The sequence below is a fragment of the Pseudomonas sp. PS01301 genome, assembly GCF_029960215.1.
GTDB classification, from domain to species: Bacteria; Pseudomonadota; Gammaproteobacteria; order Pseudomonadales; family Pseudomonadaceae; genus Aquipseudomonas; species Aquipseudomonas coleopterorum.
The window spans coordinates 1-57,286 of sequence record NZ_JASCPM010000007.1 but is presented as its reverse complement, the minus strand read 5'-3'; the positions used below and the strand labels follow the sequence as shown (position 1 = coordinate 57,286).

Annotated in this window: 51 protein-coding genes and 3 pseudogenes (1 of these 54 cut by a window edge); 18 read left to right on the top strand and 36 right to left on the bottom strand. The window is 63.5% G+C overall.

All coding sequences use genetic code 11. From position 1 onward, the window contains the following. On the bottom strand, positions 1–306 hold the start of the coding sequence (htpG, locus tag QMX89_RS05505) for a molecular chaperone HtpG (RefSeq protein ID WP_049861132.1). 1,599 nt of this gene lie to the left of the window's left edge; only the first 306 of its 1,905 coding nucleotides appear in the window; the start codon lies at positions 304–306; the stop codon falls past the left edge of the window. Between the two features lie 293 nt (positions 307–599). Here htpG and QMX89_RS05500 point away from each other — a divergent pair, with 293 nt between their 5' ends. Then, complete coding sequence (locus tag QMX89_RS05500) at positions 600–896, top strand: hypothetical protein (protein ID WP_049861017.1); 297 nt, start codon at positions 600–602, stop codon at positions 894–896. Between the two features lie 140 nt (positions 897–1,036). On the opposite strand, the pseudogene QMX89_RS05495 reads toward QMX89_RS05500, so the two are convergent. Next, positions 1,037–2,735, bottom strand: a pseudogene (locus QMX89_RS05495) (DEAD/DEAH box helicase). 353 nt (positions 2,736–3,088) lie between these two features. Between QMX89_RS05495 and QMX89_RS05490 the strand changes: the two are divergent. Beyond that, entirely contained in the window at positions 3,089–3,880 is a 792-nt protein-coding gene (locus tag QMX89_RS05490) for a crotonase/enoyl-CoA hydratase family protein (protein ID WP_282347334.1), read from the top strand. A gap of 27 nt (positions 3,881–3,907) precedes the next feature. Here QMX89_RS05490 and QMX89_RS05485 read toward each other — a convergent pair whose 3' ends face one another. Together QMX89_RS05485 and QMX89_RS05480 are read right to left on the bottom strand one after the other, a co-directional pair. After that, a complete protein-coding gene (locus QMX89_RS05485) occupies positions 3,908–4,609 on the bottom strand; it encodes a spermidine synthase (RefSeq protein ID WP_056843467.1) in 702 nt (233 codons plus the stop codon). A gap of 171 nt (positions 4,610–4,780) precedes the next feature. Beyond that, entirely contained in the window at positions 4,781–5,530 is a 750-nt protein-coding gene (locus tag QMX89_RS05480; RefSeq protein ID WP_282347333.1) for a sulfite exporter TauE/SafE family protein, read from the bottom strand. Positions 5,531–5,745: 215 nt separating this feature from the next. Here QMX89_RS05480 and QMX89_RS05475 point away from each other — a divergent pair, with 215 nt between their 5' ends. After that, on the top strand, positions 5,746–6,216 hold the full coding sequence (locus QMX89_RS05475; RefSeq protein ID WP_049861021.1) for a MarR family transcriptional regulator: 471 nt from the start codon (positions 5,746–5,748) through the stop codon (positions 6,214–6,216). 72 nt (positions 6,217–6,288) lie between these two features. Then, positions 6,289–7,011, top strand: a complete 723-nt coding sequence (locus tag QMX89_RS05470; RefSeq protein WP_049861022.1) for a FadR/GntR family transcriptional regulator — start codon at positions 6,289–6,291, stop codon at positions 7,009–7,011. Here the strand turns inward: QMX89_RS05470 and QMX89_RS05465 are convergent. The 3 genes and pseudogenes from QMX89_RS05465 to QMX89_RS05455 form a co-directional block, all read right to left on the bottom strand. Further along, entirely contained in the window at positions 6,977–9,340 is a 2,364-nt protein-coding gene (locus QMX89_RS05465; RefSeq protein ID WP_282347409.1) for an MMPL family transporter, read from the bottom strand. The genes QMX89_RS05470 and QMX89_RS05465 overlap by 35 nt on opposite strands. A 17-nt stretch (positions 9,341–9,357) precedes the next feature. Beyond that, positions 9,358–10,323, bottom strand: coding sequence for a YCF48-related protein (locus QMX89_RS05460; RefSeq protein ID WP_282347407.1), 966 nt, complete (start codon positions 10,321–10,323; stop codon positions 9,358–9,360). 56 nt (positions 10,324–10,379) lie between these two features. Then, positions 10,380–11,684, bottom strand: a pseudogene (locus tag QMX89_RS05455) (MFS transporter); the annotation flags it as partial. Between the two features lie 258 nt (positions 11,685–11,942). On the opposite strand from QMX89_RS05455, the gene QMX89_RS05450 reads away from it, so the two are divergent. Next, positions 11,943–15,413 (top strand): hybrid sensor histidine kinase/response regulator, encoded by a 3,471-nt coding sequence (locus QMX89_RS05450; RefSeq protein ID WP_282347332.1) that lies wholly within the window; start codon positions 11,943–11,945, stop codon positions 15,411–15,413. Here QMX89_RS05450 and rmuC read toward each other — a convergent pair. The 11 genes from rmuC to QMX89_RS05395 all read right to left on the bottom strand — a co-directional run bounded on the left by rmuC (position 15,384) and on the right by QMX89_RS05395 (position 25,261). Continuing rightward, positions 15,384–16,790 (bottom strand): DNA recombination protein RmuC, encoded by a 1,407-nt coding sequence (rmuC, locus tag QMX89_RS05445; RefSeq protein ID WP_177327970.1) that lies wholly within the window; start codon positions 16,788–16,790, stop codon positions 15,384–15,386. The genes QMX89_RS05450 and rmuC overlap by 30 nt on opposite strands. A gap of 182 nt (positions 16,791–16,972) precedes the next feature. After that, the gene (locus QMX89_RS05440; RefSeq protein WP_282347331.1) at positions 16,973–17,266 is read right to left on the bottom strand and encodes a sel1 repeat family protein; all 294 of its coding nucleotides are present in this window, start codon (positions 17,264–17,266) and stop codon (positions 16,973–16,975) included. A 128-nt stretch (positions 17,267–17,394) separates the two neighbouring features. Next, positions 17,395–17,685 carry a type II toxin-antitoxin system RelE/ParE family toxin gene (locus QMX89_RS05435; protein WP_122741697.1) on the bottom strand — a complete coding sequence of 97 codons (291 nt, stop codon included), beginning with the start codon at positions 17,683–17,685 and terminating at the stop codon, positions 17,395–17,397. After that, positions 17,682–17,990 carry a type II toxin-antitoxin system RelB/DinJ family antitoxin gene (locus QMX89_RS05430; RefSeq protein ID WP_122741696.1) on the bottom strand — a complete coding sequence of 103 codons (309 nt, stop codon included), beginning with the start codon at positions 17,988–17,990 and terminating at the stop codon, positions 17,682–17,684. Before QMX89_RS05430 ends, QMX89_RS05435 begins: the two co-directional genes overlap by 4 nt. Positions 17,991–18,275: 285 nt before the next feature. Further along, positions 18,276–19,712 (bottom strand): dihydropyrimidinase, encoded by a 1,437-nt coding sequence (gene hydA / locus QMX89_RS05425; protein ID WP_282347330.1) that lies wholly within the window; start codon positions 19,710–19,712, stop codon positions 18,276–18,278. 166 nt (positions 19,713–19,878) lie between these two features. Beyond that, complete coding sequence (locus QMX89_RS05420; RefSeq protein WP_282347329.1) at positions 19,879–20,799, bottom strand: allantoinase PuuE; 921 nt, start codon at positions 20,797–20,799, stop codon at positions 19,879–19,881. Positions 20,800–20,844: 45 nt separating this feature from the next. After that, positions 20,845–21,702 (bottom strand): MurR/RpiR family transcriptional regulator, encoded by an 858-nt coding sequence (locus tag QMX89_RS05415; RefSeq protein ID WP_049861027.1) that lies wholly within the window; start codon positions 21,700–21,702, stop codon positions 20,845–20,847. 37 nt (positions 21,703–21,739) lie between these two features. Then, positions 21,740–22,987 (bottom strand): cysteine desulfurase-like protein, encoded by a 1,248-nt coding sequence (locus QMX89_RS05410; protein ID WP_282347328.1) that lies wholly within the window; start codon positions 22,985–22,987, stop codon positions 21,740–21,742. 37 nt (positions 22,988–23,024) lie between these two features. Beyond that, a complete protein-coding gene (locus QMX89_RS05405; RefSeq protein WP_049861029.1) occupies positions 23,025–23,759 on the bottom strand; it encodes an amino acid ABC transporter ATP-binding protein in 735 nt (244 codons plus the stop codon). Continuing rightward, positions 23,756–24,433, bottom strand: coding sequence for an amino acid ABC transporter permease (locus tag QMX89_RS05400; RefSeq protein WP_056843249.1), 678 nt, complete (start codon positions 24,431–24,433; stop codon positions 23,756–23,758). Before QMX89_RS05400 ends, QMX89_RS05405 begins: the two co-directional genes overlap by 4 nt. Positions 24,434–24,484: 51 nt before the next feature. Further along, positions 24,485–25,261, bottom strand: coding sequence for a transporter substrate-binding domain-containing protein (locus QMX89_RS05395; protein WP_282347327.1), 777 nt, complete (start codon positions 25,259–25,261; stop codon positions 24,485–24,487). Between the two features lie 413 nt (positions 25,262–25,674). Here QMX89_RS05395 and QMX89_RS05390 point away from each other — a divergent pair, with 413 nt between their 5' ends. Then, complete coding sequence (locus tag QMX89_RS05390) at positions 25,675–26,424, top strand: glucose 1-dehydrogenase (protein WP_122741692.1); 750 nt, start codon at positions 25,675–25,677, stop codon at positions 26,422–26,424. 196 nt (positions 26,425–26,620) lie between these two features. Here the strand turns inward: QMX89_RS05390 and QMX89_RS05385 are convergent, their stop codons facing one another. After that, positions 26,621–27,544 (bottom strand): AraC family transcriptional regulator, encoded by a 924-nt coding sequence (locus QMX89_RS05385; RefSeq protein WP_208598843.1) that lies wholly within the window; start codon positions 27,542–27,544, stop codon positions 26,621–26,623. Positions 27,545–27,675: 131 nt separating this feature from the next. Here QMX89_RS05385 and QMX89_RS05380 point away from each other — a divergent pair, with 131 nt between their 5' ends. Then, positions 27,676–28,662: a saccharopine dehydrogenase NADP-binding domain-containing protein gene (locus QMX89_RS05380; protein ID WP_282347326.1), complete on the top strand. Its 987-nt coding sequence runs from the start codon at positions 27,676–27,678 to the stop codon at positions 28,660–28,662. Positions 28,663–28,716: 54 nt separating this feature from the next. Here the strand turns inward: QMX89_RS05380 and scpB are convergent, their stop codons facing one another. The 4 genes from scpB to QMX89_RS05360 all read right to left on the bottom strand — a co-directional run bounded on the left by scpB (position 28,717) and on the right by QMX89_RS05360 (position 31,823). Next, positions 28,717–29,490, bottom strand: coding sequence for an SMC-Scp complex subunit ScpB (scpB, locus tag QMX89_RS05375; protein ID WP_282347324.1), 774 nt, complete (start codon positions 29,488–29,490; stop codon positions 28,717–28,719). Continuing rightward, the gene (locus QMX89_RS05370; protein WP_167649272.1) at positions 29,487–30,188 is read right to left on the bottom strand and encodes a ScpA family protein; all 702 of its coding nucleotides are present in this window, start codon (positions 30,186–30,188) and stop codon (positions 29,487–29,489) included. Before QMX89_RS05370 ends, scpB begins: the two co-directional genes overlap by 4 nt. Positions 30,189–30,319: 131 nt before the next feature. Then, positions 30,320–30,949, bottom strand: a complete 630-nt coding sequence (locus QMX89_RS05365; RefSeq protein ID WP_056843251.1) for an L-threonylcarbamoyladenylate synthase — start codon at positions 30,947–30,949, stop codon at positions 30,320–30,322. A gap of 13 nt (positions 30,950–30,962) precedes the next feature. Next, a complete protein-coding gene (locus tag QMX89_RS05360; RefSeq protein ID WP_282347323.1) occupies positions 30,963–31,823 on the bottom strand; it encodes a PHP domain-containing protein in 861 nt (286 codons plus the stop codon). A gap of 65 nt (positions 31,824–31,888) precedes the next feature. Between QMX89_RS05360 and QMX89_RS05355 the strand changes: the two genes are divergently transcribed. The 5 genes from QMX89_RS05355 (at position 31,889) to QMX89_RS05335 (ending at position 35,500) form a co-directional block, all read left to right on the top strand. After that, positions 31,889–32,485: a septation protein A gene (locus QMX89_RS05355; RefSeq protein WP_056843253.1), complete on the top strand. Its 597-nt coding sequence runs from the start codon at positions 31,889–31,891 to the stop codon at positions 32,483–32,485. A 1-nt stretch (position 32,486) separates the two neighbouring features. Continuing rightward, positions 32,487–32,795, top strand: coding sequence for a YciI family protein (locus tag QMX89_RS05350; protein ID WP_049861036.1), 309 nt, complete (start codon positions 32,487–32,489; stop codon positions 32,793–32,795). An 8-nt stretch (positions 32,796–32,803) separates the two neighbouring features. Continuing rightward, positions 32,804–33,481, top strand: a complete 678-nt coding sequence (locus QMX89_RS05345; protein WP_056843254.1) for a response regulator transcription factor — start codon at positions 32,804–32,806, stop codon at positions 33,479–33,481. 180 nt (positions 33,482–33,661) lie between these two features. Next, positions 33,662–34,099 (top strand): Spy/CpxP family protein refolding chaperone, encoded by a 438-nt coding sequence (locus QMX89_RS05340; RefSeq protein ID WP_282347318.1) that lies wholly within the window; start codon positions 33,662–33,664, stop codon positions 34,097–34,099. A gap of 66 nt (positions 34,100–34,165) precedes the next feature. Then, positions 34,166–35,500 carry a HAMP domain-containing sensor histidine kinase gene (locus QMX89_RS05335; RefSeq protein WP_282347317.1) on the top strand — a complete coding sequence of 445 codons (1,335 nt, stop codon included), beginning with the start codon at positions 34,166–34,168 and terminating at the stop codon, positions 35,498–35,500. A 10-nt stretch (positions 35,501–35,510) separates the two neighbouring features. Here QMX89_RS05335 and QMX89_RS05330 read toward each other — a convergent pair whose 3' ends face one another. After that, positions 35,511–36,068 carry an NAD(P)H nitroreductase gene (locus tag QMX89_RS05330; protein ID WP_282347316.1) on the bottom strand — a complete coding sequence of 186 codons (558 nt, stop codon included), beginning with the start codon at positions 36,066–36,068 and terminating at the stop codon, positions 35,511–35,513. A 124-nt stretch (positions 36,069–36,192) separates the two neighbouring features. Between QMX89_RS05330 and QMX89_RS05325 the strand changes: the two genes are divergently transcribed. Further along, positions 36,193–37,647 carry a TrkH family potassium uptake protein gene (locus tag QMX89_RS05325; RefSeq protein WP_049861041.1) on the top strand — a complete coding sequence of 485 codons (1,455 nt, stop codon included), beginning with the start codon at positions 36,193–36,195 and terminating at the stop codon, positions 37,645–37,647. A gap of 21 nt (positions 37,648–37,668) precedes the next feature. Here QMX89_RS05325 and QMX89_RS05320 read toward each other — a convergent pair whose 3' ends face one another. The 4 genes from QMX89_RS05320 to recQ all read right to left on the bottom strand — a co-directional run bounded on the left by QMX89_RS05320 (position 37,669) and on the right by recQ (position 42,881). Then, on the bottom strand, positions 37,669–37,974 hold the full coding sequence (locus QMX89_RS05320; protein WP_282347315.1) for a SelT/SelW/SelH family protein: 306 nt from the start codon (positions 37,972–37,974) through the stop codon (positions 37,669–37,671). Then, positions 37,971–40,097: a FimV/HubP family polar landmark protein gene (locus QMX89_RS05315; protein ID WP_282347314.1), complete on the bottom strand. Its 2,127-nt coding sequence runs from the start codon at positions 40,095–40,097 to the stop codon at positions 37,971–37,973. Before QMX89_RS05315 ends, QMX89_RS05320 begins: the two co-directional genes overlap by 4 nt. Before the next feature lie 82 nt (positions 40,098–40,179). Continuing rightward, a complete protein-coding gene (locus QMX89_RS05310) occupies positions 40,180–40,617 on the bottom strand; it encodes a MarR family transcriptional regulator (RefSeq protein ID WP_049861044.1) in 438 nt (145 codons plus the stop codon). 122 nt (positions 40,618–40,739) lie between these two features. Continuing rightward, complete coding sequence (gene recQ / locus QMX89_RS05305; RefSeq protein WP_282347313.1) at positions 40,740–42,881, bottom strand: DNA helicase RecQ; 2,142 nt, start codon at positions 42,879–42,881, stop codon at positions 40,740–40,742. Positions 42,882–43,139: 258 nt separating this feature from the next. On the opposite strand from recQ, the gene QMX89_RS05300 reads away from it, so the two are divergent. The 3 genes from QMX89_RS05300 to QMX89_RS05290 all read left to right on the top strand — a co-directional run bounded on the left by QMX89_RS05300 (position 43,140) and on the right by QMX89_RS05290 (position 45,911). Then, positions 43,140–43,727, top strand: a complete 588-nt coding sequence (locus tag QMX89_RS05300; protein WP_282347311.1) for a YecA family protein — start codon at positions 43,140–43,142, stop codon at positions 43,725–43,727. Between the two features lie 9 nt (positions 43,728–43,736). Continuing rightward, on the top strand, positions 43,737–44,117 hold the full coding sequence (locus QMX89_RS05295) for a YbaN family protein (protein ID WP_282347309.1): 381 nt from the start codon (positions 43,737–43,739) through the stop codon (positions 44,115–44,117). Between the two features lie 435 nt (positions 44,118–44,552). After that, positions 44,553–45,911 carry a TolC family outer membrane protein gene (locus QMX89_RS05290; protein ID WP_049861048.1) on the top strand — a complete coding sequence of 453 codons (1,359 nt, stop codon included), beginning with the start codon at positions 44,553–44,555 and terminating at the stop codon, positions 45,909–45,911. A 72-nt stretch (positions 45,912–45,983) separates the two neighbouring features. On the opposite strand, the gene QMX89_RS05285 is transcribed toward QMX89_RS05290, so the two are convergent. Next, positions 45,984–46,946 (bottom strand): zinc-binding dehydrogenase, encoded by a 963-nt coding sequence (locus QMX89_RS05285; RefSeq protein ID WP_282347308.1) that lies wholly within the window; start codon positions 46,944–46,946, stop codon positions 45,984–45,986. Positions 46,947–47,085: 139 nt separating this feature from the next. Here QMX89_RS05285 and QMX89_RS05280 point away from each other — a divergent pair, with 139 nt between their 5' ends. Beyond that, positions 47,086–49,167, top strand: coding sequence for a carboxy terminal-processing peptidase (locus QMX89_RS05280; RefSeq protein WP_282347307.1), 2,082 nt, complete (start codon positions 47,086–47,088; stop codon positions 49,165–49,167). 170 nt (positions 49,168–49,337) lie between these two features. After that, positions 49,338–50,519 (top strand): annotated as a pseudogene (locus tag QMX89_RS05275) (EAL domain-containing protein); the annotation flags it as partial. Between the two features lie 8 nt (positions 50,520–50,527). Here QMX89_RS05275 and QMX89_RS05270 read toward each other — a convergent pair. The 7 genes from QMX89_RS05270 to nirB all read right to left on the bottom strand — a co-directional run bounded on the left by QMX89_RS05270 (position 50,528) and on the right by nirB (position 57,037). Then, a complete protein-coding gene (locus QMX89_RS05270; RefSeq protein ID WP_049861051.1) occupies positions 50,528–50,899 on the bottom strand; it encodes a hypothetical protein in 372 nt (123 codons plus the stop codon). Further along, positions 50,896–51,249 (bottom strand): helix-turn-helix transcriptional regulator, encoded by a 354-nt coding sequence (locus QMX89_RS05265; RefSeq protein ID WP_282347306.1) that lies wholly within the window; start codon positions 51,247–51,249, stop codon positions 50,896–50,898. Before QMX89_RS05265 ends, QMX89_RS05270 begins: the two co-directional genes overlap by 4 nt. Positions 51,250–51,364: 115 nt before the next feature. Further along, a complete protein-coding gene (locus tag QMX89_RS05260; RefSeq protein WP_049861053.1) occupies positions 51,365–51,811 on the bottom strand; it encodes a YkvA family protein in 447 nt (148 codons plus the stop codon). A 285-nt stretch (positions 51,812–52,096) separates the two neighbouring features. Beyond that, the gene (locus tag QMX89_RS05255; protein ID WP_049861054.1) at positions 52,097–52,858 is read right to left on the bottom strand and encodes an FKBP-type peptidyl-prolyl cis-trans isomerase; all 762 of its coding nucleotides are present in this window, start codon (positions 52,856–52,858) and stop codon (positions 52,097–52,099) included. A 158-nt stretch (positions 52,859–53,016) separates the two neighbouring features. Beyond that, positions 53,017–53,952, bottom strand: a complete 936-nt coding sequence (gene pcaQ / locus QMX89_RS05250) for a pca operon transcription factor PcaQ (protein ID WP_282347303.1) — start codon at positions 53,950–53,952, stop codon at positions 53,017–53,019. Positions 53,953–54,113: 161 nt separating this feature from the next. Next, complete coding sequence (nirD, locus tag QMX89_RS05245; protein WP_282347301.1) at positions 54,114–54,476, bottom strand: nitrite reductase small subunit NirD; 363 nt, start codon at positions 54,474–54,476, stop codon at positions 54,114–54,116. After that, positions 54,476–57,037 carry a nitrite reductase large subunit NirB gene (gene nirB / locus QMX89_RS05240; protein WP_282347300.1) on the bottom strand — a complete coding sequence of 854 codons (2,562 nt, stop codon included), beginning with the start codon at positions 57,035–57,037 and terminating at the stop codon, positions 54,476–54,478. The genes nirD and nirB overlap by 1 nt, the downstream gene beginning before the upstream one ends. Positions 57,038–57,286: the final 249 nt, after the last annotated feature.

Sequence of the window (57,286 nt, the reverse complement as noted above, 5' to 3'; positions counted from 1 at the left end):
CTTGGCGATGGTGCCCAGGTGGGTCACGACATCGTCACGGTTCATGCCGATACCGTTGTCTTCGAGGGTGACGGTCTTGGCGTCCTTGTCGAAGCTGACACGGATCTTGAGCTCACCACCGCCTTCGAGCAGCTCAGGCTTGGCAAGCGCTTCGAAACGCAGCTTGTCGACGGCGTCGGAGGCGTTCGAGATCAATTCGCGAAGGAAGATTTCCTTGTTGGAATACAGCGAATGGATCATGAGGTGCAGCAGCTGCTTCACCTCGGTCTGGAAGCCCAGGGTTTCCTTTTGAGTTTCCACACTCATGGTCATCAAACTCCAATCAGATGGCAGGTGCCGCCGATGAGCGGCGGGATGACAAGGAGATGGGGCCACCGATCGGTATTTCAAGGGTGGCGTCGGCAGACGAGTGAGCCAGCACCCGTGAACGGCTTCTTTCACCCAGGGCCTGCGTGAAAACCGGACGAGTGCTTGAACGGTACAGCACGGCTGTGGAAAAACCTCATTGCGATCCGATACTTATATATAACCGCAATGACGGAACTTATATCCGAGGCACACCCTCTTAGCCTCGTAGATACCCAATAAGGAGAAACACCATGCGCAAGACACTCGCTTACTCCCTGATGCTGGCTGCCACCCTTGGTCTGGCCGCTTGCGACAAGAAATCCGAAGACAAGGCTCAGGACGCTGCAGAGCATCGTCAGGAAGCGCAGGAAAAAATGGACTCGGCTCAAGAGAAAATGAACGATGCCGCCAAGGAAAACGCCAAGGCCAACGAAGCGGCTGCCGAATCGAACAAGGCTGCAGCTCAGGAAGCGACCAAGTCCGACTCGAGCATGCCCGTAGCCCCAGGCACCACCCCTGCTACCCAAGTGCCGCCTGCCAAGAACTGATTGATCGGCGGTGCCTGCTTCGCGGGCAGAGTCCGCTCCCACGGGAGCGTGCTCGACCTGGCGATGAACGCACCGCGATCAAGACAAAAAAAATCCCCGAACCAGTCGGGGATTTTTTTATGCCTGAAGACTATACGCAATCAGTCTTCGCGATAGCGACGCAGCTTCAACTGCTTGCCAGCGACGCGAGTATCTTTCAGCTTGCTCAGCAGACCTTCCAGACCTTCTTCCGGCAGCTCGACCAGGCTGAAGCTGTCACGCACCTGGATGCGACCGATAGCCTCGCGGGCCAGGCCGCCTTCGTTGAGGATGGCGCCCAGCAGGTTCTTCGCGGCGATGCCGTCACGAGCACCCAGGGCAGTACGGCAGCGTGCGCGGCCTTCACCCAGTGGCATGGGGGCGCGACGCTCGCGGTCACCACGGTCAGGACGATCACCGCTGGTGCGTTCGCGTGGAGCGCTGGTCGGAACCAGTGGCTGCTCTTTGTTGACGGCATCCAAGGTCAGCGCCTGGCCATTGGTGGCCTTGCGCAGCAGGGCCGCGGCCAGGGCACGCGGGCTGCAACCGATGTCGGCGGTCAAGCGGTCCAGCAACTCGCCGTGGGTGCTTTCGGCATCACCCACCAACGGCGCGAGGCTGTTGGTCAGCTTGCGAATGCGCGCATCCAGTACGGCCTGGCCATCTGGCAGGCGAACTTCAGCGACCTTCTGGCCGGTGACACGCTCGATGACCTGCAGCATGCGACGCTCACGTGGAGTCACCAGCAGCAGCGCACGGCCTTCGCGACCGGCACGGCCGGTACGGCCGATACGGTGCACGTAGGACTCGGGGTCGTACGGCATGTCGACGTTGAACACGTGAGTGATGCGCGGTACGTCCAGGCCACGGGCAGCGACGTCGGTGGCGACGACGATGTCCAGGCGACCATCCTTGAGCGAGTCGATGACGCGCTCGCGCTGGTTCTGGGCGATGTCACCGTTGAGTGCCGCAGCCTTGTAGCCTTTGGCTTCAAGGGCGCTGGCCAGGTCGAGGGTGGCTTGCTTGGTGCGCACGAATGCGATCAGTGCATCGAACTCTTCGACTTCCAGCAGGCGCAGGACAGCCGAGGTCTTCTGGTCGGCGTGAACCAGCAGGTGAGCCTGCTCGATCGCGGTGACGGTCTGAGTCTTGGTCTGGATCTTGACGTGCTTGGGGTCTTTGAGATGACGCTCGGCGATGGCACGGATCGACTGCGGCAGGGTTGCCGAGAACAGTACGGTCTGGCGAGTCTCGGGCATGGCCTTGAAGATGACTTCCAGGTCATCCATGAAGCCCAGCTTGAGCATTTCGTCGGCTTCGTCGAGCACCAGGTGGTTCACCGTGGCGAGGACTTTCTCGTCGCGACGCAGGTGGTCGCAGAGACGGCCGGGGGTAGCGACGACGATTTGCGCGCCGTTGCGGATGGCTTTCAATTGCGGGCCCATCGGGGCACCGCCGTACACGGCCACTACGGTAACGCCAGGCATCTGCTTGGCGTAGGTTTCGAATGCAGTGGCTACTTGTAGCGCCAACTCACGGGTTGGCGCCAGGATCAGGGCTTGCGGCTCGCGCTTGCTCGGGTCGATACGATGCAGGATCGGCAGAGCGAAGGCGGCGGTTTTACCGGTGCCTGTCTGCGCCTGGCCGATCATGTCATGACCGGCGAGAATGATCGGGATCGATTGTTGCTGGATAGCCGAAGGCTCTTCGTAGCCGGTAGCGACCACAGCAGCAACAATGTTCGGATGAAGTTCGAGAGCGGCGAAGCCGCCGGTTTCCTGGGTCATGGGTCTGCCTCTAAGTGCATCCGCAAAGACCCATGCTCCAAAGCTGCGCATGCCTTGTAAGACTCGAGAGTCACCCTGGCAGCTTTGTCGGCGGGGATTTGCGAAAACGATTGAATGAAAGAATCGTTAGGGAGAGTCCGCGGAACGGACATGCAGCCGAAGCTGTCTTCGGGGGATTGCGCTACCTAAACGTGGCCTGGTTAAAGACCGGCGCGCACTATACCTGAAAACGGCCGCAAGGTGAGACTTTTTTGTACCTTGGTGCCGCATGCACGGCAGAGCCACGCGGGCTTTGCGCGAATCGGCATCACGGTCTATTTTAGCGAAGGCGCCTGCGCAGGTGCGGCGGCTGAAACCTTTCATCCAAAACCTTCGGAGAACGCCGTCATGCCCACCCCCTGCCCTGGCAAGGTCAGCTGCGAGCTGCGCGAGCACGTCATGCTCATCGGCCTGGACCGCCCTGCCAAACGCAACGCGTTCGACCTGCCCATGCTCGATGCCCTGAGCCTGGCCTACGGCGCGTTCGAGCGCGAGCCGATGGCGCGGGTGGCGCTGGTGTATTGCCACGGTGACCATTTCACCGCAGGGCTGGATCTGACGGCGGTGAGCACGCGTCTGAGCCAGGGTTGGCAGGTACCGCCCGGCGGCTGCGATCCCTGGCGGGTGTCCGGGGGGCCGGTAGTCAGCAAACCGGTCATCGTCGCGGCGCAGGGGTACTGCCTCACCGTGGGCATCGAACTGATGCTCGCGGCCGACATCAACCTGTGCGCCAGCAATACCCGCTTTGCCCAGATGGAGGTGCAGCGCGGGCTGTTTCCGTTCGGCGGCGCCACCTTGCGCCTGCAACAGATTGCCGGCTGGGGCAATGCGATGCGCTGGCTGCTCACCGGCGATGAGTTCGATGCTCACGAGGCACTGCGCCTGGGCCTGGTGCAGGAAGTCATGGCCAGTGAGGACCTGCTGCCCAACGCGCTCGCCCTGGCCCAGCGGATTGCCCGGCAGGCGCCGCTGGGCGTGCAGGCGACCCTGGCGTCGGCGCGCCTGGCGATCAGCGACGGCGAAGTGGCCGCCAGCCGCCAATTGGCAGCGACCACGGGACGGCTGTTCGCCAGCGAGGACGCGCAGGAGGGCCTGGCGGCGATGCAGCAGCAGCGCCCTGCCGTGTTCGTCGGCCAGTAGCAGGGGGTATCGAGTCGACGCGGCGTGTCAGGTCGCCGGGCGGATCAGGTCGATCAGGCTCTGCAGGGAATAGCCCAACTGCGGCGCCAGGGCTTCGGCACGCTGGCGCAGACCGGGCAGGTCCAGCTGCTGCTCGATATCGGCCGGTACCATCACGATCACGTTGCCCTCCTTCACCGGCAATTCCCAGTAGTGGCGCTGGTAGAGCCCGCGCAGCAACGCAGCGCCGAGCGGCTTGCCATCGTTGCCGGCCCACTGGTTGATGATCAGCCAACCGTGCGGGTTCAGGCGTTGCTGGCACTGTTCGAGAAAGCGCCAGGCCAGATGTGCGGGCGCCGGGCCGTGATCGGTATACAGGTCGACGAAGATCAGGTCGGCGGTTTCGGCGCTGGGCAGCAGTTCCAGTGCGTCGCCGACCCGGATGTACAGCCTGGGATCGTCTTCCAGGCCCATGTATTCGATGGCCAGCCGGGGCACGTCGGGGCGCAGTTCGATGCATTCGACGTCTTCGAGTGGCAGGAACTTGAGGCAAGCCTGGGTCAACGTGCCTGCGCCAAGGCCCAGGAACAGGGCGCTTTCGGGTTCGGCATGGCACAGTGCGCCCACCAGCATGGCCCGTGTGTAGTCGTACTCCAGCCAGCTGGGGTCGGCAGTGAAAGTGCAGCTCTGCTCGATGGCGTCGCCGAACTCCAGGAAACGGTAGTCCGCCACTTCCAGCACGCGGATCATGCCCCAGGCGTCGTGCACCTCGGCCAGTACGTGCTCGGTGCGTTCGCGGGGTTGCAGGGTGTCTTGGTCTTCCACCTGAGGGCTCGTCGCGGCGAATTGAAGCGCCGATTGTGGCATTAATCCACCGAAACCGGGCACCCCGTGCGGTCGATTCGAGCTAGACCCTGAACACTAAACCTTGAACAGCAGCAGGACCGCGCACAGCAGCAGGAATACGCAAAAGCTGCCACGCAGGACTTTTTCCGACAGGCTGTAGGCGATCTTCACGCCCCAGCTGATGCTCAGCAGACCGCCCAAGGCCATCGGTATGCCCATGGCCCAGTCGACGTGATCGTGCACCGCGTAGGTCAGCAGGGTCACGCCGGTACTCGGCGCAGCGAGGGCCAGCGACAGGCCTTGGGCCATGATCTGGGTGGTGCCGAAGACGCTGGTCAGCACCGGCGTGGCCAGGACTGCGCCACCGACGCCGAAGAAGCCGCCGATCACCCCGGAAAAGCCACCCAGTACGCCCAGCCATGGCCAGGCATGACGCATCTCGCCCGTGCCACTGACCGGCCGTAGAAACATCTGCGCGATGTTGTAGACCACCAGCGCCAACAGGAACACCACGAAGCCCACTCGCATCGATCCCGGGTCGAGCCCGGATGCGAGCATCGAGGCCAGCCAGGCGCAGACCAGACCACCCACGGCCAGGGGCAAGGCGTGCCGCCAGGGAATGGGACGACGCTGGTGATAGCGCCACATTGCCAGGAGCACGTTGGGCACCACCATCACCAGCGACGTGCCCTGCGCCAGTTGCTGGTCCACGCCGAACAGCAGGCCCAGGGCCGGGATCGCGATCAGGCCGCCGCCGATGCCGAACACGCCGCCCAGCGTGCCCATCGCCGCACCCAGTGCAATGTAGAGCAATATTTCGAACATACCGCCTCTCTCTATCCGGGGTGCACCCTCAAGCCGTGCATCCTACCAGTGTGACCGCCGTCGATGGGCATGCACGTCGGGCACAACCTCGAACGAACTATGGGCGACGTTTGTAGCTCGAAATCAACAGCAGCCTCATCACGGAACGAGCGAGCCGCCAGCCCTGCCATCGGCGAATCGCGCAATGCTCTCGCACTATTGGAAAAAGGATCAGCATGAACACCGAATCCACTCATGACAGGGCAGTCACCGCGGACGACAGCCTGCTGCTGGATAATCAGCTGTGCTTCTCGTTGTACTCGACATCGCTGTTGATGACCAAGGTGTACAAACCCCTGTTGCAAGCGCTGGGCCTGACCTACCCGCAGTACCTGACCATGATGGTGTTGTGGGAACGAGACGGCATGACCGTGGGCGAAATCAGTACCCGGTTGCTGACCGACCCCGGCTCGCTGACACCCCTGCTCAAACGCCTGGAAGCCGAAGGTCTGCTCAGCCGTACCCGCAGCAAGGATGACGAACGCGTGGTCATCGTCGAGCTCACGCCCCAGGGCCGGGCCCTGCGCGACCAGGCCGAGTCCGTGCCACTGAACATCGTCAAAGCCAGTTGCCACAGCAGTGCGGAGCTGCGTGCCTTGCAGGCCAGCCTGCTGTCGTTGCGCAAGAACCTGCAACAAGGGCTCTGACAGCCCGCCCGAATACTTGGCGCGCAGGTGCTATCATCGCGCATTACCTGCCCCAAGGACCGAACGCGCCCCATGGATTATCGCAAGCCTTCAGATCGCAAAAGCATGCACTCGCGGATCGTCCAGGAACTGGGGATGCAAATCGTCTCCGGTCGCTTCAAGCCCGACGACCGCCTGCCCGCCGAAGCCCTGCTGTGTGAAGAGTATGCGGTGAGCCGCCCGGTGCTGCGCGAAGCCACCCGAGTCCTGGTGGCCAAGGGTCTGGTGTACTCCAAGCCGCGGGTGGGCTCGGTGGTCAAGCCGCGCCGTGAATGGCACATGCTCGACCCGGACGTGTTGCATTGGGTCATGCAAAGCACGCCGCAGAACGAATTCTTCGCCCTGCTGACCAGCGTGCGCACCATCATCGAACCGGCAGCAGCGGCGCTGGCCGCCCAGCATGCCACCGACGCCGAGGTCGCATCGATCGGCGAGGCCTACCAGCGCATGGAAGCGGCCGGATCGGTCGACGACGTGCTGCAGCCCGACCTGGATTTCCACAGCCGAATCGCCGACGCCACCCACAACGACCTGCTCGCGCACCTGTGCAACATGCTGTCGCTGGCGCTGCGCGAGGCGCTGCGTCATTCCAACCAGCGGCCCAACCTGCACGAGCTGGCGCTGCCGCGGCACAAGGCGATCCTCACCGCCATCGAGAACCGCGACGCCCTGGGCGCCAGGCATGCCACGCTGGTCCAGCTGGACGACGCACGCAATGCACTCAGTGTGGTGCTGGGGCGGGCCGAAGCGCTGTAGGCCGGACCAGCAGCCAGGCCAGTGCCGGTAACAACCACAAGGCGCCAAGCATGTTCCACAGCAGCATGAAGGTCAGCATCAGGCCCATGTCGGCCTGGAACTTGATGTCCGAGAACACCCAGGTCACCACCCCGCATGCCAGGCACAACCCGGTGAACAGGACCGCTCGCCCGGTGGATCGCAACGTCTGGTAGTAGGCCTGCTGCAACGGCAGTCCGGCGCGCAGGTGGCTGGCCAGACGACTGTAGAGGTAGATGCCGTAGTCCACGCCGATGCCCACGCCCAGGGCGATCACCGGCAAGGTGGCGACTTTCACGCCGATCCCCATGAACGCCATCAACGCGTTGCCCAGCACCGAGGTCAGCATCAGCGGCAGAACGATGCACAGGGTCGCGGCAAAGGAACGAAAGATCAGCAGGCACATGACCGCGACGCACAGGTAGACCAGCATCAGGACCTGTGGCTCACGAGCCTGGATGACCTGATTGGTCGCCGCTTCGACTCCGGCATTGCCGGCGCCCAGCAGGAACTGCAGGTTGTCGCGATCATGTTGCGCGGCGAACGCCTGGACCGCGTCCACCACGCGGTCCAGGGTGAGGGCCTTGTGATCGTCGAGATAGATCAGGATCGGCGCCAGCGAACAGTCGGCGTTGTACAGACCCTCTGCCCGTGCGACGGCACTGTTGAGCACGGCCGCGTTGCGGCTCAGGGTTTCCCACTTGAGGTTGCCCTCGTTCATGCCCTTGATCGTCTGCCGCGCCACACTGACCAGGGAAACCGTCGACTGCACCCCAGGGGTGTTGTTCAGGGTCCACATCAGGTCGTCGATGGCCGCCATCGTCGGGTAGGTCGAGCAGCCTTCGACCGGTGTCTTGACCATCACCACCAGCACGTCGGCGCGGGTAGCGTAGTGATCGATGATGAACCGGTTGTCGCTGTTGTAGCGTGAATCGAGACGCAGTTCGGGCGCGCCCTGATCGAGATCGCCGATCTGCAGGTTCTGGCTGTACCACAGGCCTGCGGCGCCCGCCAGCACTGCCATGAAGATCGAGACCGCTGCCGCGCGCGGGCTGGCCACGCGTGAAAAGGCGCGCCAGAAAGCCTGCTCGCGCGCACTGTCGGCCACTGCGCGTGGCCGAATGCCGATGTAGGAAATCACCACAGGCAGCAGGATCAGGTTGGTGAAGACGATCACCGCAACGCCTATCGAGGCACTGATCGCCAGCTCGCGGATGACGCCGATGTCGATGACCAGCAAGGCGATGAAACCCACGGCGTCGGCCAGGATGGCGACCATTCCAGGCAGGAACAGTTGCCGAAAGGTCCGTCGCGCGGCCGTCAGCGCGTCATCGGCAGTGCTCGTGTGCAGGGCGATGCCGTTGATCTTCTGCACCCCGTGGGAAATGCCGATGGCGAAGATCAGAAACGGCACCAGCATCGAATACGGATCGATCCCGAAACCGATCGCGTGCATCAGGCCCAATTGCCAGACCACGGCCACCAGGGTCGCGGTCAACACGGCCACGGTGCTGCGCACGCAGCGGGTAAATGCGTAGAGCAGCAGCGTCGTGATGAGCACAGCCACGGCGAAGAACGCGGCCACTTTCATCAGGCCATCGATCAGATCACCGACCTTCTTGGCAAAGCCGACGATGTGCACTTTGATCTGCGGATTGCGCGTCTGGAATTGCTCGCGAATGCGGTCTTCGAGCTGATGGGAAAACTGCTGGTAATCGAGTGTCAGCAAGCTGCCGGGACGTTGCGGATCAGGATAGCGTTCAAGCAGCGGGACCTCGATGATGCTCGAACGAAAATCGTTGGCCACCAGGCGGCCGACCTGCCCCGAGCGCAGCACGTTGCTGCGCAGCGCCTCCAGACTCGCTGCCGTGCCGTCGTAGCGCTGCGGGATCACCTCGCCGCCGGCGAAGCCCTCCTCGGTGACCTCGGTCCACCGCACGCTGGGGCTCCACAGCGACTTCAAGCCGGCACGGTCCACACCCGGCAGGTAGAACACTTCGTCGTGGAGCTGGCGCAGGGTTTCCATGTAGGCCGCGCGGAAAATGTCCCCGTCGGTGGCCTGCACCGCGATGCGTACGCTGTTGCCCAAGTGGGCGAGATCGTCGCGGTGGGCGAGCATGTTCTCGATGAACGGGTGCTGCAGCGGGATCATCTTTTCGAAGCTGGTGGCAGGGCGGATCAATATGGCCTGCCAGCACAGCCCGAGACTGATCAGCAGGCACAGGGCAATGACGGCGGGACGGTGATTGAAGATCAGCCGTTCGAGCCACGACCCTTGCTGCTCGTCGAGCGCAGGCGGAGGCTGGGGCACCTCACCTTGAGAGCCCGTCACGGTGCCACCGGCGCGCCGTCGCCGTCGACGCGTTCCAACCCGCCCTGCCCGCCCAGTACCCAGCGATCCGGTCCGGCCGCTGTGACGCCTGCCAAGGCCCGCCGGTCGGCGCGGCGGTAGAGGCTGAAACGGTAGCCATGGTCACGACTGCGCAGGACGCTGCCAGCGTTGCCCACCAGCAGGATTTCGCCACTGTCCAGCCGCGCCGCGCCGGCCAGGCCGGACGCCAGCACGCCCTGGCCGGCGCTCACCTCCACCGATTGCCAGCTGTCGCCGAAATCCTCGGAGCGATACAGGCTGCCGCGCAGGCCGTAGATCAACAGAGTGCGCGGCTGTCCGGTGCCGATCACGCCGAACCAGGAGCCGGTGTAGGGGCTGGGCACCGCGGTCCAGCTCGCGCCAGCATCGGCGGAGCGATACAGACTGCCTTGCTCGCCGACCACGAACAGACCGCCGTCCGGAATCATGGCGATGCCGTTGAGGTGGTACTGATCGTCGTTGGGCAGGCGCTCGCTGACCTCTTTCCAGGTCTGCCCGCCATCGCGGGTCTGCAGAACCAGGCCATAGGCACCGATGGCGAAGCCGTCGTCGACATCCTGGAACCACACATCCAGCAGAGGTGCTTCACGGTCCGGATCCTCGTGCTGTTTGCGCCAGCTGATACCACCGTCGGAGGTGGCCAGGATCACCGCGTCATGACCCACCGCCCAGCCATGCTGGCCGTCGACGAAGTACAGCGCGGTGAGCAGTTGTCGAGTCGGCACGCGAGCTTGCTGCCAGGTCAGACCCCGGTCTGCCGAATGCAGAATGTGCCCACGCTCACCCACGGCAACCAACCGCTGACCGGCCTGGACGACGTCGAGCATCAGGCCGTGTGCGGCGCGGCTCGATGCGATGGCGTAGTCGTCTGCGGCGCCCACCGGCTGTACGCCCTGCGAGACGATCAGGCACACACCGAGCAGGCAGCCCGCCAATCGACCCCACGACAGCGGCCCGCGCCGGGCGATCACCGACCGCGCAGCCACAGCCGAAAACGCGAGATGAACTCGGGCACGGCACTGAAGAGGTAGGCGTTGACGCCCAGGTTGGCCAGCGACACCACCAGAAACAGCTGGGGGATGGTCAGTTTGGCCATGCTGAGCAGGACGATGGACAGGATCGCCGACACCACCATGAACAACGCATTGAGGATGTTGTTGGCGGCGATCACTCGGGCGCGCTGGTCTGCGGCGGTGCGCGACTGGATCAACGCGTACAGCGGCACGATGTAGAAGCCGCCGAAGACGCCCAAGCCGAGAATGTCGAGCAAGACCCACCAGGTCTGGCCCTGTCCCAGCGCCCCGATCCAGGTCTGAGGCGCCGTCGCTGGCACATGGCCGCTCGAATGCCACCACAGCAGCAGCCCGAACAGTGTCAGGCCAAGCGCGCCCAGCGGCACCAGGCCCATCTCGACCCTGTGCCGGGACAGCCGCTCGCACAGCATCGAGCCCAAGGCGATACCCACGGAGAACACGGTCAGGATCAGGGTGACCACGGTTTCGTCCCCGTCCAGCCACTGCTGGGCGTAGGCCGGAATCTGGGTCAGGTAGATGGCGCCGACGAACCAGAACCAGGAATTGCCGATCAGCGAGCGCGAGACCGCCCGGGTCTGGCCCAGGCCCAGGCGCAAGGTGACCCAGGTCTGCCGGGCGATATTCCAGTCCAGGACCAGCCCCGGATTGGCGGCGCTCACCGGCGGTATGGCACGGCTGGCGAGATAGCCCGCCAGCGCCACCAGCAGCACGGCGCTGGCCACGACACCGGCGTGGTGGGAGGACGACATCATCACCCCGGCACCGATGGTGCCCGCCAGGATCGCCAGGAATGTACCCATTTCCACCAGGCCGTTGCCCCCCACCAGTTCTTCGGGGCGCAGTGCCTGGGGCATGATCGAGTACTTGACCGGGCCGAACAGCGCCGAGTGGGTGCCCATGGCGAACAGCGCGGCGAGCATCAGCCACAGGTGGTCGAATGCGAACCCCACCGCGCCCACTGCCATGATGACGATCTCGGCCAGCTTGATGGCGCGGATCAAGCGGTGTTTGGGAAATTTTTCACCGAACTGCCCGGCCAGCGCCGAGAACAGAAAGAACGGCAGGATGAACAGCAGCGCGCAGAGATTGACCCAGACGCTGCGGTCGCCTTCGATGGCGAGCTTGTAGAGGATCGTCAGGATCAGCGATTGCTTGAAGATGTTGTCGTTGAAGGCACCCAGGGCCTGGGTCACGAAAAACGGCAGGAAACGGCGCTTGCCGAGCAAGGCGAACTGCGACTGCTGACTCATCGATCCTGTCCCTGAATGATGCCGGGTGGGCTGGCCATGGGGGGTAGTGTGGCGTGGCGACGAGGCCCTGTACGGCAATCATGACCTGCACTTGAGAGCTGTCTTCGTCGGCGCACAGCATAACCCTATACCGTCCATCGCCCAACTGGATGACAGCGGTTGCGACCATGGTCGGCACTGACGGCGCAGCGCCTGCCGTGCGAGACTGGCGGATGCCCGTTGCGATGGGCACCTGCCCGTCCCGTTCCGGAGTCATCGATGTCGTTGTCCAGCGGATTGATCGCCACCGTTGCCCTGGCCTACATGGCCGTGATGTTCGCCATAGCCTTCTACGGCGACCGCCGCAGCGCGCCGCTGCCGCCTCGGGTGCGCGCCTGGGTCTACAGCCTGTCGCTGGCGGTGTACTGCACCAGCTGGACGTTCTTCGGTGCGGTGGGCCAGGCGGCCGAGCAGCTCTGGGCGTTCCTGCCGATCTACCTGGGGCCGGTACTGCTGATGCTGCTGGCGCCCTGGGTGCAGCAGAAGATGGTGATGATCAGCAAGCAGGAAAACATCACCTCCATTGCCGACTTCATCGCGGCGCGCTACGGCAAGTCGCAGAGCCTGGCGGTAGTCGTGGCGCTGATCTGCCTGATCGGTGTGCTGCCCTACATCGCCTTGCAGCTCAAGGGCATCGTGCTGGGCGTGAACCTGCTGATCGGTGCCGGTGCCGACGCCACCGGCACCCGCGTGCAGGACACCGCCATGGTGGTGACCCTGGTGCTGGCGCTGTTCACCATTCTCTTCGGCACGCGCACACTCGACGTCACCGAGCACCACCGCGGCATGGTCCTGGCCATCGCCTTCGAAGCGCTGGTCAAGCTGTTCGCATTCCTGGCCGTGGGCATCTTCGTCACCTACGGCTTGTACGACGGGTTCGATGATCTGCTCGATCAAGCCATGCTGGCGCCACGCCTGGAAGCGTACTGGAAGGAAACCATCAACTGGCCCTCGATGGTGGTGCAGACCGGCGTGGCCATGATGGCCATCCTGTGCCTGCCCCGGCAGTTCCACGTCACCGTGGTGGAGAACACCGACCCGCAGGACCTGCGCCTGGCACGCTGGGTGTTTCCCGCCTATCTGATCCTGGCCGGGCTGTTCGTGGTGCCGATTGCGCTGGCCGGGCAGATGCTGCTGCCCAGCTCGGTGATTCCGGATTCGTTCGTCATCAGCCTGCCCCTGGCCGAAGCCCACCCGGCCCTGGCTTTGCTGGCGTTCATCGGCGGCGCGTCGGCGGCCACCGGCATGGTCATCGTCGCCAGCGTGGCGCTGTCGACCATGGTCTCCAACGACATGCTGCTGCCGTGGCTGTTGCGTCGGCAGAGTGCGGAGCGGCCTTTCGAAGTGTTTCGCCAGTGGATGCTCAGCGTACGCCGGCTGAGCATCGTGGTGATCCTCTTGCTGGCTTACGTCAGCTATCGCCTGCTCGGCTCCACCGCCAGCCTGGCCACCATCGGCCAGATTGCCTTCGCCGCCGTGACCCAACTGACGCCGGCGATGCTCGGTGCGCTGTACTGGAAGCAGGCCAATCGGCGCGGGGTTTTCGCCGGGCTGGCGGTGGGTATCTTCCTCTGGTTCTACACCCTGGTGCTGCCGGTCGCGGCGCACAGCCTGAACCTGCCGCTGAACCTCTTTCCTGGTCTGGCCTGGATCCACGGCAACCCCTTCGGTTTGCCGATCACCCCGTTGACCCAAGGTGTGGTGTTGTCGCTGGCCGGTAACTTCATCCTCTTCGCCTGGGTTTCGGTGCTGTCGCGCACCCGTGTCAGCGAGCACTGGCAGGCCGGGCGTTTCATCGGTCAGGAGATCAACGCCGGTCCCCATGGGCGCTCGCTGCTGGCGGTGCAGATCAACGACCTGCTCAACCTGGCCGCGCGCTTCGTGGGTGAAGAGCGCGCCCGGCAGAGCTTTCTTCGCTACGCCTACCGCCAGGGCAAGGGCTTCAACCCCAATCAGAATGCCGACGGCCAGTGGATCGCCCACACCGAACGGCTGCTGGCGGGCGTACTGGGCAGTTCGTCGACCCGCGCGGTGGTGAAGGCGGCCATCGAAGGTCGTGACATGCAACTCGAAGACGTGGTGCGCATCGCCGACGAAGCCAGCGAGGTGCTGCAATTCAACCGCGCGCTGTTGCAGGGCGCGATCGAAAACATCACCCAGGGCATCAGCGTGATCGATCAGTCGCTGCGCCTGGTGGCGTGGAACCACCGCTATCTGGAGCTGTTCAATTACCCGGACGGCTTGATCAGCGTGGGTCGGCCGATTGCCGACATCATCCGCTACAACGCCGAGCGCGGCCTGTGCGGACCCGGTGAAGCGCAGGTGCATGTTGCCCGGCGCCTGCACTGGATGCGCCAGGGCCGCGCGCACACTTCCGAGCGGCTGTTTCCCAACGGTCGGGTGATCGAGTTGATCGGCAACCCGATGCCGGGCGGCGGCTTCGTCATGAGCTTCACCGACATCACCGCCTACCGCGAGGCCGCGCAGGCGCTCAAGGATGCCAACGAAGGCCTGGAGCAGCGGGTCGCCGAGCGCACCCATGAACTGTCGCAATTGAACCAGGCGCTGACCGAAGCCAAGGGTCATGCCGAATCGGCGAACCAGTCCAAGACCCGTTTCCTGGCCGCGGTCAGTCATGACCTGATGCAGCCGCTCAATGCCGCACGGCTGTTCTCCGCCGCGCTGTCGCACCAGCCCGATTTATCGACCGAGGCCAGCCAACTGGTGCAGCACATGGACCATTCACTGCGCTCGGCCGAAGACCTGATCAGCGATCTGCTGGACATTTCCCGCCTGGAGAACGGCAAGATCAGCCCGGATCGCAAGGGCTTCGCCCTCAGCGAACTGTTCGATGGGCTGGGGCCGGAATTCAAGGCGCAGGCCCGCGAACAGGAGCTGGATTTCCGCGTGCGCGGCAGCCGCTTGCGGGTGGACAGCGATATCAAGCTGTTGCGCCGCGTGCTGCAGAATTTCCTCACCAACGCGTTCCGCTACGGCCGCGGGCCGATCCTGCTGGGGGTGCGACGCAAGCCCGGCGCCTTGAGCCTCGAGGTTTGGGACCGCGGACCGGGCATCGCCCGCGACAAGCTGGAAACGATCTTCGAGGAATTCAAGCGCCTGGACAGCCACCAGACCCGGGCGGAAAAGGGCCTGGGCCTGGGCCTGGCGATTGCCGACGGGCTGTGCCGGGTGCTCGGCCATCCGCTGCAGGTGCGCTCCTGGCCGGGTCATGGCAGCGTGTTCAGCGTGACGGTCCCGCTGGCCGGCGTCGACACCCAGAACGCCCTGCCCGCTCCGGCGCCCGTGAGCCAGCCGCTGGGCGGGGCGCGAGTGCTGTGCGTCGACAACGAAGACAGCATCCTGCTGGGCATGCACAGCCTGCTCAGCCGCTGGGGGTGCGAGGTGTGGACCGCGCGCAACCGCCAGGAGTGTGCGGCGCTGCTGGCCCAAGGCAAGCGTCCGCAACTGGCCTTGGTCGACTACCATCTGGACGAAGGCGAGACCGGGACGCACCTGATGGCCTGGCTGCGCACTGCGCTGGCCGAGCCGGTGCCGGGCGTGGTGATCAGCGCCGACGTGCGCCCCGAAACCGTCGCTCAGGTGCATGCCGCAGGCTTGGACTATCTGGCCAAGCCGGTCAAACCGGCGGCCTTGCGGGCGCTACTCAACCGGTACCTGGGCCGGCACTGACACGCCGTCGGCATCGGCCTCGGCGCCGGCGTCCTGACGCGCTTCGGTCATGGCGCGTTCGAGCAGGTCGGGCGGCAGGCTCTTGCTGGCACGGGCGCCAAGCAACTTGAGCTGCTCGCTGCGGCTGACCAGGTTGCCGCGCCCTTCGGTGAGCTTGTTGCGCGCCGCGCCGTACGCCTTGTCCAGCTGCTGCAGGCGGTTGCCGACCTCGTCGAGGTCCTGGATGAACAAGACGAACTTGTCGTACAGCCACCCGGCGCGCTCGGCGATTTCGCGGGCATTCTGGCTTTGCCGTTCCTGCTTCCAGAGGCTGTCGATGACCCGCAGCGTTGCCAGCAAGGTGGTGGGGCTGACGATGACGATCTGCCGGTCGAAGGCTTCCTGGAACAGGTTGGGCTCGGCCTGCAGCGCAGCGGAGAAGGCCGCTTCGATGGGCACGAAGAGCAGGACGAAATCCAGGCTGTGCAGCCCGTCCAGGCGACTGTAGTCCTTGCCGGACAGGCCCTTGACGTGATTGCGCAACGACAGCACGTGCTGCTTGAGCGCGGCCTGGGCGATGGCACCGTCTTCGGCGGCGATGTACTGCTGGTAGGCGGTGAGGCTGACCTTGGAATCGACCACCACCTGTTTGTCGCCGGGCAGCATGATCAACACGTCCGGCTGGAAACGCTCGCCGTCCGGTCCCTTGAGGCTGACCTGGGTCTGGTACTCGCGACCCTTTTCCAGCCCGGCATGCTCCAGCACCCGCTCCAGAATCAGCTCGCCCCAGTTACCCTGAGTCTTCTGGCCCTTGAGGGCCTGGGTCAGGTTGGTCGCTTCGGTGCTCAGGCGCTGGTTCAGCTGTTGCAGACGCTCCAGCTCCTTGCTCAGCGAGAAGCGCTCGCGCGCCTCGTTCTGGTAGCTCTCTTCTACGCGTTTTTCGAACGACTGGATGCGCTCCTTGAGCGGATCGAGCAGTTGACCCAGGCGTTGCTGGCTGTTTTCGGCGAAGCGCTGTTCGCGCTCGTCGAAGATCTTGCCGGCCAGCTCGGCGAACTGCGCGCGCAGTTCGTCCCGTGAACCCTGCAGGTCGTTCAGGCGCTGCTGGTGGCTGTCCTGCTGTTCGCGCAGTTCAGCCGACAGGCCGGCGCATTGCGCATCCAGACGGCGCAATTCGGTTTCACGGGTGCTGCGTTCGATGCTCCAGGCGTGGGCGGCATCGCGGGCATTGTCGCGCTCGTTCTGCAGCAGCTCGACCTCGCGGCGCAGACCGGCCAGTTCGGCCTGCTTGGCCGAGTTGGCCTGGCTCAGGTCGCTGACCTCGTCGCGGCAGGCATCGAGCTGCGCGCTCAGGCCGTCCTGAGCCAACTGCGCGTTGCTCAGGCGCTCGTCGAGCAAGGCGACCTGGGCCAGGGCGGCAGTGCTTTTGCGCTGCAGCTGCCAGGCCAGTGCCAGGCACGGCAAGGCGGCCGCCAGCAGGCCGATCAACAGGCTGGTCACGTCCAGGGCCATGGTTTGCTCTCATGCAGGGTCGATGAGCGGCAGTCTGAGGCCATTGGCCTTTCGGGGCAAACCGGGTGTCAGTTGCGGCGCAGGTGGATTAACGCGGTCTGGGCGGCCGGATCGCCAGCGCGAGCCGCCTGGCGCAGAAGTTCCTGGCCGATGCGCTGGTCGCGGGCGTTGCCGCAGTCACGGCACATCAACTGGCCAAGCCGGCTTTGCGCGACCACTACCCCTTCGCGTGCGGGTTGCTTGAGCATGCGCCCGGCAAGGTGTTTGACGTTGGCCTTGTGGCCCAGGCGGGGGCTGTCGAGCAGCCAGAGGGCGACCTTGAGAGTGAAACGCTTGGGTGCAGCGGGGGCTGAACTTTTCATGAAAAACTTTGGGCAGATCGGAAAAGCGCGCCACCTTACTCTTTTTTTTCGGCGAATGCGCGGGAGGGTGACTAGTGGCCGCAGGGCTGAAACGCCTATGGCTACCGGTAAGGACCTCTCCCTATCGGCTAGTCGGACAATGTTTCCGGCCAGTTGCGGGCACAGTGCAATATCCGCAAGACAGTCACGACTTGCCCTCGAATGACATAGGCGGCTATGAACGAGGTGTCGACAATAACCACTTCGTACGTGCCTTCGACCCTACCGATACGACCGCTGAGCGGGTGCTGTTCCAGGCGGGCTACGCAATCGCTTATACGTTGATCCACCTGGATAGCCGCGGCTGGATTGAACTCTTCGGTGTAATCAAAAATTCGGTCTCGATCCTTGAGCGCTGCTGCTGTCCATTCAAGCCTCACTCGCTTACCTCTTTCGATTTCTGCAAGGCGATGGCTCGGCGTCTGGCGAAATGCGCTTCGACATCTTCGGCTGGAATGGCAGGCGTGTGCTCGGCCAGGGCTTCCATGACCTTGGATTTGAACCAGGCGTCGTGGGCTTGAGGATCCGTGGTGAGCCCAACGGGCAAGCCACCTTCATTCGCCACCCGGGTAAGCAGAATTCGAACAGCATCTGATAGCGTCATGCCCATTTTTCCCAGCACGTGGGCGGCACGATCACGCAGTTCAGGGTCGATACGGGCTTGCACCAAAGCTGTGGCAGCCATGGGAACCTCCTCAATGGATTTAAACCCGAATGTAATTCAAACGAATTACACTGGCAAGATCTGTGTCGGTATCCATGCCCGCGTATTTCAACCCAACAGCCCTGCCTGCCCGAGCTGGGCAAACTCCACTTCTACCCTGGCACCCATAGCCACCCACCGAATCCCGGTCCAGCTCCCGGTCGCGATCAGATCGCCAGCGCGCAGTGGATTGCCCACTGCGGCGGCATGCCGGGCAGGGAGTTCAATGGTTCGACGAACGGCTGGCTGCCACCTGCTGCACTGCGCTCACAGCGGCAACTCGGTCCTGCGCCGGCGGACCTGCGCCGGGGCCGGACGCTCGCACGGCAGAAACCGGCCACGGCCCGCTTCGCCGCGAGGCTCGCCATCCCACACCACATCGCCGCGCGACAGCGTCATGGCCGGCCAGGCGCTCAGCTGCATGCCAGCGTAGGGTGTGTAGTCGACGTTGTGGTGCAGCATCTCGTTGCTGATCGACACCGACTGCCCTTCATCCCAGATCACCAGATCGGCATCCGCGCCGATGGCGATACTCCCCTTGCGCGGGTACAGGCCGTACATCTTCGCCGCGTTGGTCGACGTCAGCGCGACGAAGCTCTGCGGGGTGATGCGGCCGGTGCGCACGCCTTCGGACCACAACAATGCCATGCGCGTCTCGACGCCGGGAATGCCGTTGGCGATCTTGTCGAACGAGGCGCCCTCGCCGTGGGCGCGCTTGCCATCGGGGCCGCCGTAGCGAAACGGTGCATGGTCGGACGAGAAGATCTCGAACGAGCCGTTTTCCAGTCCATCCCAGATCACTTGCTGGTTGGCGGCGTCGCGCGGCGGTGGGCTGCAGATGCATTTGGCGCCTTCGAAACTGTCGTCGCAGCCCAGCGAATCGGCGGTCAGGAACAGGTACTGCGGGCAGGTTTCGGCGTACACCTTCAAGCCGTGGCTCTGCGCCCAGCGAATCTGCTCCACGGCCTCGCGACCCGACACGTGGACAATGAGGATGGGCACGTCCACCAGTTCGGCCAGGGCAATGGCGCGATGGGTGGCCTCACGCTCCACCAGCATCGGCCGCGAGCTGGCATGGTAGCGCGGCGCACTGAGCCCGGCCGCCAGCAGGCGCTCGGTGAGCCAGGCGATGCAGTCGCTGTTCTCGGCATGCAGCATGACCATCGCGCCCTCGCGGCGCGCCACGGAGAGGGTTTCGAGAATCTCCCGATCACCCAGTTTCAGCGCGTCGTAGGTCATGTAGATCTTGAACGAGGTGTAGCCTTCGGCAATCAGCGCGGGCAGTTCTTCACGCAACACCTCGGGCGTGGGGTCGGTGACGATCAGGTGGAAGGCGTAGTCGATCACCGGTTTGTCGCCGGCACGGCGATGGTAGTCGTCCACGGCCGCGCGCAGGGTTTCGCCCTTCTGCTGGCAAGCGAACGGAATCACCGTGGTGGTCCCGCCGCAGGCGGCCGACACCGTGCCGCTGAAGAAGTCATCGGCCATGACCGAGCCGTCGCCGGTGGGCTGATCCAGGTGCACATGGCTGTCGATGCCTCCCGGGGTCACATGCCGACCTGCGGCATCGATTTCCTCGAGGCCTGGGGGCAGGTCCAGCGCCAGGGCGGCAATGCGCCCGTCACGAATGCCGATGTCGCTGGTAAAGGTGTCTGCAGCAGTGACCACGCGGGCGTTGCGAATAACCGTATCGAAAGGTTGCATATCAAGCCTCTTCAAGCAGTAGCCGGCCCCAACCGGCATGGTCAACATGTCCCAGCATCTACCCCGCAGGCACCGCAATCCGTGTAGCAGCGGTGCAAGCCGCGTCCGGGTTCACTGCAGTGTGTCAGGCAAACCGCATCTACCGCCGACGCGGCTCGCACCGCTGCTACAGGGCGGTGCACGCTCCAGCGGTATCGCGTTCCAGCCAGGCCTGGGCGATCTGTTCGCGGGTGGCGAACCAGACGCCTTCGTGGCCCTGGGCGTATTCGATGAACTTCTGCAGGGCGCGCACCCGGCCTGGGCGGCCGACCATGCGCGGGTGCAGGCCGACGGACATCATGCGCAAGCCATTCGCGGACTCCTCGTGCAGCACCTCGAAGCTTTCCTTCATGTACTCGAGAAAATCGGAAGCCTGGGAGAGGCCCGGTGAATTCCAGTAACGGAAATCGTTGACGTCGCTGGTGTACGGCACCACCAGGTGGCGTTTGCCTTCCACGTCGACGAAGTACGGCACGTCATCGTTGTAGGCGTCCGAGTCGTAGAGAAACCCGCCCTCCTCGGCCACCAGGCGACGGGTTCGCACGCTGGCGCCATAGCGGCAGTACCAGCCCACCGGGCGCTTGCCGCAGGTGCGCTGGAAGGATTCGATGGCCAGGCGAATGTGCTCGCGCTCCTGCGCCTCGGTGAGGCGGAACACTTCCTCCCAACGATAGCCATGGCTGCACACCTCATGGCCCAGCTCGACCGCCGCGCGGGCCACGTCTGGATTCTGTTCGAACGCCACCGCGCAGGCATGGAAGGTGGACGGCACCTTGGCCTTCTGCAAGATCTCCAGAATCCGCCAGATGCCGACCCGCGAGCCGTATTCGTACATCGATTCCATGGCCAGGTTGCGCACGCCGTCGGGAAACTGATAGCTGCCCCATTCGGTCATGCTTTCCTGATCGGGATCACCCATGGCCAGGGAGCGCTCGGAGCCTTCCTCGTAGTTGATGACCAGACTGATCGCCAGTCGGGCACCATTGGGCCAAGTACCTTGGGGACGTTGCTGGCCATAACCGACCAGATCTCTGAGGGGGAATGTCACGGTACGGCTCTCCAGCAGGTTGGGCAAAAAGCCGGGCCTGGGGCCTCAGCAGTCGATGTCTTTCAGGGCTTCATGGTCGCGGCCATCACCGAAGGCCAGACCCATGGCCAGAGTCTGGGCGACGCAGAACGCCGCGGTCAGCGAGCGGAAACCTAGCAGCTCGGCGTCGTCGACTTCGATCATCACCGCAGCGCACTGGCCGATCGGGCTCAGCAGGCTGTCGGTGATGGCCACGATCGGCGTGCCGGCCGCGACCGCCTGATTGCAGGCGTCGATGGTTTCCTGGGCATAGGGCGGAAAGCTGACGGCCACCAGCACGTCGTCGCCATGCAGCGCCCCCACCTGCTCGCGCAGGCTGCCGCCCAGGCCGCTGATGTGCACGGCGCGGCGGCCGACCCGGCTCAAGGCATAACTCAGGTACGCGGCCATGGGAAACGAGCGGCGCATGCCGACCACGAAGGTGGTTCGCGCCTGTTGCAGCAGGGCGATGGACTGTTCCAGCGCCTGCACCTGCTGCCCTTCGGCGAGGTGTTCGAGGGAGACGATATTGGCCCGGCTGAAGGCGCCCAGCATCGCGCCCACGTCGGTCGGATCGTCCAGCAGTTGCTCGCCGCGGTAGTGACGGATACGCTCCTTGAAGCTGCCCTGCCCGGCCATTTCCAACGGCGCCTTGCACACGCGCTGCAGGTCGCTAAAGCCACCATAGCCTAAGGCCTGAGCCAGACGAATGAAGGCCGAAGCGGGAATCTGCGAACGCGCGGCCAGGGCGGCGACCGTGTTGAGCGCCACGTCATGGGGATGCTCGATCACGTACTGCGCGGCATCGCGCATGCGCGCGGTGAGTTTGTCCTGGCCGACGGCGATGGCGCTGCGCAGCTCTTCAAGGGTGTGCGGTAATGGCATGGTTCTGTGGCTCGATAGCTCGGTGGCTCGATGACGGTCAGCGGGGACGCAAATCTGCGATGGCGTGGGCCAGGCATTCCACCAGCCGGGTCATTTCGTCGACGGTGTTGTAGTGCGCGATGGAAACACGCACCACCCCGCCCTGAGGCGCCAGGCCCAGTGCTTCGATCAAGTGACGGGCGTAGAAGTCACCAAAACGGATGCCGATTCGCGCGGCATCGACGCGGCGCACGATCGCTTCGGACTGCACGCCCTCGACCACGAAGCTGATGGTCGGCACCCGGTCACCTGCGGTGACGCGCGGCTTGCCGATGATGCGCACGCCGTCGGCCTCGCGCAGATAGCCCAGCAGAATCTCGGCCAGCACGTTCTCCTGCACTTCGAACGCATCGAAGGCCGCCTGCATGATCTGCCGCTCGCTGCCTTCGCCGCCCAGGCGGCGGCCGATGTCCAGCAGGTAGTCGCTGATGCCGATGCAGCCATAGGACAGCTCGTAGTTGACGTTGCCCGGCTGCAGTTTGTACGGCAGCACGTCCTGGCCGATGAAGAAATGGTTGAGGCTGGGCAGCTCCAGCAACAGCTCGCGCTTGCCCCACAGCACGGCGAAATGGGGACCGAAGACCTTGTAGAAACTGAACACGTAGTAGTCGGCCCCACTGGCCTGTACGTCCACCAGACGGTGCGGCGCGTACGCCACCGCGTCCACCACCAGCTTCGCACCGCAGGCATGCACGCGCTCGGCGACCTGCGCGACCGGGTTGACGCTGCCCAGAATGTTCGACGCGTGGGTCATCGCCACGTAACGGGTGCGCGGTCCCAGCAGGGCTTGGAGGTCGTGCAGCTCCAGCTCCAGGCTGGACGGGTCCACCGACCACACGCGCAACGTGGCCCCGCGCTCTTCGCACAGGCGCTGCCAAGGGCCGATGTTGGCTTCGTGATCGCTGTGGGTGACGATGATCTCGTCGCCCGCCCCGATCGAGGGTGCAATGGCCCGTGCCAGCAATTGCAGCAGCAGCGTGGTCGAGCCGGCCATCACGCACTCTTCGGAGTGGCGAGCATTGATCAACTGGGCCACCGAGGCGCGTGCTTCCAGCACTTTCTCACCGGCCTTGACCGATGGCGCGTACGAGGCGCCGAGTTGCACCGCGTGGTTGAGCAGGTACTCGGTGATGCGTTCGGCCACCGGCTTGAGCACTGCCGAACCACCGGCATTGTCCAGGTAGCCGTAGCCGTCGGCGAGTGCAGGGAATTGGCGACGAACGTAGTCGATATCGAGGGCAGTCAAAGTGAGTCTCCCGGTTGCTTGTCAGGGGTCAAGCCTGTCAGTGATGCAGGATGGCCTGCAGGAACGCCTGGGTTCGCGGTTCCTGCGGCGCGGTGAAGAATGCCTGCGGAGCGTTCTGTTCGATGATGCGGCCGGTTTCCATGAAGATCACCCGGTCGGCGACCTTGCGCGCGAAGCCCATCTCGTGGGTCACCACGATCATGGTCACACCGGAGCGAGCCAGGTTCTGCATCACGTCGAGCACTTCGCCGACCATCTCCGGGTCCAGTGCCGAGGTGGGTTCGTCGAACAGGATCACTCGCGGTTCCATGGCCATGGTCCGGGCGATCGCGACCCGTTGCTGCTGGCCTCCGGACAATTGACTGGGGTACTTGTCGGCGTGGCTGGCCATGCCGACCTTTTCCAGCAACAGCCGCGCGCGGGCCTGGGCATCGCGTCGGTTCATGCCGCGCACCCGTACCGGTGCCAGGGCCACGTTGGCCAGCACCGTGAGGTGGGGATAGAGGTTGAAGTTCTGAAACACCATGCCCACTTCGCAGCGGATGCCGGCGAGCTTGGCGCCGTTTTCCACGCGCTGCCCGGACACCCGGATGTCGCCGCCCTGATAGGGTTCGAGCAGGTTGATGCAGCGAATCAGGGTGGACTTGCCCGACCCCGACGGACCGAGGATCACCACCACCTCGCCCTGGGCGACGGTCAGGTTGATATCGGTGAGGGCCTGGAAAGGTCCGTAGAACTTGTCCAGCCGTTCGATTTCGATGACGTTGCTCATGCGCGCTTGCCTCCGTTGCCGTTGCGCCGCTCGACCCAGCTGACCAGTTGCACCAGCGGCAGCAGCAACAACAGGTACATGATCGCCGCCCCCACCAGCGGTGTGGGATTGGCCGACAGCGCCTGGGCCTGGGTGGCCTGCTTGAGCAGGTCGGGCATGGCCACCACCGAAGCCAGGGCGGTGTCCTTCATGACGTTGATGCAGTTGCTGGTCATCGGCGGCAGAACGATGCGCATGGCCTGGGGCAGGATCACGTCGCGCATGGTGTTGAAGAAACTCATGCCCTGGGAGGCCGCCGCTTCGAACTGCCCCTTGGGAATGGCCTCGATGCCGGAGCGGAATATTTCCGCCGAGTAGGCACACGACACCAGCGACAGCGCGGCCGCCGCCGCGGCGAAAGACGACAGCCGAATGCCGACAAAGGGCAAGGCGTAGTAGATCAGCACCAGCAGGACCAGTAGCGGAATCGAGCGCAGCACGTCGATGTAGACCCGTGCCAGCCAGCGCACGGGGGTGTAGCCATACAGCCTGAGCATGGCCAGCAGCAACCCGCCGACCAGGCCCAGCACGATACTCACCACGCCCAGCAGGATGGTCACGCCAAGGCCGCGCAGCATCAACGGCAGCGCATCGACGAACACGTCCCAGTTGAAGAAAGTGTGTAGCAACTCCATGAACGGATCCCTTGGTCGTGAGCCGGTAGCGGGCGGGGCGAAAGGCTGAACTTACTTGGGTACGTCGACGACCTTCACGGTGCTGGAATCGTCTGCGGCGGCTGCACCGAACCACTTCTTGTGCAGGTCGGCGATCACGCCGTCTTTTTTCATCTCGCTGATGATCGTGTTCACGCGTTCGTCTTCGGCCCAGCCCTTGGCGTGCATCAGCGAGTACTTCTCGCCGGTGGGGATGCGCGCGACCACCGCATATTGCGGCTTGTCCTTGATGTAATAGAGCACGGCGGGAATGTCGCTGATGTAGCCGTCCATGCGCCCGGACGCCAGGTCGAGCATGGCCGGCGACAACCCTTCGTAGCGCGAGATGTCCTTGAACTTGTACTCGCCCTGGTGCTGGGCGGCCCACATGTCGCCGGTCGAACCGGTGTCCACGCCCACCACCTTGCCGCTCATGTCGGCCAGGCCCTTGATGCCGGACTTGGTCAGCACCGAGAGCGACTGGTCGCTGTCGTAGTACGGCTGGGCGAACCCGACCGATTCCAGGCGTTTGGGGGTGATGGTGATCGAAGAAATGGCGATGTCCGCGCGCTTGGACTGCACGGCGCTGAACAGACCGTTGAAGGGAATGTTGACGAACTCTACGGTCTTGCCGGCGCGCTTGGCCACTTCCTTCACCACATCGACTTCGAAACCGACGATGTCGCCCTTGGCGTCCTGGAACTCCCAAGGGACGTTGCCGACGTTGGCACCGACGGTCCAATCGGCAGCCAGTGCCGAGGCCGAAAACGCAGTGGCCACAGCCATGCTCAAAAGTACTTTCACGCTCATGTCCAGCTCCCCGATTCACGTCAGTGCCAATGGCGGCCTGGGTACTTGCGCAGGCCTGTCGAGAACGAGACTAGGAGCAAGAATCAAATAATTCAAGGTTTAATTTTATTGAATTAAATGCTCCATGAAAGGGCGATCAATGCCCGCATTGGTGCAGGCCACAAAGTCAGAAAACGAGCGGCGCTCCGAGCAGCGGCAAGGTCCTGCGCGTCTCACGTGCACTCAAGCGGAGCATGGGCCAGGGTATTCCCAAAGCGTCGCGTAAGCGCTCTGATAAGAACAGGCAAGGATTGGATAGGAACCGGCAAAGGTTTGCTCGGACGTTGATTGAATACTGTTGGTAGGCGCAAAGGTCTGAACCCTTGACCGCAGCGAGCATTGCAAATCATCAGTCAACTCGAGAAGGTCACCCCATGAAACTTGAAGGAAAGATTGCCGTTGTCACCGGCGCCTCCAAAGGTATCGGCGCGGGGATCGCAAAAGCGTTAGCCGCGCAAGGCGCTACGGTGGTTATCAATTACGCTTCAAGCAAGCCGGAGGCAGATGCAGTTGTTGCTTTCATCCAAGAGAAAGGCGGCACAGCCATCGCGGTTCAAGCGGACATGAGCAAAGGCGCTGATGTATCGCGCTTGTTCGAAACTGTTGCCACTGAGTTCGGCACCCTGGATATCTTGGTGAATAACGCAGGTGTTGCGGTGTTTCAGATGATTGAAGACCTTACCGAGGACGCGTTCCATCATCAATTCAATGTCAACGTTCTGGGCTATCTGCTAGCAGTCCGTGAGGCGGTGAAACTGTTTGACGGCAAGGGCAGCGTTATCAATATCAGCTCTATCCTGAGCACCGATCCGTACTTGGCATCGAGCGTCTATTCGGCAACCAAGGGGGCTGTGGACACGTTGACCTTTGCTTTGGCGCGCGAACTCGGCGCGAAAGGCATCCGCGTCAATTCTATCCTGCCCGGTCACACCAATACGCCGCTCACCAAAGGCAATTTCGACGGTGAGTTCGGTGAAAAACTGATCGCCGGCACGCCGCTAGGCCGCTTTGGCGAGCCAGAAGATATTGCGCCTTTGGCCGTGTTCCTGGCGTCCGAGGACTCGCACTGGGTGACGGGTGAATCGATCCGGGCATCGGGTGGCGTGCGTGGAGTTGGTTACTAACGCCACCTTGTACGCAACAGGCGCAACCCGTGTGCGCCTGTATTGCCAGCAGGCTTCAATCATGACCCAAACAGTTCGAGTGGATTCAATCACCAACTGAGCATTGACCCCTGCTCTGGCGCCATGGAGTGCAGTGGCCGCCATCGACATGGGTGCTTTTGCGCTGGTCACGGTGGAATTCCTCCCCGCGGGCTTGCTATCGCACCTGAATCGCTCGATCGGCTCTGAGCGGGCTGAGTTCGGCTTGAATTCTGGCGGTATCTCGCGCAGGCGGCAGACCGAAAACACGCGTGTAGTCACGGGTAAACTGGCTGACACTTTCATAGCCCACTTCGAAAGCGGCGCTGCTGACGCTGCCGGGGTTGGTCATCATCAGGGTTCGCGCCTGGAGTAACCGAACCCGCTTCTGATACTGCAATGGACTTAGAGTAGTGATGGATTTGAAGTGGCGATGAAACGCCGACACGCTCATGGCGGCTTTGCTGGCAAGGGTCTCTACGCGGATAGGATCGGCAAAGTCTTTGCGTATGTGCTGAATCGCCACACTGACCTTGGCCATAGCGGTGTTCGGCGCAGCGATGTCTCGTAACATCCAGCCGTGAGGCCCTTGTAACACCCGAAAGAGAATTTCACGCTCGTAGATCGGGGCCAAGGCCGCGACCTCATCAGGCGTCTCCATCAAGCCCAACATCCGCACCCACGCATCCATCAATTTCGGCGTAACGGCTGCAACTGAAAACCCTGCGTTGTCTTCGAAGATCTCGGTGCTTTTGGGCAAATCAGATATCAATGTGGAAAGCACCGTCGGATCGAGTGTCAGGCTGACAGCAAGGTACGGCTCCCCGGTCGATGCGGGATGCAAGGTACCCACGGCGGGCAAATCGACTGACATCACAAAGTACGTGGCCGGGTCATAGCGCAAAGTACGTTCGCCAACGGTCATTGCTTTGCTGCCCTGCAAAATGAGGTTGACCATGGGCGCATATACGGCGGCCAGCAAATGCTTGGGAACATCCCCCTGAATCATCGAGACCCGGGGAATGCCTGTTTCAGTCATGCGGTTCTCTGCCTTCGAAGCCAGACGTCGCAGCTCTTTCAGTAGTGCGTCCTTGGCCAACATGGTGATCTCCGTCGTTTTTGCGTTACAAGCGAAAGGTAGGAACAGGCAAGTACGGGGTAGGAAGGCCTTCGCCCGCGCCCATGCCACGCTCTACTGTGGTAACTCATCCAAACCACAGCGGAACCATCCTCATGGGCACACTTTTGATCTACGGGGCGACTGGCTATACCGGCCGCATGGCGGCAGAACGCGCTAAGGTGCTGGGACTGAATTTCGAAATCGCCGGGCGTGACGCCGAGCCCTTGAGGGCACTTTCTACACAGCTAGGCGTACCGTACAGGGTATTCACCCTCAATGAACGACCCGAACGGTATTTGGATAGCATCTCTGTACTGCTGAACTTTGCGGGGCCTTTCGCGCAAACGGCAGAAGCCCTGATGAATGCCTGCATCAACGCCGGCGTCGACTATCTTGATATCACCGCAGAGATCAACGTTTACCGCCTTGCGGAAAGGTTTGGTGCCGAGGCAGCAAAGTCCGATGTCATGTTGCTGCCAGGCGTTGGCTGGGACGTTGCGACGACTGACAGTTTGGCAGTGCATGTCGCGGCACGGGTCGCCAAGCCGCATGCCCTGAGCATAGCGCTGCAAGTACCTGGCTCCATGTCGCGTGGTTCTGCTAAAAGCGTCAGCGAAATTATCGGCGCAGGCCCGTTGTCGCGAGTGGACGGCGAACTGGTTTCAACGCCAGAAACACAACCGCGTTACTTCGATTTTGGCGACGGTCCTGTGCTCTGTGCACCGTTGCCATTTGGTGACCTGGTGACGGCATGGCACTCCACAGGCATCGCCAATATCGCCATGTACGTACATATTTCCGGTGAGGCCTTTCCCGAGGGTGATCTCGCGCAGTTGGCCGACGGGCCCGACGTCGCACATCGTGATGCGCACAAAGCCCGCGCAGTGGCCGAAGTTGTGGGGGCCTACGGGGAAATGGCGCGCTCGCGGATCGAAACCGTCAACGGCTATTCCTTTACCCCTGTCGCCGCAGTGGAAGCGGCGCGGCGGGTGATGGAGGGTGAACGGCAGGCGGGATTCGAGACTGCCGCGCGATTGTTCGGCGGTGGATTCGCAGAAACCATCGCAGGCACAACAATCACCGATGAAGCAGTCGTATGACGCACAAGCGATCGGAGGCGTGCGGCCACCTGCACTAGAGGGCTCACCGCAGATTCAACGCTCGTCGTCGGTCTGCGTCGAGTCGTTCGTCTGCGCAGGATCTTCGAGCAGATCATCGAAGTCGATCTTGAGCCCCTGCTCCATAGAATCGAGTTCCACCAGCAACGAGCGGAAGCTGGTCTCATCCTTGGGCGGTGCCTCGCCCTCACCCTCGGCACTGGCATCGGCCAACGCCTGCAGATGGGCAGGGACCGGCGCGTCTTCGTCGTGGTCGTCGAGGACCGACTCAGGTTCCATCTCGCGCAGAACCGCCAGCGGCGGCAATTCGTCGAGACTCTTGAGGTTGAAGTGATCGAGGAAGGCCTTGGTGGTGGCGAACATCGCCGGCCGGCCCGGCACGTCGCGGTAACCCACTACACGGATCCACTCACGCTCCACCAGGGTCTTGACGATATTGCTGTTCACCGCCACGCCGCGCACGTCTTCGATCTCGCCGCGGGTGATGGGTTGGCGATAGGCGATCAGGGCCATGGTCTCCAGCAGGGCACGGGAATAGCGCTGCGGCCGTTCTTCCCAGAGCCGGCCGACCCAGGGCGCGTACTTCTCGCGGATCTGCAGACGGTAGCCGGACGCCACCTCGACCAGTTCGAACGCGCGCTTTTCGCAGGATTTGCCCAGCACCTCGAGGGCCTTCTTGAACACCGCCGGCTCCGGCCGTTCGGCCTCCTCGAACAGCTCATGGAGGCGTTCCAGGGACTGGGGTTTTCCGGAGGCCAGCAGAAAGGCTTCAAGCAGCGGCGCCAGATCGCGCGGGTCAGTCAAGTTCATTGTTCGGCTCGGGCACGCACATGGATAGCGGCAAAGGCGTCATTCTGCACCAGTTCGATCAGTTGCTCCTTCACCAGTTCGAGGATGGCCATGAAGGTCACCACCACGCCGAGCTTGCCTTCCTCGGCACCGAACAGCTCGACGAAAGGCACGAAGCCGCCACCGCGCAGGCGTTCGAGCACCTGGCTCATGCGCTCGCGGGTCGACAGCGCCTCACGGCTGACCTGATGGCTTTCGAACATGTCGCTGCGCCGCAACACGTCGGCCATGGACATCAGCAGCTCTTCCAGGCTGACCTCGGGCAGCAGCTTGCGCACCTTGGCCTGGGGCGCATCGAGCTTGGGCACGTAGAGATCGCGACCTACCCGCTTGAGGGTATCAATCCCTTCGGCGGCCGCCTTGAAGCGCTCGTATTCCTGCAGGCGGCGAATCAGCTCGGCACGCGGATCGTGCTCTTCGTCCTCGACCACGGCGCTGCGCGGCAGCAACATGCGCGACTTGATCTCGGCGAGCATGGCGGCCATCACCAAGTACTCGGCGGCAAGCTCCAGGCGTACGCTCTTCATCAACTCGACGTAGCCCATGTACTGACGGGTGATTTCCGCCACGGGAATGTCGAGGATGTCGATGTTCTGCTTGCGGATCAGGTACAGCAGCAGGTCGAGCGGACCTTCGAACGCCTCCAGAAACACTTCCAGCGCATCCGGCGGGATGTACAGGTCCTGCGGCATCTGGGTGAACGCCTGGCCATAGACCAGCGCCAGTTGCAGCTGCTCGGGCGAGCCTTGGGCAAGGCCCGACGACGGCTCTTCGACCGCGCTCAGGTCACTCACGCCATGGCCGCAAACGGAGCCGGGTCGCCGCAACCCACACGTATCACCTGCGGATCGCCGTCAGCCAGGTTGATCACGGTGGACGCTTCGGTCCCGCCGAAACCACCATCGATGATCAGGTCGACGTGTTTTTCCAGCAACTGACGCATCTCGTACGGATCACTGAGCGGCTCGCTGTCACCGGGCATGATCAAACTCACACTCATCAGCGGTTCGCCCAGCTCTTCCAGTAAAGCCAGGGCGATCGGATGACTGGGCACGCGCAGGCCGATGGTACGGCGCTTGGGGTGCAACAGCAGGCGCGGCACTTCGCGGGTGGCACTGAGGATGAAGGTATACGGCCCTGGCGTATGCGCCTTGAGCAGGCGGAACGCCGCGGTATCGACCTTGGCGAACAGCCCCAGCTGCGACAGGTCGCAGCAGATGATCGCAAAGTTGTGTTTGTCGTCCAGCTGGCGCAGGCGGCGCACCCGCTCCACCGCGCTCTTGTCGCCAATCTGGCAACCGATGGCGTAGGAGGAATCAGTGGGGTAGATCACGATGCCGCCCTTGCGAATGATCTCGACCGCTTGCTTGATCAACCGCGGCTGCGGATTCTCTGGGTGGATCTGAAAGAATTGACTCACGTTGGCATCCTGTTCAGGCGGAGATTGACGGATCGTGCTTGAACCGCGCGGACAACGGCGGCAGGTCCACCGGCAAGGGCCGATAGACACCGATTTCGCCCCAGGCGCCCGGACCATGGAAATCACTGCCGGCGCTGACCATCAGGCCGAACTCGCGAGCCAGAATGGCCAGCGTGCCGACCTGCTCGGCCGCCTGCATGCCATTGACCACCTCGATCGCGTGGCCTCCGGCCTGAATATAGTCGCCGATCAGCTTGCGCCGCTTGCTGCGGGTGAAATCGTAGTGCAACGGGTGCGCCAGGCTGATCCAGGCTCGGGCTTCGCGCAACGTGCGCACGGTGTCCTCCAGCGTAGGCCAGTGCTGCTTGACGTCACCCAGCTTGCCGGCGCCCAGCCACTTGCGGAACGCCTCCTGGCGATCCTTGACGTAGCCTTGCTGCACGAGGAAATCGGCGAAGTGCGGGCGGGCCGGCGCATTGCCGCTGTCGCCCAGACCTTGCTGGATGGCGCGTGCACCTTCCAAGGCACCGGGCATGCCCTTGAGCGCCAGGCGCCGGTCGATTTCTTCGGCACGCAGCCAACGACCGTGGTGCAGGCTGTCGAGCGCGGCGACCAGAGGCGGCGCATCCAGAGCGAAATTGTAACCGAGCACGTGGATGGTCGCGCCGCCCCAGGCGCATGACATCTCGACACCACTGACCCACTGCATGTTCAGTGCTGTCGCGGCCGCACGGGCCTCTGGCTGGCCTTCCAGGGTGTCATGGTCGGTCAAGGCCAGGGTCTGCACGCCGTGATCGAAGGCTCGCTGCACCAGGACGGCAGGCGCAAGGGCGCCGTCGGAAGCGGTGCTGTGGCAGTGCAGGTCAACATTCATAGTGGCGCTTTCGCAGTCATTGATGTTTGTTATTATGCCGCCACATCCTGCTTCTGGCTGCCATTGTGAAACAATTGATCGATTTCATCCCGCTGCTCCTGTTCCTCATCGTCTACAAGACCGACCCGCACATGGTCGACCTAGCCGGTTACAGCTTTGAACTGGGCGGCATCTTCAGTGCCACCAAAGTGCTGATCGCCAGCTCGGTGGTGGTCTACGGTCTGCTGTTCATCAAGCAGCGCAAGTTGGAAAAAGGCCAGTGGTTGACCCTGATCGCCTGCCTGGTGTTCGGCACCCTGACCCTGGCCTTCCACAGCGAAACCTTCCTCAAATGGAAGGCACCGGTGGTCAATTGGCTGTTCGCCCTGGCGTTCGCCGGCAGTCATTTCATCGGCAGGCAACTGCTGATCAAGCGCATGATGGGCCATGCCCTGACCCTGCCCGACCCGATCTGGGCGAAACTCAACGTGGCGTGGGTGGTCTTCTTCCTGTTCTGCGGCGCTGCCAACCTGTTCGTGGCATTTACCTTCGAGCAGTTCTGGGTCGACTTCAAAGTGTTCGGCAGCCTGGCCATGACCTTGCTGTTCCTGGTGGGCCAGGGCATCTACCTGTCCCGTCACCTGCATGATTCCGATCGTACAACACCGAAAACCGAGGATTGACATGCTCTACGCCATCATTGCCACCGACACGCCCAACTCCCTGGAAAAACGCCTGGCCGCACGGCCCGAGCATCTGGAGCGTCTGAAGCAGCTGGAAGCCGCCGGCCGTCTGGTCCTGGCCGGTCCACACCCAGCCATCGACAGCAATGACCCCGGCGAAAGCGGGTTCAGCGGCAGCCTCATCGTTGCCCACTTCGAGTCGCTGGACGAAGCCCAGACCTGGGCTGGCGCCGACCCGTTCGTGGCCGCCGGTGTCTACCAGGACGTGCTGGTCAAACCTTTCAAGCAGACCCTGCCTGCGCCTGAATGAAGGTTTAGATGAGCGACCTGTTACTGATCGACGACGACGTCGAGCTGTGCGAGCTGCTGAACAGCTGGTTGAGCCAAGAAGGTTTCCAGGTCAGGGCCTGCCACGATGGCAGCAGCGCACGCAAGGCCCTCGCCGAGCTGGCACCGGCGGCCGTGGTGCTCGACGTGATGCTGCCCGACGGCAGCGGCCTGGAGCTGCTCAAGCAGTTGCGCAGCGAACACCCTGACCTGCCGGTGCTGATGCTCTCGGCGCGGGGCGAACCGCTGGATCGCATCCTGGGCCTGGAGCTGGGCGCTGACGATTACCTGGCCAAACCCTGCGATCCGCGGGAGCTGACGGCTCGCCTGCGTGCGGTCCTGCGCCGCAGCCACCCGGTGGCGGTGGCAGGCCAGATGGAACTGGGCGACCTGTGCTTCAGCCCGGCTCGCGGCGTGGTCAGTATCGATCAGCACGATATCAACCTGACCGTTTCCGAAAGCCGCCTGCTCGAAGCGCTCATGCGCCAGCCAGGCGAGCCACTGGACAAGCAGGAACTGGCGCAGATCGCCCTGGGCCGCAAGCTCACCCTCTATGATCGAAGCCTGGACATGCACGTCAGCAACCTGCGCAAGAAGATCGGCCCCCACGCCGACGGCCGTCCACGGATCATGGCGCTGCGCAGCCGTGGCTATTTCTATGCGCAGTAGCCGGTCGGCGCATCGCACTGAGTGCGCCGTCCACTTCAGCGCCTGAACGCGCCGGGATTTGTCAGTAACGACCGCGTCATCCCTTTACACAAGCTTTACGCGGCCTTGACCGCGCCTGACCTTGATCTCCCTAAACTGGCCACATCCGGTAACGACCGGGAACCAGACAGGAGATTCATCATGCGCAAGACCACCCTCGCAATGCTGTTCGCCGCTACCCTGCCGACCCTGGCCATGGCCATGCCCCAAGGCGGCCCCGAGGGTTTCGGCCCAGGCCCAGGCAAAGGCGGCCCAGGCCCTCGTGGCGGTGAGCCGTTCGCCCAGCTCGACCTGACCCACGAGCAACGCACCCAGGTCGGCAAGCTGATGGGCGAAGAACGCCATCAACAGCGCGAGATCACCAAGAAGTACCTGGACAAGCTGCCAGCGGCCGATCGCAAGGCCATGGAAGATGAAATCAAGGCCAACCACGACAAGGCTCAGGCCGACCTACGTGCCGTGCTCAAGCCCGAGCAGCAGAAGCAGTTCGACGAGATGAAGAAGAAAGAGGACCAGCGCCGCGCCGAATGGGCCGAATTTCAGGCCTGGAAAGCCCAGCAAGGCAAGAAAACCCAGTAATATCGGCGCACGCCCCCAGCCCGGTACGCTCACGCGTACCGGGCTTCGTTCATTGAGGAATTTGCCTTGCGTTCACTGTTCTGGCGCATCCTGGCCAGCTTCTGGCTGGCCATCGCCCTGGTAGCCGGCCTCTCGGTGCTGCTGGGCCACATGTTGAACCAGGACACCTGGATCCTCAGTCGGCATCCGGCGGTCAAGCATTTCGCCCAGGACTGGGTGGAGCGCTATGAAAGCAAAGGTGGCGAAGCTGCCCAGGAACTGCTCGAACAACGCAAGCGGCGCTACCGCATCGACACTCAGGTGCTCAACGAGGCTGGCGAAGCGGTCGTGCCGGGAACCTTCCCCCGTCGCGCGGAAGCCTTCGAGGCGCGCCACAACGACAACGACCGCGACCTGCCATGGCGACGCCTGACAGCGGAATACACCAGTCCCACCACGGGCGACACGTACCTGCTGATCTACCGCATCCCTCACCCCGAGCTCGATTCCTGGCATCGCGACTCTCTGCTCATGCCCATCAGCGCACTGGTGATCGCACTGGTCGTGCTGACGCTGTTCAGTCTGATGGTGACCCTGTCGATCACCCGCCCGCTGAGCCGGCTGCGCGGCGCCGTGCATGAACTGGGACAGACCACCTATCAGCAGAACAGCCTGGCGCAGCTGGCCAGTCGTCGTGACGAGTTCGGTGTGCTGGCGCGCGACTTCAACCGCATGGGCTCACGCCTGCAGAGCCTGATCGGCAGCCAGCGACAACTGTTACGCGACGTGTCCCATGAACTGCGCTCACCCCTGGCTCGGCTGCGCATCGCCCTGGCCCTGGCGGAACGCGCCGAGCCCGCTCAGCGCGACCTGCTGTGGCCGCGTCTGACCCGCGAGTGCGATCGCCTGGAAGCATTGATCAGCGAGATTCTCGTACTGGCGCGGGTCGATGCGGAACAGGCCACGGCTGAAGACGTGGATTTGCCAGCCCTGCTGCACGCCGTACGCAAGGACGCGCTGGTGGCCGTGCCGGAGCAATCCATCGAACTGGACATTGCCCCGCACCTGGCGTTGCAGGGCTGGCCGACCATGATCGAACGGGCCGTGGACAACCTACTGCGCAACGCCCTGCGCTTCAACCCCGGGCCGTTGCCGGTCGTGCTGTCGGCGCAACAGGTGGATGGCCGGGTGCGCATCAGCGTCCGCGATCACGGCCCGGGGGTGGCGGAGGAACATCTGGCGCGGCTGAGCGAGCCGTTCTTTCGAGCGCCAGGGCAGACCGCGGCGGGCCATGGCCTGGGTCTGGCCATAGCCCGCCGCGCCGCCGAACGGCATGGCGGCAGTCTGCCCCTGGAAACCCATGCCCCGGGCGGCCTGATCGCGCCCCAGGACTTGCCACCGGTGCCGGTGGTGGTGGCCTAGCCGAGTACGATCAGGCGCCCCACGCCTGCACGAAGTCGGCGGTGGCCAGTGCAGGCGCTTCGCGCAGTTCGCGCACAGGCGTGCCCAGGTACAGGAAGCCGATGATCTGCTCGCCTTCGCTCAGGCCCAGCTTGTCCGCGACATAAGGCGCGTAGGACAGCTCGCCGGTACGCCATACGCCACCCAGCCCCTGAGCGTTGGCCGCAAGCAGAATGCCATGAGCGGCGCAGCCGGCCGCCAGCAGTTGCTCGCTCTGTGGCACCTTGCGATGCTCCTGCAGGCGAGCGATCACCACCACGACCAGCGGCGCGCGCAAGGGCATGTTGCGGGCTTTCTCCAGCGCTGCCTCGCCGGCCTCGGGGTTGAGCGCGGTGGCCTCGGCCAGTACTTCGCCCAGCCGCTGCAGCCCCTCCCCCTCGACGGTGAGAAAGCGCCACGGCCGCAGCTGGCCGTGGTCGGGCGCGCGCAGCGCGGCCTGGAACAGCACTTCACGCTGCGCAGCGCTTGGCGCAGGCGCCATGAGCCGGGGAGCGGAAACACGATTGAGCAAAACCTCGAGCGCCTCCATGGGCAACCTCCTGTGGAACGATAAGCCGCTATTCTAGACCCAAGCGGCCTCCGCCTGCCGGGTTTACATGCTGTGGCCCGCAGGTAGAATGGCGGCCCTTTCCTTCATGGCCAGAGCTGACCCCATGGCGTTGCCGACCCTGCGCATCATCGGTTTCATTATCGGCATCTTCCTGATCACCCTGGCCGTGAGCATGGTCGTGCCCATGGGCACGCTGGTGGTGTTCGAGCGCACCGAAGACATCCAGTCGTTTCTATGGGCCAGCCTGATCACCTTCGTCGCCGGCCTGATGCTGGTACTGCCGGGACGCCCCGACAACGTCAACCTGCGGCCGCGCGACATGTACCTGCTGACGGTCAGCAGCTGGGTGGTGGTCTGCGTGTTCGCCGCCCTGCCCTTTTTGCTGACCAACCACATCAGCTACACCGACGCCTTCTTCGAAAGCATGTCGGGGATCACCGCCACCGGCTCGACGGTGCTCAGCCACCTGGACGAAATGTCTCCCGGCATCCTCATGTGGCGCTCGATGCTGCACTGGCTCGGCGGCATCGGCTTCATCGGCATGGCCGTGGCGATCCTGCCGCTGTTGCGCATCGGTGGGATGCGCCTGTTCCAGACCGAATCCAGCGATCGCTCGGAAAAGGTCATGCCGCGCTCGCACATGGTCGCCAAGTTCATCGTGCTGGTGTATGTCGGCTTCACCGCGCTGGGCACCCTGGGCTTCTGGCTGGCGGGGATGAGCCCGTTCGATGCGGTCAACCATGCGATGTCGGCGATCTCCACCGGCGGTTTCTCGACCTCCGACCTGTCCTTGGGCAAATGGCAGCAACCGGCCGTGCACTGGGTGGCCATCGTGGTGATGATCCTGGGAAGCCTGCCCTTCGCCCTCTACGTCTCCACCCTGCGCGGCAACCGCCAAGCCCTGCTGCGCGACCAGCAGGTGCAAGGCATGCTGATCCTGCTAGTGGTCACCTGGCTGGTGCTGGGTACCTGGTACTGGGCCACCACCGAGCTGCCGTGGTGGACGGCCTTCCGCCACGTGGCGCTGAACGTCACCTCGGTGGTCACCACCACGGGCTTCGCCCTGGGCGACTACAGCCTGTGGGGCAACTTTTCCCTGATGCTGTTCTTCTACCTGGGCTTCATCGGTGGCTGCTCAGGCTCCACGGCAGGCGGGATCAAGATCTTCCGTTTTCAGGTCGCCTACATCCTGCTCAAGTCCAACCTCAATCAGTTGATCCATCCGCGCGCGGTGATCAAGCAGAAGTACAACGGCCATCGCCTGGACGAGGAGATCGTGCGATCGATCCTGACCTTCTCGTTCTTCTTCGGCTTCACCGTCGGCATCATCGCGCTGGCGCTGTCGCTGCTGGGCCTGGACTGGATGACTGCACTCACCGGGGCCGCCAGCACGGTCTCCGGCGTCGGTCCCGGCCTGGGCGAGGTGATCGGCCCGGCCGGCAACTTCGCCACCCTCCCCGACGCGGCGAAGTGGATACTGGCCGTGGGCATGCTGCTGGGCCGACTGGAAATCATCACCGTGCTGATCCTGTGCATGCCGGCGTTCTGGCGGCACTGATCGGAGTCGGCCGGGCAGCATTCAGGAAGCTGGGCGCGCAGGCTCGTTGTGGCCAAGGTCACGGGCCGGATCGATCAGGTCGCGAATGCGTTGCTTGAGCACCTTGGCTTCGGGGAAACCACCGTCGGCCTTGCGCTCCCAGACCTGCACGCCGTCACAGGTGATGTGAAAGGTGCCCCCACTGGCCGGCGCCAGGGCGACCTGGCCCAGGTCCTCGCCGAAGGTGCTGAGCAGCTCCTGAGCCAGCCACGCGGCACGCAGCAACCACTGGCACTGGGTGCAGTAGGTGATCACCACCTGGGGCTTGGAGGCGATGACCTCGCTCATGCCTCACCCATCCGCGCCAGCAACTGGCGTGCCGCCTGTTTGCTGGACTCGTCGCCGTCCTCCAGCAGTTCGTGCAGCAAGGCGCTGGCCTCGCCTGCATCGCCCTCGTCGAACAACTGCTGGGCCTGATCGAGTTTCTGCGCCGACGCGTGCTGCTGTTCCAGGTCATCGAAATCGACGGTCAGGGCATCAAGCTCGGGCAGATCGCTGTCGGCGATGAAGCTGTCGAGGAATTCGTTGTCGATGTCTTCCTGACTCTTGCCGGCCGGGACGTCCTCGGTTTGGGGCTCTTCGATTGGCGGGAGCTCTTCGACTTCAGCGAAATCGCTGAGAAACTGCTCCTCGGGCATCTCGAAGACTTCCGGCAGCTCCTTGAGGTTGCTGGTGAACTCCGGGTCCATTGCATCTTCGGCCATAGGCACAGCAGCCGGCTTGCTTTTGGGCGCCGGCGTGTCACCGAAGGGGCTGACCAGCGCCCAGTCGGCATCCATGGACAGGTCATCCAGGTTGAGCTGGAATTCATCGTCCTGCTGCGTCGTTGGCGCGGCTTCGGCCGGGGTGTCGAGTGCATCCAGATCGAAATCGGACAAATCGAAGTCGGCTTCCGGAGCAGATTCGGGCGCAGGCGCGGGCTGGGGCTCGGAGTGCACAGGCGCGGCAGCCGCCGCAGCGGCGGCAGTGGTGGCCAGAACCGCCGCCGTGGCTGTGGGCGCCAGACTGGCAGGGGCCGTGGCGGCTGGCGACGAAGGTGCCGGAGCAGATTGGAGGTTTGGGAAGCGGCCGCGTATCTCGCTCAGCGTCTGTGGGTTGAAACCCGCCGAAAGCAGCAGGGCCTCCTGTTCGGCAAAGCCCTTGGCATTGCCCTGCTGGCCGAGCACTTCGAGCATGCGCACGCGCAGATCGGTGCGCTCCGGCTGCCTGGCCAGACCGTCGCGCAGAATACCCAAGGCCTCATTGAAGCGCCCGTAGGCGATATAGATGCTTGCGCCGTCCAGGGCGTCGGTGGCCGTCGGGGCTTCCCGGCGTGGCACCGGCGCAGGCTCGGCGCGCTTGGGCGGCGCGGCTTCCGCTACCGTGGGTGCTGCGGCAGCGACCAGCGGCGCAGGCTGCACCGGCTGGGTCAGCACCGGCTCGAAAGCCTCAAGCGATGCTGCCGACTTGCGTTGCCGCTGGCGACGCAACAGCAGCAACAACGCGATGATCAGCAGCAAGGCAGCCACCAGCGCCAGGATATTCAACCAACCGCTATTGTCTTCTGCGGCCGTGGGCGCTGGCGTGGCGACCGGCGCAGGCGCCGAGACCGGTGCAGCAGGTGCTGGCGACACTACGGGCGCAGGAGTCGCGGTTGCAGTCCCGGGTACGACAGCGGGGGAAGATGCGGCCGGCGTTTCAGCCAACCGCGCCTGCAACTGGGCGACCTCCTTGTCCTTGTCGGCGACCTGCGCCTCAAGGCTCTGCAGGCGCGCCTGCACGTCGTCGAAATTCTTTTGCAGTTGCTGGTTTTCCAGCGCAGCCGCTGCCAGTTGCGCAGCATCCTGCGAAGGCGCCGGCGCAGCGGCCTTGGCAGATGCCTGCCTGGCCGGCTCGTTCGCAGGCTGACTCGAGGTGCGGGGCTTGGCCGGCGCTTCAGCGGGCCGCTGGGTGTTCGCTTGTGCCACCGGCGTACGCTGCGGCGCGCGGTCGGCCAGGCCCGGGCCCATGCCCGGCGGATCGAGCAAGACCGTGAAGGCCCGCAACAACTGCCCGTTTGGCCGACCGACCTGGATCACGAAGCTCATGAACGGCTCGGTGACCACTTTGTTGGAACTGACGTGAATGACCTTGCGGCCACCGCTGAAATCGGGCGTGAACTTCAGGTCGTTGAGAAAGAAGCTGCGTTCCACCCCCGCCCTTGCGAACTCTTCGGCCGTCGCCAGGCTGGCATTGATGTCGTCCTGTTCCAACCCGGCCGTGTCGAGCAGGGCGATGTCGGCGCGAAACGGCTGGTTGAGCGACGAGCGCAGGGTCAGCTCACCCAGGCCCAGGGCCGATGCGGACGTGGAATAGCACAGCGCCAAGGCCCATACCGGCGCCAGCAGACGAAGTGAGGCGAACCTTGAACGCGACGGTATACGCACTTGCATGGGAATCCCTTGAAGACCGACATCCAATAACTTTATAGCCTGTGCAACCCGCTTGCTCCAAGCGGATGACGGCCCGTTGACTTCAGGATTTCTTTTCCAGATTCGCCAGGATGCGGCTGTGTACCCGCATGGCGGTGCTCAGTTCTTCTTCGTCGACGCCCGTGAACAGTTCGACGCGCAAGGCGTTGGCGATGGTTTCGATCTGCTCGATCAGCGGCCGTGCCGGCGGGCAGAGCATGAGCTTCTTGGCGCGGCGGTCTTCGACCACGGCCTGGCGCTCGACCAGGCCCTGGGCTTCGAGGCTGTCCAGCAGCCGGGCCAGGGTCGGCCCCTCGACGCCTACGCTCTGTGCCAGCTCGCGCTGGGTCGGAGGTTCGTCGAACCGCGCCAGGTGCAGCAGCACCAGCCAACGGGCCTGCGACAATCCCAATCCGGCCAGCCGGCGGTCCAGTTCGGCCCGCCACCCACGGGACATGTGCGCCAGCTGCATTCCGAAGCGATGTTGATCAGTTAACGGCATAGATCTCTCTTGAAAAAACAGCCTCGCACAAGCAGCGCCTGCGTGAAGGCCGGAGCTGATGATTAGTCAGCTAATCATGACCTTAGCCCACAGGCAAGACTCATGCCCATTGACAGCCTCGTTCACACTTCGAATTCGGACTGCAACGCTGCGCGTACGCAATACAGCACGCCCTCGGGCACACGACCGGCGAATTGCCCTGCAATCTCGGCGACAGCGGGCAATTCCCCCTCGCCGTCGAGAAAGGCGTCCTGTACTTCGCTCATCAATTCTTCGGGAAGGTCCAGCGCCTGCTCCAGCGACAGTTGCTGTTGGCCAATCGCTTCGGCGAGCAGGCTGTAGACATTCTTCTCACTGCACTGTAACTGGCCGGCGATCTGCAGTGGCGTCATGCCCGCACGGGCCAGGCTGATGAGCTCGTGGCGGATATCGGCCACCTCGCGTGGCGCTTCTCCGCCGCTGGAGCCGGCCAGAACCTGCAGGAAGGCTTCGCCATAGCGCTCCAGCTTGCGTGCGCCGACGCCGCTGACCCGGCCCATTTCGGCCATGCTGGTCGGCTGGCTACGGAGCATTTCCAGCAAGGTCGAGTCAGGGAAGATGACATAGGGCGGTACCGCATGCTCCTGGGCCAGGTTGCGGCGCAAGGTACGCAGCGCTTCCCACTGTTCGCGCTCTTCGCCGCGCACCAGTTGGCTGGCCGGGCTGGCCGAGCCGCTGCCACGGGTTGAGGACGTCTGCGGCTTGAGCTCCTTGCGCAGCGCAAGCGTCACCTCGCCGCGCAGCAGCGGGCGGCAACTGTCGCTCAGGCGCAGACCGCCATAGCCTTCCAGGTCGATGTCGGCCAGACCGCGCGCGACCACCTGGCGATACAGCGAACGCCACTCTCCTTCCGAGCGGCCCTTGCCGACACCGAACACCGCCAGCTTGTCGTGGCCGAAACTGCGCACCTTCTCGGTGTCCTTGCCCAGCAGCACATCCACCAGATGGCCAACGCCATAGCGCTGCCCGGTGCGGTAGATCGCCGACAGCGCCTGACGGGCAGGCTCGGTGGCGTCCCAGGTCTGCACGCCATCGACACAGTTGTCGCAGTGACCGCAGGGCTGGGGCATGTCTTCGTCGAAATAGGCCAGCAGCGCCTGTCGACGGCAGCGCGTTTCTTCGCACAACGCCAGCATGGCGTCGAGCTTGTGATGCTCCAGACGCTTGTACCGCTCGTCGCCTTCGGAATTCTGCAGCATCTGCTTGAGCATCAGCACATCCTGCAGCCCGTAGGCCATCCAGGCATCGGCCGGCAGACCATCGCGGCCGGCGCGACCGGTTTCCTGGTAGTAGGCTTCCAGCGACTTGGGCAGGTCCATGTGCGCCACGAAGCGTACGTTGGGCTTGTCGATGCCCATGCCGAAGGCGATGGTGGCGACCATGATCAGGCCTTCCTCGTTGAGGAAGCGCTTCTGGTTGGCAGCGCGCGTCGCCGCCGGCAGGCCGGCGTGGTACGGCAGCGCTGGAAAGTTGTTCTCGCACAGGAAGGCGGCGACCTCGTCGACTTTCTTGCGTGACAGGCAATAGACGATGCCGGCGTCGCTGCGCCGCTCGGCGAGGAATGCCAGCAACTGTTTACGCGGGCTTTCCTTGGGCACGATGCGGTAGAAGATGTTGGGCCGGTCGAAGCTGGAAAGAAAACGCTCGGCATCCTGCAGATGCAGACGGGTGACGATCTCTTCACGGGTGCGCTTGTCGGCAGTGGCGGTCAGGGCGATCCGCGGCACGTGGGGAAACTGTTCGGCCAGCTGGCCCAGTTGCAGGTATTCGGGACGGAAGTCGTGGCCCCATTGGGAAACGCAGTGGGCCTCGTCGATGGCGAACAGGGCAATGTCCAGGCCGCGGAGAAAATCCAGCATGCGCGGCTGCACCAGACGCTCGGGCGCCAGGTACAGCATCTTTATTTCACCACGGCGAATGCGCGCGGCCAGCTCGCGCTGCTCGTCGGCACTGAGCGTGGAGTTGAGCGCCGCGGCGGCCACCCCGAGCTCCTCGAGGGTGGCGACTTGGTCGTCCATCAGGGCGATCAGCGGCGAGACCACCACCGCCAGGCCGTCGCGCAACAGCGCCGGCACCTGAAAGCACAGTGATTTGCCGCCACCGGTGGGCATCAATACCAAGGCATCGCCACCGCGGGCCACACGCTCGATAATGGCACCCTGGCGACCGCGGAAGCTGTCGTAGCCGAAGATGTCCTTAAGAACGCGTTGAGCCTGTTCGAGCATGGGTCACTCCAGAAATCGTAAAACCACCCGGGCCGCACAGGCTGGATGAAAACCGCTTTCGCTGCATCCGCCATTGCGTAAGCGCGGGTTACCACCCCGTGGATTCGGGGCCTGAGCGAAAGACCGCGGCAGTATACCCCAGTGCCTGCAGCGTCGCGCGGCAGCCGGACATCCTGCCATTTCACCCCTTGGGTGGCGCACAAGGCCTAACAAGGCCTAGAATTCACTATCCGCATAGTCTTCCAAGGTAACCTGTTAATGTCCTTCGCCGAGCAACTGACCCGCCTGCAAGCCTTCCTCGACGCCGATGAGCTGCATGACGAGGCGCTGGACTACGTCGCCGCCCATGGCTACCTGACCGCCCTGTCGATCTGTTCCGAAGACGTCCCTGAGCGTGAGTGGATCGATGCCCTCTTCGCCGAGCCGCCTCACTACAGCGACGACGTCCAGCGTGAAGAGATCGAAGGCACCCTCATCCAGCTCAAGGCGCATATCGCTCGCCAGCTGGCCAGCGACGAAGAATTCGAGCTGCCGTGCGATCTCGATCTGGGCGATGAGCCGGACGATTCCGACCTGCGCGGCTGGTGCATCGGTTTTATGGAAGGCGTATTCCTGCGCGAAGCCGCCTGGTTCGAAACCGCCGAGGACGAAGTCAGCGAAATGCTCCTGCCGATCATGGTCGGTTCCGGCCTGTTCGACGAGCAGCCGGAGTTTTCCGACATTGCCGCCGATGCCAACCTCATGGACGACATGATCGTGCAGATCCCCGAGGCGCTAACGGCCCTCTACCTGCTGTGCAACGCCCCGGATGAAAAACCGGCGATTCTCAAGCCGCGCCATCACTAAGCAACGGCCGTGGCTCAAGCCCGGCCAGCCTGGCTGCGCTACTTGCTGCTGGGCATTGGTTGCACAAGCGTCTGCCTGGGCGTCATCGGCATCTTCCTGCCGATCATGCCCACCACCCCATTCCTCCTGCTGGCGGCTGCGTGTTTCGCACGAAGCTCGCCGCGCTTCCACGCCTGGCTGCTTGGCCATCCACGGCTGGGGCCTTTGCTCAAAGCCTATCTGAACGGCGAAGGCATCCCCTTGAAAGCCAAGGTGCTGGCGATCGGTTCGATGTGGATCAGCATCGCCGTGTCGTGCTGGCTCGTGCCATGGCCATGGCTGCGAGTGCTGATGATAGCTGTGGCGCTGGCAGTCACTGTTTATATCGCTTTGCAGAAAACACGCACATGACTCCGGTCATTGGCGACGAATGGTCATGCCGTGATAAAACCTTAATTAAATCAATTAGCTAATCTTTAATATAAGTCTGGATCAGCGGTGATACAGACGCCTAAAAATGACAGTTTTCCGTCACTATTTTGACTCCAGCTTCCCGCCTTAGCTTTGGCGCAGCCTGCCACCCCCCAAAACGCTGGCCCTAAGCCTTACGCCCCACGCAACCCCGCTCCCTGCTTGCTCTTCAGCCGCTATGAAATCTATTTGCCATCATCGCAAGGAATGATGGCATAACTATTTTTTGCTCTATATCATGTGAAAATTCCGTTGAAAGCGCTGCCCTCGGTGCCTCGATTGCGCCTATCACAAACCTTAAACGGACTTTTAACCAAGTTGTTCGCCAACATTCTGGCGTATGCCTGACTTCAAACATAACGGAGAAGCACCCGAATGCGCGTTTTCACCCCCATCTGCAGCGCGATCTTGTTGGCCATGGCGTGCTCGCACGCGCAAGCCATGTCACTCACCCAGGCGATCCAGAGCACCGTGGATAACCATCCTGAGCTGGCATCCAACATCAACAGTCGCCTGGCCGCGGATGAGGACACGAAAATCGCCCAGGGCGCCTACCGCCCCAGCGTTGATTTCGTTGCCGGCTACGGTCGCGAGCGTTCGGACAACCTGAACACCCGCGCCCGTGGTGACCATAACAAGGAAACGCTGAACTACACCCAGTCGGAACTGCGTCTGCGCCAGATGCTGTTCGACGGTTCCAGCGCTTCCAGCGAAATCAGCCGGACTCGCTCCACCGCTACGTCCCGTGCCTACTACGTCCAGGCCACTGCCCAGGACCTGGCCCTGCGCGCCGTTCAGGTGTACCTGGATGTACTGCGCAACCGCGAATTGGTGACCCTGGCCAAGAACAACCTGCAGGCGCACTTGCGCGTCAACGACCAGATCGGCCTGCGCAGCGAGCGCGGCGTCGGCAGCACGGCTGACGTCGACCAGTCGCGTGCCCGTCGCGCCCTGGCTGAGAACAACTACAACACCGCCCAGGTCAACCTGGCCGATGCCGAAGCTGCGTTCTTCAGCGCCGTGGGCCGTATGCCCGACGAGCTGGAACCCCTGCCTTCGATCCGTGGTGAACTGCCAGGCGACCTGAACGCCGCGCGCCAGTCCATGATGGAAAACAATCCGTACCTCAAATCGGCCCAGGCCGACGTGCAGGCTGCCGAGAGCCAGTATGAAGGCGCCAAGTCCGCGTTCTACCCACGGGTCGATGCAGAACTGGCCACCGGTGCCAACAACAACCTGTCCGGCGAGCGCGGTCACAACAACACCGACTGGCGTGCAGGCGTGAGCATGAGCTACAACCTGTACCGTGGCGGCAGCGACAAGGCTCGCCTGCAGGGTGACGCGCACCGCATCAACCAGGCCATGGACATCCGCAACAACGCCCTGCGTCAGTTGAACGAAAACCTGGCGCTGTCGTGGAACGCGATGAAAAACGCCGGCACGCAAATCCCGTATGCCCGCGAATACGCCGAAACCACCACGCGCGTGCGTGCGGCCTATCAGGACCAGTTCGGTCTGGGCCAGCGAACCCTGCTCGACGTGCTCGACAGTGAAAACGAGCTGTACACCGCCAACACCCGCTACGCTGAAGTCCGCTACACCGAGGAATACTCGATGTATCGCGTGCTCTCCAACATGGGTGAGCTGCTGGCCAAGACTCGCGTCGTGCTGCCGGCCGAAGCCGTGGCGCTGACCGAAGTGAAGAGCGAAGCGCGTCTGCCTGAAATGCGCTGATGCCGCCATGGCGAAACCCGTGGCCGCTCGTTCGCAGCCGGTCACGGATTTCGTCCAACGACAGCCCTGGGCTCAGCTCAGGGTTTCGTCGATCACCAGCACCACCTTCCCCGAAATCTGATTGCTTGCCAGCGCCTCGAACGCCGCTTCGGCGTCGGCGATCGGGAACGTCTTGGCCAACTGCGACTTCAAGCGCCCTTCGGTGAACAATGGCCATACCTGCTGGCCCAGGTCACTGAGCAGGTCGGCCTTGAACGCATCGTCACGGCTGCGCAACGTTGAACCCTGCAAGCGCACGCGCTTGGTCAGCACCTTGGCCAGGTCGAACTGCGCCTCGCGGCCGCCCATCAGGCCGATCATCACCCAGCGTCCATCCAGCGCCACCACGTCCAGGTTCAGCTCGCTGTAATTGGCGCCCACCGGATCGAGGATCACATCGAACGGGCCCAGGTCCTTCAACCCCTCCAGGCCGTCACCTCGCACCACGCCGCCCTGTGCACCCAGTGCTTCGCAGTAGGCCAGGCGCTCGGCGGAGCCGACGCTGACCCAGGTCGGGTTGCCGAATGCCTTGCACAGCTGGATTGCCGCCGAGCCGATGCCACTGGCGCCAGCATGCAGCAGGACCTTCTCGCCCGGTTGCAGATCGGCCAGCTGGAACAGGTTCAGCCACACCGTCGCGTAGACCTCGACGATGCCTGCGGCCTCGTGCAGGCTCAGCCCCTCGGGCACGGGCAGCACGTGACGGCCATCGACCACCACCTCCTCGGCCATGCCACCCCCGGCCAGCAACGTGCATACCCTGTCGCCAATCTGCCAGGACGAACCGACGCCGACCTCGCTGATGAAGCCTGCACACTCAAGGCCCAGAATATCGCTGGCGCCCGGTGGCGGCGGGTACAGGCCGGCGCGCTGCATCAGGTCGGCCCGGTTGAGACCGGCCGCGGCGACGCGAATCTTCACTTGACCTACGTCACACGTCGGGCTCGGCCGTTCGCTCCACTCCACATGTCCTTCCACGCCTTGCAATGCTTTCACGGTGCCTCCATAGTTGAGTCATGACTGAGCCCGACGCCTTGGCGCCGGGCTTTTCGCATTATGCGTCCGGCTTCAACGGAACCGGCGAATTCAAAGACGGCCTAATATGCGTGATCAATTGCCCCCACGTCGAATCAGCATGAAGCATTTCATTCCCGGCAGTGCCCTGGCGCTGTGTATCGGCCTCGGCAGTTTGTCGATGTCCGCCAATACCTTGGCCGCCAACAGCTGGGACAAACTTCAGCCGGATCGCGACGAAGTGGTGGCCAGCCTCAATGTGGTCGAGCTGCTCAAGCGCCATCATTACAGCAAGCCGCCGCTCAACGATGCGCGCTCGGTCATAATCTATGACAGCTACATCAAGCTGCTCGATCCCTCGCGCAGCTATTTCACGGCAGCCGACATCGCCGAGTTCGACAAATGGAAGACTCAGTTCGACGACTTCCTGAAGAACGGCAACCTGGATCCCGGCTTCATCATCTACAAGCGCTACCTGGATCGGGTCAAGGCCCGCCTGGATTTTGCCCTGTCGGAACTGAACAAGGGCGTCGACAAGTTCGACTTCACCACCAAGGAAACCCTGCTGGTCGACCGCAAGGACGCCCCTTGGCTGAAGAACGAAGCCGAGCTGGACGACCTGTGGCGCAAGCGCGTGAAGGATGAAGTGCTACGCCAGAAGATCGCCGGAAAAGACGCCGCGCAGATTCAGGAAACCCTGTCCAAGCGGTACAAGAACCAGCTGGCGCGCCTGGACCAGACCCGCGCCGAAGACATCTTCCAGGCGTACATCAACACCTTCGCCCAGTCCTACGATCCGCACACCAACTACCTGTCGCCGGACAATGCGGAAAACTTCGACATCAACATGAGCCTGTCGCTCGAAGGCATCGGTGCGGTCCTGCAAAGCGATAACGATCAGGTCAAGATCGTGCGTCTGGTACCTGCCGGTCCGGCCGACAAGACCAAGCAGGTCGCCCCTGCCGACAAGATCATCGGCGTCGCCCAGGGCGACAAGGAAATGGTCGACGTGGTCGGCTGGCGCCTGGATGAAGTGGTCAAGCTGATTCGCGGCCCGAAAGGCTCCACCGTGCGCCTTGAAGTGATTCCGCACACCAATGCGCCCAACGATCAGACCAGCAAGATCGTCTCGATCACCCGCGAAGCGGTCAAGCTCGAAGAGCAGGCGGCGAAGAAGTCGATCCTCAACCTCAAGGAAAACGGTCGCGACTACAAGCTGGGCGTGATCGAGATTCCAGCCTTCTACCTGGACTTCAAGGCGTTCCGCGCCGGTGACCCGGACTACAAGTCGACCACCCGCGATGTGCGCAAGCTGCTCACTGAGTTGCAGAAGGAAAAAGTCGACGGCGTGGTCATCGACCTGCGCAACAACGGCGGCGGCTCCCTGCAGGAAGCCACCGAACTGACCAGCCTGTTCATCGAGAAAGGCCCGACCGTACTGGTGCGCAACGCCGATGGCCGTGTCGACGTGCTCGAGGATGAAAACCCCGGCGCGTTCTACAAAGGCCCGCTGGCGCTGCTGGTGAACCGTCTGTCCGCTTCGGCCTCTGAGATTTTCGCCGGTGCCATGCAGGATTATCACCGCGCTCTGATCGTTGGCGGACAGACCTTCGGCAAGGGCACGGTGCAGACCATTCAGCCGCTCAACCACGGCGAGCTCAAGCTGACCCTGGCCAAGTTCTACCGGGTTTCCGGACAGAGCACCCAGCATCAGGGCGTGCTGCCGGACATCGCCTACCCGTCGATCATCGACACCAAGGAGATCGGCGAGAGCGCCCTGCCCGAAGCGATGCCGTGGGACACCATCCGCCCGGCCATCAAGCCGGCTAGCGATCCGTTCAAGCCGTACCTGGCCAAGCTGACCGCCGATCATGACGCGCGCACCGTCAAGGATCCGGAATTCATCTACATCCGCGATCGCCTGGCCCTGGCCGAGCAGTTGATGAAAGAGAAGACCGTGAGCCTGAACGAGGCCGATCGTCGTGCCCAGCACAGCGACATCGAAGCCAAGCAACTGGCGTTGGAAAACACCCGTCGCAAGGCCAAGGGCGAAGAGCCGCTCAAAGAGCTGAAGAAGGAAGACGAAGACGCACTGGGCGCCGATCCGGACAAGACCAAACCGGAAGACGACGCTTACCTGGCCGAGACCGGGCGCATCCTGCTCGACTACCTGAAACTCAATACGTCGGTGGCCAAGCACTGATCCACGGAAGTAATGACTGCAACGTGACACCTGCGTCATCAAACCGAAATGAAGCTGTCGTGAAATAGGGACCCGCTGCGTAAGCAGCGGGTCTTTTTTTGCGTCTGGCCCGGTGCTTTCAACCTGTTTCACGCATCAGTCAGAACGACCTTCAGCAAGGTAGCGTACCGATGACCGTCATTGAACAGCTCAGCGCCCTGGACACCATTCTGGCCCAAGGCGGTGTGCACAGCTTGTTCCAGCCCATCGTGTCACTGTCCCAGCGACAGATCCTGGGCTTCGAGGCATTGAGTCGAGGGCCGTCGAACAGCCCGCTGCACTCGCCGATCAATCTGTTCGCCGTCGCCCGCCAGGCCGGGCGGCTCAACGAGCTGGAGATGATGTGCCGCGAAACCGCCTGCCGCCGCTTCAGCGAACAGCGCTTGGACGGCAAACTGTTTCTCAACGTGTCGCCTGAGTCGCTGCTCGAACCGCTGCACGAAAACGGCCGCACCTTGCAGTTGTTGCAACGCTACGGCATCAGCCCGAACCAGGTGGTCATCGAACTCACCGAACAGACCCCTACCGACGATTTCCAACTGCTGTTCAACGCCCTGCATCATTACCGTGCCATGGGGTTTTCCATTGCCCTGGACGACTTGGGAGCAGGCTATTCGAGTCTGCGCCTGTGGTCGGAATTGCGCCCGGACTACGTGAAGATCGACCGTCACTTCATCGATGGCATTCACCAGGACGCCCTCAAGCGTGAGTTCGTCGGCTCCATCCTGCAGATCGCCAAGGCCTCCAAAGCCCAGGTGATCGCCGAGGGCATTGAGCTGGAGGAGGAGTTGCTGGTGCTCATCGAGATGGGCGTCGACCTGGTCCAAGGCTATCTGCTCTGCCGTCCTCAGGAGCAGCCGCCACGGGATGCCCGGGCGCTGATTCCTGATCTGGAAGACAGCCATCCTCCCCTGGGCGGAGACGGCGGCGACCTGGCCGCGCTGATCATCGAACAAGCCGCGGTGCAGCGCGATACCTCGACCCGACAAGTGCTGGAAGCCTTCCGTCTGCAAGCCGACCTGAACACCCTGGCCGTGGTCGATGACGAGGGCCATCCCTGTGGCATCGTCCATCGGCACGCACTGTCGGATGCACTGCTCAAGCCCCTCGCCGCCGACCTGTTCGCGCGTAAGCCGATCAGCCGGCTGATGAGCAGTGAATTCCTCGCGGTCGACATCAAGCAGTCCCTGCAACAGGTCAGTCGCCTACTGACCGGGCGTGCACGGCAACGGATCGAAGAGGACTTCGTGATCGTTCAAGGTGGGCGATACCTGGGCTTGGGCCGACTGATCGACGTACTCAGACTGATCACCGGGCCGGCCTAGACCGCCGTGCTGGACGGGTACGCATACTCGAACACGCGCACCACTTCCGAGGCGTGCCAGGCGGCAGCCGCCACGCCATCCGATGGACCGGAGAAGCGCCCGAGCTTTTCAACGCACTCGAAAAAGCCGGGACGCGGCAGCCGGCTGGCGCCTTGGCTGATCACCAGCGAGCTGCGCAACGGTTGGTCGGCGCGGGCATCGAGCATGGCCAGGTATTCCAGCGCAGCCGTCAGGGTCTGCATGGCAGGCGTGGGCAATGCCAGACGTTCGAGCAGCGCGCGGTAGGTGAGCAAGTGGCGCTGGTGCCGTGCAACGTCGAGCTCGCTCAGCAAGCCCTCCCATTGTTGCCGACTGATGCGCACGCTCACGACTCGCTGCTCCAGCCCGGCACCCCCAATTCCCAGGCAAGGCTGCGGCGGATGGCAGCATCGGGCTCGCGCTCGCCGGTTTCGATCATCGACAGGTAGGAAGGACTGATGCCGACCGCGCGGGCCAGACTGTCCAGAGGCACGCCCTGGGTCTCGCGCAATTCGCGCAGGCGCTGGAAGCTGGGAGGTGGGACGTGAGCGGCCGGAGCAGCCGGTTCGCTGGACGCTTCGGTGTCTGAAGACTGCTCGACCGAGCTGCCTGCGGCGGCAGCCAGAAGCCGTTGATACTCGGCCCATGGCACCACCGCGTATTCCGGCTGGCCGTCACGGCTTATCACCTGAACCCCCATTGCATCCTCCCGCACGATGGCTGCCTACATCGGATGATGCAAGCGTAATGCGGGGATGTTAACAGGGGATCGCCGACTTCGGGGCGTTAACTGCGCACCGAAGCCGGCAGCTGTATCAGCGGTGGGATTTTTCCAGCTCAAGTTCCTGCTCCGAAGCCGGCAGGCGTTCGACGACCCGCAGCTTCTCCGGAGACTGCCGCTCGCGCCAGGCGCGAAAGGTGTCCAGCTCGCCGGACAGGGTTTTCATGACCCAGGCCAGCACCGCGATGTCGTCCAGCATGCCGACGCCCAACAGCCAGTCGGGAATGGCATCGATGGGGCTGACGAAGTAGACCAGGCCAGCGACGATGGACAGCAACGCCTTCGGGCTGATGTTGCGGTACTCGCCCCGCCAGTAGGCCAGGCACAGAGCCTGGAGCAGTTGCACATCTTCCTTCAGGGCGCCCAGCCGATAGCCCTTGCCCTTGCGCGCCACGGCGAAGATCAAGGCCGGCAGGCGGCCCCGACTCAGGATGCGTTCGGCAATAGGCAGAAAACGGGTGAAATTCCAAGGTGCCTTCATGAGCCCTCCGGTGCCGAATGGTGGTTTCAGGTTATCCACAGTATTTGTGGATAACCTTGTGAACAGAGCCGCTTTTCGCGCCTGACCCGCCCGGTTTTCAAGGGCTGAGGTCAAATCGGGCGTTTTTTACTCACACAAAAAAGCCACGAAAATTCTTGACGCAGTGTTGCGAAAACGGCTAGTGCAGCTTCATCTCAGACCCATTGGCCAAGGCCCGGTTCAAACGAAAACGCCCCGTCGAGACGGGGCGTTTCATCAAGCCGTGACGCTTCGCAGCAATGGCGCTTACTTGGCGGGTGCGGCTTCTTCGACTTCGGCATCGTCGGTTTCGGCAGCAGCGTCGGCAGCAGCCTTGGCCGCGTCCTTGATGGCGATCAGTTCGAGGTCGAACACCAGCACCGAGTTGGCCGGAATGGTCGGGCTCGGGCTCTGGGCGCCGTAGGCCAGATCGGCCGGGATGAACAGCTTGACCTTCTCGCCGACGTGCATCAGTTGCAGGCCTTCGACCCAGCCTGGAATCACGCCGCTGACCGGCAGATCGATCGGGGCGCCGCGCTCTATGGAGCTATCGAAGACCTTGCCGTCGATCAGCTTGCCTTCGTAATGGACGGTGACCACGTCGGTCGGCTTGGGCTGAGCGCCGTCGGCCTTCTTGATGACCTGGTACTGCAGGCCCGAAGCGGTGGTGACCACGCCGTCTTTCTTGCCATTTTCCTCAAGGAACTTCTTGCCGGCGGTCTGCGCCTCGGCGTTCATCTTGGTCATGCGTTCTTCAGCGCGTTTCTGCAGATCGGCGAAAGCTGCGACCAGCTCATCGTCCTTGATCTTCTGCTCTTTCTTGCCGACGGCGTCTTCGATACCCAGGGCTACAGCCTTGGAATCGAGATCGTCCATACCTTCCTGAGCCAGGCTCTTGCCCATGTTCAGGCCGATACCGTAGGAAGCTTTTTGCGCCGGGGTTTTGAGCTCGACGCTGGTCTGGGAATCGCAACCTGCGAGGACCAGGGTGACCAAGGCAACTGCCGCCGCCAACCGATGCTGTTTCATGCTATTTCCTTGTTCATGCGCCATAAGGGCAATCGAGTGAGGCCGCGAGCTTATCAGGCGGCCACGACCAATGGCTACCGGCATGAGAGAGGCAAAAAGCCGATAAGTTCAGGCCAGCAAAAGGAAAGTGGCTCGGCAGCGGCTCTATGAAAGATGTGTCATGGGAAGGTGGAGGACTGCTCATACTGCGCAGCCACTTCACGCACCACCTCACACAGCCATTGCGCCGGCATCGACAGCTGCAGCGCGGCGTTGCGGCAGATGCCCACCGAGCCGCCCGGCTCGTGCACGCCCAGATCCAGTTCGTACAACTGGCCGGTGGCGATGTCGCGTTGCACCGCATCGCGTGGCGCGACCCAGATGGCATCGCTGCTGGCGACGTAGCGTCGACTGAGGGTCGGCGAAAGCGTTTCCAGACGTTGCGCAGACGGGGTGATCGCGCATTGCACGAACAAGCTGTCGGCGTGCTTGCGGATGGTCGTCCCAGCCAGCGGCAGTACCCACGGGCAGGCGCCGACCTGTTCGGCGTCCAACGGGCGCACTTCGAGCAGCGGATGGCCCGGACGTACCACCAGGGTCATCGACTCGCTGTACAGGTGCTCGAACGACAGGCCCTGGATCTGCGGGCTGTCGGTCATGCGGCCGATCACCAGGTCCAGTTCGCCCACGTGCAGTTGCGCCAGCAGGTAGGCCCCCGGCCCGGTCGCGACGCTGATGACCAGCGCGGCGTGGCGCGCGTGCAGACGGCAGAGCACTTCGGGCAATAACTGGCTTTCGACGGTGGACAGCACACCGATGCGCACCTGGGGCGCTTCGTGCGGCTCGCCGCGCAGGCTGCTGACGCCGTCGCGCAGGGCCTGTACGCAGGGGCCGGCGTAGCGCATGAAGCGTACGCCTGCGGCCGTCAGCTCGACCCCGCTCTTGTCGCGCTCGAACAGGCGGGTCTGCAGCAGGTCTTCGAGTTCCTTGAGGGTCTTGGAAATCGCCGGCTGGCTGATGGACAAGGTGTCGGCGGCCTTGGCGAAGCTGCCCTGACGGGCAATTTCGAGAAAGCACAGCAGGTGGCGGAATTTGATGCGGCTGTCGAGGTTCATGGCGCCAATCGTAGCATTGGGCCTTGGGGTTTGCTTTGGTAGTGAGGGCCTCTTCGCGGGCAGAGCCCGCTCCCACAAAGAACTCGAGTGCAACGAAAATCCAATGTGGGAGCGGGGCGGGCGGCGAGCTCTCTGCCCGCGAAGAGGCCAGCAAGACCTACCTACAACCTGCCAATCTCCACCCGATCCCCACTCAAGCGCACCGGCCAGACCCTGACATGCTGATCCGGCGCCTCCAGACAGCGCCCGTCGCTGAAGCAGTAATGCTGCTTGTACAGCGGCGCCGCCACCACCAACTCCCCCTGGAGGTACCCGACGATTCCACGGCCCAGCACGTTGGCGCCCGAGCGCGGGTCGTGGTTGTCGATGGCGTGCAGCACCCTGCCCTCGCCTGCTTCGGGCAGGTAGAACAATGCGATCTGGTCACCGTCCAGCCACACCACCACACCGGAATTGGCGATCAGGTCCGACCGCTCGCACACTGCTTGCCAGGTCATCGCCTGCACAGCTTCGATTGCCTGCATCACACCACCTCCTCGACCACCGGGATCAACGTCACGACATCGCCCGCATGGGCGGGGCGGCGCTGGCCGCGTTCCTTGACGAACTGCACGCCGGGGTCCGCGCGTTTGTCATTGACGAAGGTGCGGAAGCGCTTGAGCTTTTCCGGATCCTTCAGGGCGTTGGCCCATTCGCATTCATAGTGATCGACCACCCGCTGCATCTGCGCTTCGAGTTCGGCGCCCACGCCCAAGCTGTCTTCCAGGACCACCTGCTTGAGGAATTCCAGGCCGCCTTCCAGATTTTCGCGCCACACCGAGGTGCGCTGCAGCTTGTCGGCGGTGCGGATGTAGAACATCAGCACGCGGTCGATGTAGCGGATCAGTTGCTCGTCATCCAGGTCGGTGGCGAACAGCTCGGCGTGACGCGGCCGCATGCCACCGTTGCCGCAGACGTACAGGTTCCAGCCCTTTTCCGTAGCGATCACGCCGATGTCCTTGCTCTGCGCCTCCGCGCACTCGCGGGTGCAGCCCGATACCGCGAACTTGAGCTTGTGCGGCGAACGCAGGCCCTTGTAGCGGTCCTCGATGCGCAGGGCCATGGCCACGCTGTCCTGCACGCCGTAGCGACACCAGGTGCTGCCCACGCAGGACTTCACGGTGCGGGTCGACTTGCCGTAGGCATGCCCGGTTTCGAAGCCCGCTTCGATCAGTTCGCTCCAGATCTCCGGCAGCTCGTGCAACTGCGCGCCGAACAGGTCGATGCGCTGGCCACCGGTGATCTTGGTGTAGAGGTCGTATTTCTTCGCCACCACGCCGATGGCGATGAGCTTGTCCGGGGTGATCTCACCGCCGGGAATGCGCGGCACCACCGAGTAGGTGCCGTTCTTCTGCATGTTCGCCATGAAGGTGTCATTGGTGTCCTGCAGCGGCACCAGCGAGGGGTCCATGATCGGCTGGTTCCAGCACGAGGCGAGGATATTGCCGACGGTGGGCTTGCACACGTCGCAGCCCACGGCGCCGCGGCCGTGGCGGGCAAGCATGTCCTCGAAGCTGGCGATGCCTTCGACACGGGCCAGCGCGTACAGCTCGGCGCGGGTGTAGGCGAAGTGCTCGCACAGGCTCTTGTCGACCGTCACGCCACGGGCCGTCAGTTCATGCTCGAAGACCTGCTTGAGCAGCGCCGCGCAGCCGCCGCAGCCGGTGCAGGCCTTGGTCTGCGACTTGAGCGCCGAGAGGTCGCCGCAACCGCCGTCGATGGCGGAACAGATCGCCCCTTTGCTGACGTTGTGGCAGGAGCAGATCATGGCCGTGTCGGGCAGCGCGTCGGCGCCCAGAACCGGTGCGCCGTCGGACAGCGGCAGGATCAACGTCGACGGGTCGGCCGGCAGGGCGATGCCGTTCTGCGCGTATTGCAGCAGGGTGTCGTAGTAGCTGTTGTCGCCGACCAGCACGGCGCCGAGAACCCGTTTGCCGCTGGCGTCCACCACCAGGCGCCGATAGCTGGCGTTGGCTTCGTCGATGAAACGATAGCTCTTGGCGCCCGGCGTGCTGGCATGGGCGTCGCCGATGGAACCCACGTCGACCCCGAGCAGCTTGAGCTTGGTGGACATGTCGGCGCCGCTGAACGCCACCGGCGTTTCCCCGGCCAATTCGCAGGCGACGTTGCGGGCCATGCTGTAACCTGGCGCTACCAGACCGAAGATGCTGCCGTTCCAGGAGGCGCACTCGCCGATCGCATACACCGCCGGGTCGCTGGTGCGGCAGTGCGGGTCGATGACGATACCGCCACGGGCGGCGATCTCCAGCCCGCTGGCGCGGCCCAATGCGTCTTGAGGGCGGATACCGGCCGAGAACACGATCAGGTCGGTTTCCAGACACTCGCCGCCGTCGAAATTCATCCGATAGCGATGGGTTTCGCCGGCCTCCACGTTCTGCGTGGCGCGCGAGGTGTGCACACCCACGCCCAAGGCTTCGATACGCGCGCGCAATGCCGCGCCCCCTTCGGCGTCCAGCTGCACCGGCATCAGCCGCGGGGCGAACTCGACCACGTGCGCTTCCAGCCCAAGCGACTTCAAGGCGTTGGCCGCTTCCAGGCCCAGCAGCCCGCCGCCGACCACCACACCACGGCGCGCCCCAACCGCCGCAGCGCGGATCGCGTCCAGATCATCCAAGGTGCGGTAAACCAGTCGCGCGTTGCCCTCACAGCCCGGAATCGGCGGCACGAACGGGAACGAACCGGTGGCCAGCACCAGCACGTCGTAGGCATGCCGCCCGTTGGCGGTGACCACTTCGCGGGCCTGACGGTCGATCTCGATCACCGGCTGGCCCAGGTGCAGGGTGACGCCGTGCCTGCCGTACAACTGGGCGTCGCCCAAGGCCAGGGTTTCAGCACACGAGCCGCCGAAGTATTCGGACAGGTGCACCCGGTCATACGCCCGCTGGCGCTCTTCGCCGAAGACGTGGATCTCGTAGCGATCGACCGCGTTGCGCTCGATCAACTGCTCGACACAGTGATGCCCCACCATGCCGTTGCCGACGACGATGAGTTTCTGCCGGGGCTTGAGGTTCACGAGCGCGTTCATGGGTATCTCCTGGCACGTTGCGGTGTCTTGACCATCGGGCAAAAAAAAACGCCTGGAGCGAATGCTCCAGGCGCCTTTGCCTGATCGTCGAAATGTGGGTGTCCGGTGGGGTGATCGTCGTTGAGCACCGGGGACTTGTCAGGGTGGAAGCAGGTTGCGTGCCAGGGTTTGTCCGGGGGTGTCAGTTGGGGCCTCTTCGCGGGCAGAGCCCGCTCCCACAAGAATTTCAGTGTGGGAGCGGGCTCTGCC

Coding starts and splice junctions, on each gene's coding strand:
- QMX89_RS05430 (WP_122741696.1), bottom strand. CDS start 17,990: ATGGCTGCCACAGCTTTGGTGCAAGCCCGTATCGACCCTGAACTGCGT.
- QMX89_RS05480 (WP_282347333.1), bottom strand. CDS start 5,530: ATGTTCGAAATATTGCTCTACATTGCACTGGGTGCGGCGATGGGCACG.
- scpB (WP_282347324.1), bottom strand. CDS start 29,490: ATGAACTTGACTGACCCGCGCGATCTGGCGCCGCTGCTTGAAGCCTTT.
- QMX89_RS05380 (WP_282347326.1), top strand. CDS start 27,676: ATGGGCACACTTTTGATCTACGGGGCGACTGGCTATACCGGCCGCATG.
- QMX89_RS05300 (WP_282347311.1), top strand. CDS start 43,140: ATGTCCTTCGCCGAGCAACTGACCCGCCTGCAAGCCTTCCTCGACGCC.
- QMX89_RS05260 (WP_049861053.1), bottom strand. CDS start 51,811: ATGAAGGCACCTTGGAATTTCACCCGTTTTCTGCCTATTGCCGAACGC.
- recQ (WP_282347313.1), bottom strand. CDS start 42,881: ATGCTCGAACAGGCTCAACGCGTTCTTAAGGACATCTTCGGCTACGAC.
- QMX89_RS05490 (WP_282347334.1), top strand. CDS start 3,089: ATGCCCACCCCCTGCCCTGGCAAGGTCAGCTGCGAGCTGCGCGAGCAC.
- QMX89_RS05330 (WP_282347316.1), bottom strand. CDS start 36,068: ATGGAGGCGCTCGAGGTTTTGCTCAATCGTGTTTCCGCTCCCCGGCTC.
- QMX89_RS05485 (WP_056843467.1), bottom strand. CDS start 4,609: ATGATCCGCGTGCTGGAAGTGGCGGACTACCGTTTCCTGGAGTTCGGC.
- pcaQ (WP_282347303.1), bottom strand. CDS start 53,952: ATGAACCTCGACAGCCGCATCAAATTCCGCCACCTGCTGTGCTTTCTC.
- QMX89_RS05345 (WP_056843254.1), top strand. CDS start 32,804: ATGAGCGACCTGTTACTGATCGACGACGACGTCGAGCTGTGCGAGCTG.
- QMX89_RS05315 (WP_282347314.1), bottom strand. CDS start 40,097: ATGCAAGTGCGTATACCGTCGCGTTCAAGGTTCGCCTCACTTCGTCTG.
- QMX89_RS05395 (WP_282347327.1), bottom strand. CDS start 25,261: ATGAGCGTGAAAGTACTTTTGAGCATGGCTGTGGCCACTGCGTTTTCG.
- QMX89_RS05390 (WP_122741692.1), top strand. CDS start 25,675: ATGAAACTTGAAGGAAAGATTGCCGTTGTCACCGGCGCCTCCAAAGGT.
- QMX89_RS05350 (WP_049861036.1), top strand. CDS start 32,487: ATGCTCTACGCCATCATTGCCACCGACACGCCCAACTCCCTGGAAAAA.
- QMX89_RS05400 (WP_056843249.1), bottom strand. CDS start 24,433: ATGGAGTTGCTACACACTTTCTTCAACTGGGACGTGTTCGTCGATGCG.
- hydA (WP_282347330.1), bottom strand. CDS start 19,712: ATGCAACCTTTCGATACGGTTATTCGCAACGCCCGCGTGGTCACTGCT.
- QMX89_RS05325 (WP_049861041.1), top strand. CDS start 36,193: ATGGCGTTGCCGACCCTGCGCATCATCGGTTTCATTATCGGCATCTTC.
- QMX89_RS05340 (WP_282347318.1), top strand. CDS start 33,662: ATGCGCAAGACCACCCTCGCAATGCTGTTCGCCGCTACCCTGCCGACC.
- QMX89_RS05320 (WP_282347315.1), bottom strand. CDS start 37,974: ATGAGCGAGGTCATCGCCTCCAAGCCCCAGGTGGTGATCACCTACTGC.
- QMX89_RS05500 (WP_049861017.1), top strand. CDS start 600: ATGCGCAAGACACTCGCTTACTCCCTGATGCTGGCTGCCACCCTTGGT.
- QMX89_RS05415 (WP_049861027.1), bottom strand. CDS start 21,702: ATGCCATTACCGCACACCCTTGAAGAGCTGCGCAGCGCCATCGCCGTC.
- nirB (WP_282347300.1), bottom strand. CDS start 57,037: ATGAACGCGCTCGTGAACCTCAAGCCCCGGCAGAAACTCATCGTCGTC.
- QMX89_RS05405 (WP_049861029.1), bottom strand. CDS start 23,759: ATGAGCAACGTCATCGAAATCGAACGGCTGGACAAGTTCTACGGACCT.
- QMX89_RS05470 (WP_049861022.1), top strand. CDS start 6,289: ATGGATTATCGCAAGCCTTCAGATCGCAAAAGCATGCACTCGCGGATC.
- QMX89_RS05360 (WP_282347323.1), bottom strand. CDS start 31,823: ATGAATGTTGACCTGCACTGCCACAGCACCGCTTCCGACGGCGCCCTT.
- QMX89_RS05255 (WP_049861054.1), bottom strand. CDS start 52,858: ATGAAACAGCATCGGTTGGCGGCGGCAGTTGCCTTGGTCACCCTGGTC.
- QMX89_RS05440 (WP_282347331.1), bottom strand. CDS start 17,266: ATGAAAAGTTCAGCCCCCGCTGCACCCAAGCGTTTCACTCTCAAGGTC.
- QMX89_RS05310 (WP_049861044.1), bottom strand. CDS start 40,617: ATGCCGTTAACTGATCAACATCGCTTCGGAATGCAGCTGGCGCACATG.
- QMX89_RS05385 (WP_208598843.1), bottom strand. CDS start 27,544: ATGTTGGCCAAGGACGCACTACTGAAAGAGCTGCGACGTCTGGCTTCG.
- QMX89_RS05265 (WP_282347306.1), bottom strand. CDS start 51,249: ATGGGGGTTCAGGTGATAAGCCGTGACGGCCAGCCGGAATACGCGGTG.
- nirD (WP_282347301.1), bottom strand. CDS start 54,476: ATGCAGGCAATCGAAGCTGTGCAGGCGATGACCTGGCAAGCAGTGTGC.
- QMX89_RS05450 (WP_282347332.1), top strand. CDS start 11,943: ATGTCGTTGTCCAGCGGATTGATCGCCACCGTTGCCCTGGCCTACATG.
- QMX89_RS05280 (WP_282347307.1), top strand. CDS start 47,086: ATGAAGCATTTCATTCCCGGCAGTGCCCTGGCGCTGTGTATCGGCCTC.
- QMX89_RS05290 (WP_049861048.1), top strand. CDS start 44,553: ATGCGCGTTTTCACCCCCATCTGCAGCGCGATCTTGTTGGCCATGGCG.
- QMX89_RS05475 (WP_049861021.1), top strand. CDS start 5,746: ATGAACACCGAATCCACTCATGACAGGGCAGTCACCGCGGACGACAGC.